This window comes from Butyrivibrio sp. XB500-5 (assembly GCF_003625505.1).
In the GTDB taxonomy this organism is placed as follows: domain Bacteria; phylum Bacillota; class Clostridia; order Lachnospirales; family Lachnospiraceae; genus Butyrivibrio.
Map to the genome: position 1 here is coordinate 1 of NZ_RAIS01000009.1, position 57,671 is coordinate 57,671.

Sequence of the window (57,671 nt, forward strand, 5' to 3'; positions counted from 1 at the left end):
CGTTAATTTACTAATTTGTTCTGAATTATTCTCTTGGAATTTTTCAGGGTTGCATTACTGTTTATTTGTCAAGGTACAAGGAGCCTAAAACCCGCTCCAGCACTGCGTTTGCAGCATTTCTGTCTGCATCAGCAACGAATATAAATATATCACTGCGTATCATCCATGTCAACAACTATTTTCAAAAAAATTTGATTTTTTTGCAGTTTTTATTTTTCGATGAATAAAACGCCCAAAGTTCCGGGGCCGCAATGTGAAGAAACAACGCCTCCCGCGCGGGTTTCAAGTATCTCGTCGAAGTGCCCGAGATCACTCAAATATGAGTGCACCATTTCAACGATGTCTTTGTCGCATCCGGAATGTGTGATAAACACTCTGTCTTTTTTGGCGTTCTTAAACGCTTCATCCATGTCTTTTACATAGTCCATGATGTACTTCTTCGGAAGCCCTCTGTACTTCTTTTCGGGTCCCATAGCGCCGTCTTTTACCGCGATCCTCGGATGAAGCTTAAGAGCATTTCCCAATAAAGCCGCAAGACCCGAACACCTTCCGCCCCTGTACAGATATGTAAGCGTATCTATTACAAAGCTTGCTCTGACCTTTGATCTGAGAGAAAGAATATATTCCTCTATCTCGGCAGCGCTTTTCCCCGCACGTGACATCTCACAGGCTTCAATAACCTGAAGCCCTATCCCGGTAGAAAGATTCTGAGAATCAATAACCTTGATCTTATCTTCCATATCAAGCTCCTGCGCAGCAAGCTTGCAATTGGAGTAATTCGCGGACATTGATGAGGATATTGTGAAGATAACGTACTCATCAGCCTCATTTTCTTTTATCTTATCCATAATGTCGGTAACGGAAGCAGCTGCTGTCTTAGGCGTCTGCTCTGTCTTATCCGACCATTCATAGAGCTTTTCGGGTGTTATGTTCACTCCGTCAAGGTACTCCTCGTCTCCGAGTCTTACGTACAACGGAATGATCGCGATGTCATATTTTTCTATAAGTTCTTTCGAAAGATCACATGTGCTGTCTGCAATTATCTTTACCATGATAGGCCATCTCCTTGTGTCGTGTGCAAAAGTAAAGGCCGATAGACTCGGCCTTTTTCTTTTTATTATTATCCTTTATCAGGTTTCTTTTACCTAAGCAATACCTTTGTATCCTTGCCGTCCTTAGTGACTATAAGTTCCAAAGTCTCAACGTTCGTTGTATTCTTTTCATCTATCTGTGTCAGAACAACCAGACTCTCATGCGCCCTGGAATCAATGGTGCCAATATACGATGACAGGTCATTGGGCAGGAACGTAACCGAAGTGTATCCGAGATTCTTTCCGTTTAAAACAATCTGGAACAAAAGATTGAGCTTGAGCATATTTACACTCTTGGCGTTGTCCGATGCATTATATAGATCGAATCTAAGTACGAGTAGTCTCTTTCCCTTATCGGAATTAACTACATAGCTCTTGGAGCTCTCCGGATATGTTTTTGAAATGGAATATCCCTGATATGACAGGAAAATATCATCCATTATCTCTCTTGATTCATCGTCTGACATTACAACAGCGTCGGAATCACCGCCCGAACCCTGCTCTGAACTTCCTTCGCCGCTCTCGCTTGCGTACTGTTCATCGCCGGAAGACTTTTTATTCTCATCGCCCGAGCTTTCTTCCGATCCGTCATCACTTCCGCTTTTTCCTTCGGAAGCTTCACTTTCCCCATCCGAAGAACCTTCGTTTGAAGCGGTCTCATCTTCATCTCCTGAGGAAGAAGAACTTCCTTCATCGGATGTATCAAATGCTCTTGGGCCGATGTCCGCAAAAGCATCCTTCATCTCTTCTTCCTGCTCTTGCTTCTGCTGTTCGATGATCTCCTGCGCGATAACGGGATCGACATAGGTCAGCTTACTTTTTCCGTTATTGGAATATTTCATTAAAAGACCTACCGCATATTCAACGGTCTGGTCATATTCTTCCTGCGTCAAAGTCGGAAATTTCTCTCCGCACCCTGTCAGAGCAAGTAAAGCACTCATGATCACAGCAAGTCCCAAATACTTTTTCACACTCATAAGAATTCCCTCATATTATTTGGTCTCGAGTTCAAAATAGAATTCAACGCCGTTGTCATAATTGATAACGCCGTAATCCTGATTCATACTCTCCATTATAGCCTTAACTATGGACAAGCCCACGCCGCTTCCGCCGTACTCTCTCGTTCTGGCTTTGTCGACTTTGTAAAACTTATCCCAGATATGCTTCAAGCTGTCTTCGGGAATGGGATTACCCGTGTTAAACACAGATACCCTCACCTTGTTTTCTTTCTCGGTGATCTTGATATCCACTATCTTCTCACCGCTTATATGGTTAAGAGCATTGCTGAAATAGTTCTGCAATACCTCTTCTACTCTAAATTCATCTCCCCATACAAATATCGGCTTATAATTTCCGATCTTAACGGTTGCTTCTTTCTGTCTTGCAAGAAGCTCCGCGGATTTGACATAGTTCTTTACGAGCTCAACAATGTCAAATCGCTCCATAGTCGCATTCTCATTACCAAATTCAAGCTGATTGAGCGTAAGGAGCTTTTTTACCATGATATTCATCTTGGACGCCTCATCCATTATGACCTCACAGTAAAAGTCTTTACTCTCCTCGTCGTCATTGATGCCCTCTTTAAGACCCTCTGCGTAGCCCTGAATAAGCGCTATGGGAGTCTTAAGCTCGTGAGAAACATTGGAAAGGAATTCCTTTCTCATTTCATCGATCTCTTCCTTTTTGGAAATATCCTGCCTCAGAGCTATGTTGGCGGTCTTGAGGTCCTTGATCGACGCTTCAAGTATCTCAGACAATTCGTTCATGTTCTGCCCGAGAATATCTATCTCATTTTTATGTTTACCTTCATCTTCAAACTTCGCCTCGAAGTTGAGCTTCTTCATCTCATCGGAGATATGATAAAGCCTTTGGATCGGGGCTGTAACCTTTTTAGATATAAAAAGAACAAGTATCGCACCGATAGATAAAGCTGTAAATGCCGTCATTGCCATGAAAGTATTGGAAATCTTAACATTGTCTCTGATACTCTGTGCAACGGTTCTTACAAAAACAACATAAGTATCTTCTACAACGCCCCAAATCTCAAGATACTCTGTTCCGTTCTCTACATCTGTATCTACCTGCAGCGTATAATTCTCGCCACTTTCGATATGCTTGATCTTATTCTTGGTACTGAGATTGTGAGTGAGCAGATCAAGAAGTACGAGCTTCATGGCATCACTACTACTCTCTGATTTAGACGAAGCTTTGACATTACTAGTCCTAAGCTCGACTATCAGCATCTCAATATTGGAACGTTCGCATATCTCACTGATATTCTTATCGAAAGCCGCGGATGAGATATCTTCTCCGCTTGCGATAGCAGCCTGTGTGCTTGCATATGCCTGCATGATCGTGTCGATCTTGTCTTTTACATAGTATTTTTCCATGAAAAGAACATTCATGATAATACAAAAACCGAACGCGATGATCATGGTCATAAGGAACGCCAAACTGATCTCAAGACGTATAGAATGAGTTATCTTTTTCTTATAGCCGGTATCACTGGTTTGTTTCAAACTTGTACCCCATTCCCCAGATCGTCTTGATAAGGTCACCCTTGTTGCCAAGCTTGCCTCTTAGTTTTTTTACATGCGTATCTATAGTACGTGCGTCTCCGAAATAATCATAGTTCCACACGTTATTAAGTATCTTTTCTCTTGAAAGAGCAACTCCCTTATTTTCGAAAAAGAAGCTAAGGAGCTCAAACTCTTTATAGCTAAGATCAACTTCTTTGCCGTCAACAAATACACTGTGAGCCACTTTATTAATAGTGATCCCGCCAGCTTCCATTACCTGATTGTTGGCAGCCTGGTTGGTTCTTCTAAGTATCGCGGAAACTCTCGCCGCAAGTATCTTGGGGCTGAAAGGCTTAGAAATATATTCATCAACACCAAGTTCAAATCCAAGGAGCTCATCTCTCTCCTCTGACTTAGCGGTGAGCATAATGATCGGTACTTTGGAATTATTTCTAATCTCCCTGCAAACTTCCCATCCGTCTCTTTTGGGCATCATGACATCAAGAATAATAAGAGCTATATCTTTATCCTCGTAAAACATATCAAGTGCCTGCTGACCGTCTCCGGCCTCAAGAACAATGTATCCGTCTTTTATAAGAAAGTCTTTGACGAGCTTGCGCATACGGCTCTCATCATCCACCACCAAAATCTTCAAGTCATCCACTGTAAAGTTCCTCCTAAATCAGTCTTCACCAATATCACCATCATACCGCTGTGGTGCTTCGATGCCAAGTTTTTTTTCTGCTTCGCGAACCGCTTTTTCCCTCTCTTTGAGTTCTTCATCCCAAGCCGAATAGCGATTCGTTATGTTTCTTTTATAGTTTATAATATTGTCGCTGTCGCTCTTTGAAGCGATGACAAACATTACTATTACAAGTATCACCAGAACTATATTGAGAATTATGGAAAAGATCTTTCCGAAATCCGCTCCGGTATCCTCTTTCTGAGGTTTGATCCTCTGCTTGACAGCCATATTTTCAAAGGCCGAATGTCTTGTAAATGTGACATTAAGCGGTATGGGAATGAGGTCTTCCTGTGTAAAACCGCTCTCAAGAAGTTTGGCTCTGAGGTTCATAAGATACTCCCATCCTATCGGTGACTTAAATATCTTATTCTCTATAGCCTTCTCGTATACTGCCTTTATGTCGTTTGGGCGGCTGGCATTTACTCTTGCTTCCAAGAGCTTTATCTTGGATTCATCCATAGACGCCTTCTGTGCGTCTTCCTCATTTAAGAATTCATAACCGCCAACTATGAAATTACTGCCTGAATTGTTATTATCAGCCATATTCTGCTCCGTACGCTAAGGTAAAGACGCTTACGCTCCTAGCCTTAAGAGTTTTGTTTCTGTATGCCAAAGGCTTCGGACGATTGTAGTAATACTTACCATCTTCATCACCCGTGTCGGCGCAAAGTGTCCAATATGCACCTGCAGGTGCTCCGGGAAGCATGATCTGAATATCTTCCCAATAAGCGTTTATCGCAATATATACTATATCATCATGTCCTTTTTTATCATAGTAACCGGCATATCTGACACAGATCACTCTGGAATCCTTGGTTATGTTACCGTTGTCGGGATTCTCCGTATGCACCGAGATAAAAGGAAGTCCGCACTTTGCAGGCGAAAGATCCTTCCTTATGCAGGGATGCTTTCTTCTAAACTGAATGATGTTCCTGTAATAATCAAAATAGTCCCTGTTCTTTTCTATGAGGCTCCAATCGAGCCACGATATCTCATTGTCCTGACAATATGCATTATTATTGCCGAATTGAGTGTTGCCAAACTCATCTCCCGCAGTCAGCATCGGTGTTCCTCTGCTGCACATAAGAACGGTTATGGCATTTCTCATCATCCTGAATCTGAGATCAAGAACACCCGGATCGTCGGTATCACCTTCTATTCCGCAGTTCCAGCTCCTGTTGTCATTGGCACCGTCAGTGTTATCCCAGCCGTTTGCCTCGTTATGCTTACCATTATAAGAATAAAGATCATATAGTGTAAAGCCGTCATGACAGGTTATAAAATTAACCGATGACTCGTATCCCAGATACGATCCGCCGTACATATCCATAGAACCCGTAAGACGCTTAACAGCCTCGGGTGCAGCCCAGATATCACCTTTAAGATAAGACCTGATATCATCTCTGTATTTACCGTTCCATTCCGCCCATCTCTTCCAGGAAGGGAAATTACCGACCTGATAAACACCGCCCGCATCCCACGCTTCGGCGATCAGCTTAACATCACCGAGTATCGGGTCGTAAGCGATACGCTGAAGAAGAGGCGGTCTGTCCATCGGAGCACCGTCCTGATCTCTTCCGAGGATACTTGCAAGATCGAACCTGAACCCGTCAACTCTGTATTCTTCAACCCAGTACCTCAGGCACTGGACTATAAACTCCTGAACCATCGGATGATTACAGTTCATGGTATTGCCGCATCCGCTGAAATTATAGTACTCTCCGTGCGGTGTCAAAAGATAATAGATATTATTGTCAAATCCCTTAAAAGAGATAAACGGTCCTTGCTCATTGCCTTCCGATGTATGATTAAATACAACGTCAAGGATAACCTCAATATCATTGGCCTTAAGCGCATTTATCATCTGCTTAAGCTCAAGTCCCTCCTGGTTATGCTCAGCCTCGCAAGCATAACTTGTATTCGGGGCAAAAAAGGCTACTGTGTTATATCCCCAGTAATCAAGAAGCATTTTCCCGTCATGCATTCTTTTATCCCTGGTCTCGTCGAACTCAAAAATGGGCATAAGCTCAACGGCGGTTATACCCAACTTTTTAAGGTAATCCGCTTTTTCTTTTATCCCTTCAAAAGTGCCTCCGTGAGTAACGCCCGAAGACTTATCCTTGGTAAAGCCTCTGACGTGCATCTCATAGATGATAGAGTCGCACATGGGAATCTCGGGGTTTCTGGTTACATTCCACTCAAAGTTCTCTCTTACGACTCTGGCTCTGTAATCGCCCTGCGCATAAGAGGTCTCTCCCCATATCCTCTGGCCCGATACCGCTTTGGCAAACGGATCGAGGAGTTTATGAGATTTATCAAACAAAAGACCCTTCTCAGGCTCCCACGGACCGTCAACGCTATAGTTATACTCCAAATCCTCAATATCAAGGTCAAAAACGATCATGGAATACACTTTGCCTATCTTATACTTCTCAGGGAAAGGAAGCTCCGTAAACGGCTTGTCATCACCTCTGTGATAAATGTTCAGCGTTATGGATGTAGCTCCATTGGAATAAACGGTAAAATTCACGATACCTTCAGCAAGCATAGTTGCACCATACATGCTGTAAAGACCGGGGCGGATCTTATAGCCGTTAACCTCATCAAGCCAGACGAGCTCGCGATTTACCGCATCCTTACCCAGCACCTCGGCATCATGCAGATCTACATCATTCTTCTTTTTAGAGAATCTGTTTTTTCCATACTCACCCATGATTTAATTTTACCACATTATTTATTAAATATCCGTGAAAAAAACGGCTGTTTAACGAAAAACAGCCGTTGTAGGAAATGTAAAAAAATCGCCCCATGGCATAAACCATGAGGCGATAAATATCAAATTGATCAAACAGGGTAAGCACCGTTCTTGGTATCAGCTTCCGAAACATCAACAGATGTCTGCTGAGCCATACGATACTTAAAGAAATCTGTTGCAACCTGAGGGAAGAGTGCGTATGAAAGAACGTCCTCATCCTGCTGCTTCCACTGCTTAACGTCCTCTTCGAACTTCTTAAGTCCGGGCTCAAGCTTGTCTGCAGGTCTGCATGTGATAACTTCTCTGTCTCCGATGATCTTCTTCTGAACTTCGGGGTTGAAAGGCTTGATTGTCTTACCGTACTCACCTGCAAGGAGATCCTTGGTCTGGTCTGTAGCGACCTTGTATCTCTCACCCATAAGTACGTTCATAACAGCCTGTGTACCAACGATCTGTGAAGAAGGAGTAACAAGCGGAGGCTCACCAAAGTCCTTACGAACCTGAGGGATCTCCTCAAGCACTGTATCATACTTGTCGCTTGCGTTCTGCTCCTTGAGCTGGCTAACCATGTTGGAAAGCATTCCGCCGGGAACCTGATACATAAGAGTCTTGATGTTAACACCAAGAACCTTAGGATCCATAAGTCCGCTAGCGAGGCACTCCTCTCTGTAAGGTCTGAAGTGATCTGCGATCTTAGCAAGAAGCTTCTGATCAAGACCTGTCTCGAAAGGCTGTCCCTTGAATGCCTCAACCATAACCTCAGTAGCGGGCTGTGATGTTCCGAGTGCGAAAGGTGAAATAGCGCAGTCGATGATATCAACACCTGCCTCAGCTGCCTTCATGTATGTCATGCTGGCAACACCTGAAGTGTAGTGTGTATGAAGGTCGATAGGAAGCTTTGTAGCGCTCTTAAGAGCCTTAACGAGCTTCTCTGCCTCATAAGGAAGCAGAAGTCCTGCCATGTCCTTGATACAGATAGAATCTGCACCCATAGACTCGATATCCTTAGCGATATTCATCCAGTACTCTTCTGTGTATGCATCACCAAGTGTGTATGCAAGAGCGATCTGTGCGTGTCCGCCCTCTTTCTTACATGCCTTAACTGAAGCCTCAAGGTTTCTAAGGTCGTTAAGACAGTCGAAAATTCTGATTATATCGATACCGTTGGCGATTGACTTCTGAACGAAGTAATCAACAACGTCATCGGGATAATGCTTGTATCCCAAAATATTCTGTCCGCGAAGGAGCATCTGAAGCTTAGTGTTCTTGAAGCCTGCTCTTAACTTACGAAGTCTCTCCCAAGGATCTTCCTTAAGGAATCTCATGCAAGCGTCGAATGTAGCACCGCCCCAGCACTCTACTGCGTTATATCCAACCTGATCCATTGTCTCAATGATGGGAAGCATGATCTCTGTAGGCATTCTAGTCGCGATAAGGGACTGATGAGCGTCACGGAGAACTGTCTCATTGATACGAATTGGTTTCTTTACCATATCTGCCATATCTGTAATATCCTTTCTGATTATTCAAAAATCATTGTCCGATGTTTATACACCGAATACCGCCATAAATGTACCGGCAACAACCGCTGTTCCGATAACACCGGCAACGTTAGGTCCCATAGCATGCATCAGAAGGAAGTTGGAAGGATCGTATTCAGCTCCAACCTTCTGAGATACACGGGCTGCCATAGGAACGGCAGATACGCCCGCAGAACCGATAAGCGGATTGATCTTGCCTCTCGTGATAAAGCAAAGCAGTTTTCCTAAAAGACATCCTGCCGCAGTACCGAAAGCAAATGCAATAAGTCCGAGAACAACTATGATAAGAGTTGTCTTATTAAGGAAAGCCTCAGCACTTGTTGTAGCACCAACGGAAGTTCCGAGAAGGATAACTACGATGTACATAAGTGCATTGGAAGCTGTCTCCTGGAGCTGACGAACAACGCCTGACTCTCTGAAGATATTTCCGAGCATCAGCATACCGATAAGGGGTGCTGTTGTGGGAAGTATCATACTAACAACGATAGTAACTATAACAGGGAAAAGAATCTTCTCAAGCTTAGTTACTTCACGAAGCTGCTGCATTCTGATGGTTCTCTCCCTCTTGGTTGTAAGAAGCTTCATGATAGGGGGCTGGATCATGGGAACGAGCGCCATATATGAGTACGCTGCTACCGCGATAGGTCCCAAAATTGAAGTCTGATGAAGCTTGGATGCAAGGAAGATGGATGTCGGTCCATCAGCACCACCGATGATTGATACTGCCGCAGCCTGCTGATCATTAAAGCCGAATGCTATAGCCATGAAGTAAGCTGCGAAAATTCCGAACTGTGCGCCTGCACCCATAAGGAAGCTTATAGGATTGGCAATAAGGGGACCGAAGTCAGTCATCGCACCTACACCCATGAAAATAAGTGAAGGAAGGATTGCCCACTCATCCAAGATATAGAAATAATGGAGAAGTCCACCTGCAGCACCGTTTGCGGGAGCTGCCATAATGTCCGGATAAATATTAACTAGGAGCATACCGAATGAGATCGGTACCAAAAGCAAAGGCTCAAATCCCTTGGCAATAGCCAGATACAAAAATACAAGGGCAACAACTACCATGATGTAGTTTCCCGGTGACATTGTTGTAAAAGCTGTCTGATGCCAGAGATTGGTTAATGTATTAACTACGTAATCCATTTTTTATCCTCATTTCTGTTTAAACAATTTATGATTCTCTGACGTCTATATTAGTTAAGAGTTGCAAGAACTGTTCCTGCCTCAACTGCATCACCTGCAGCTACATCGATGCTGGCAACTGTTCCATCGGCAGGAGCAACCATAGGGATCTCCATCTTCATGGACTCAAGTGTGATAACTGTATCACCCTTCTTAACTGCCTGGCCAACACTTGCGTTAACCTTAAGTACCTTACCTGCTGCACCGGCCTCAACCTTTACAGAACCTGCGCCTGCGCTTGCCTTCTTAACGGGTGCTGCGGGAGCCTTAACTGCGGGAGCTGCTGCAGGAGCAGATGCTACTGCGCTTCCTGCGCCTTCTTCTACTGTTACATCATATACGTTTCCGTTTACGGTTATTGTATAGTTCTTCATTGTATCTCCTTTCATCACACATCAAAGTCTGATGTGTACGATGCTTATATTAGAATTTTTTCCAATTACTGTTAACTTTTCTTATAGACCTTACACGGAAACCGTCTGTGCTTCCGCTTCCCTCGTATGCGGCGATTGCAGCTGCGATAACAGCAACAAGCTCTGCATCATTAGAAAGATCTTCCTTCTCGGCGATCTGACCAACAGTGTTGTCGATAGCCTTCTCAGCGATACTCTTCTTATCACTTTTCTTAGTTCCAAGCTTCTGGATCAGAGGGAACAGACAGATGATAAGTGAAATAGTGATAAGGATTGAAAATGCCATACCCATTCCCATGAGTGTATTAAGTCCGGCATTCTCGAGCTTCTCTCCGAGTGTCTTATCTGCTGTAACACCGATGTCGGTAACATTAAATCTGTTGTCCATGTAGATTACCATTTCGGCTTTATGCTTGGTTCCCTCAACGATACCTGTGACAACAAGCTGTCCTTTGTTATTCATATTGTATGTAACATCGGACACATTGATATCGTTTTCCAAAGTCTCCAAAGAATTATATCCGATCTGATCTACAGCTTTGTACCAGCTATCATAACCCTTGCGGATAACATTATACTGATCGTCATTCTCAGATGCGGGTGCGATCTTGAGATAAAGTTCTTTCTCGAAATTCTCGGGAGTGATATCACTCAAGAACCATTTTTCAAAAGAATCGTTCTCGAAATAATTCACAACATATCTCATTGAATCGTCATTGAATTGCTCGGGCGCATATCTGTTTGTATCTATGCTGTTCTTGGCATCCTGTTGCTCACCGCAACCGGTAAAGCAAAGAAGGCAGCTAAGCATAACGCCCAAAACTAATATTTTATGCTTCATTTTGAGTGCTCCCTTCATTAAACTGTGCCGTGTTTCTTGGCAGGACGCTCATCCCTTTTTGTAAAAAGCATCTCGAAAGCGCCGATTACATACTTTCTTGTGTCGGCTGCCTCGATGATCTCATCTACATATCCTCTTGCAGCTGCGCTCTTCACATTGTTCTGAAGCTGTGCATACTCTGCTGCTGTCTTGGATACAGTGTCTGCATCCTTACCGTCGCAAATGATCTTAGCAGCGATGGAAGCATCCATTGTTCCGATCTGAGCATCAGGCCAGCTGATAGTAACATCTGCTCCGATAGCCTTGGAGTTCATGATTACATAAGCACTTCCGAAAGCCTTGCCTGTGATAACGTTAACCTTAGGCACTGTAGCATTTGCAAGTGCATAAACAAGCTTTCCTGCAGCCTTGGCAACACGCTTCTCGTTGCACTGGCATGAAACAAAGCCTGTAGAATTTGTAAATGTAAGAACAGGAAGGTCGAAAGCATCGCAGAAGTTAACGAACTCTGCAGCCTTCTCACAAGCACCTGCGGAAAGCTTATCTTCAAACTTCTCTGCTTCTTTGCCGTTCTCGTCGTATACGGCTGTACGGTTACCTACAAGACCTACGGTTGCTCCGTTAAGTCTGATGAAACCTGTAACCATATCTTTTGCAAAGTTTCTCTTTGTCTCAAAGAAAAATCCGTTATCTGAAATCTGTCTAGCGATAACTGAAGGATCGGCTACTGCGCCGTCAAGATTCTCACATGCTCTGTTGAGATCGTCAGAGCACTCCTCGTATGAATCTCCGTCCTCGTTGTTTGAAGGAAGGATAGAAACGAGCTCTCTGATCTGAGCATAGATTGATGCCTCATCGGCAACTACATCAATATTGCTTGTGTTGGCACTCTGCCAATCAGCGCTTGATGTATCACATTTCTCTTTATAATTACCCTCAAGAGCGTTGGGTGAGTTAACGAAAAGCTTACCCTTTGATGACTCAATGAAAGTAAAGTCTGTAATGGAAGGAATCAAAGCAAGTCCGCCACCACATGATCCGAAAACAGCTGTGATCTGAGGAACAACGCCTGATGCCTCCACCTGCTTAAGATAAATCTCGCCAAATGCATTGAGCGCATCTGTTGCCTCCTGAAGACGAAGTCCCGCTGAATCGATAAGACCGATAACAGGAGATCCTGTCTTGATTGCAAGTTCGTACAGGCGAACGATCTTCTTAGCATGCATCTCGCCAATAGATCCGCCAAGTACAGACGCATCCTGGCTGTATACATAAACCAGATTACCGTCGATAACACCATAACCGGTAACAACTCCGTCTGATGGTGTTTCTTCCTGTTTCAGATTGAAATCCGTGTTTCTGGCTGTCACAAGAGCACCGATTTCAACGAAACTGTTTTCGTCGAGCAAAGAGTTAATTCTTATGCTCGCTTGTGAAGAACTACTCATTTTTTTAACCTCCGTAAATATATTTAAGTAATGCTTATTCCTAAAATGAACGCAACTTAACACAGAGTATAGTATAACATAAAAGCACCAAAAAAAAAGGGAAAACGCACAATTTTTTCGGCGTTTTCCCACTGTTTAAACCACTTAAATATCAAGCTTTACATCTATCTCTTTTTCGGCCTGAGCCTTGAATTCTTCAACCTGTACGGTGCCTATTGTCGGAAGCTCTTCAAGAGAGCGAACTCCGAAGCTTCTAAGGAACTCTTCCGTCGTTCCGAAAAGAAGCGGTCTTCCGGGAGCATCGAGCCTTCCAAGCTCTTTTACCAGCCCGAACTCAACAAGCCTGTTTACGGCATGATCGCTGTTGACACCTCTTATCTTCTCAACCTCAAGTCTTGTGATCGGCTGCTTGTAGGCTATGATAGACAGGGTCTCCATAAGCGAATCGGTAAGCACCGCTTTCTTGGGAGTCTTGGCTATCTTTACCAGATACTCGTACATTTCCTTTTTGGTGCAGAGCTGAACGGCATTATCAAGCTCGATAAGTCCAATTCCGCTGTCGTCCTGTTCATATTTGTTCTTGAGATAATCGATGTGGTCCTTGACCTCTCGTACACTTACCTCCATTGCCTTGGACAATGTGCTTATCTCAACAGAATCTCCCATTGCAAAAAGAATGGCTTCTATAATAGCTGCGCCTTCTCTACTCGTCATATCTTTTAACTTGCCTTTCTCGAAGTAATTATTATATCTCCGAACGTATCTTCCTGTTCAATCTCTATCTCGCCAAGCTTCATCTCCTCAAGCATGACAAGGAAAGTAACGATGATCTCGGTCTTGCTGTGCTGCTTCTCAAGAAGACTTCTGAAGCTGAATCTCTTGTGTTCTCTTATGTACGCCTTGATATAAAGCGTCTTGGCGTCCATGTCAACTTCTTCCTTCTCGATATTTCCGAACTTACTTCTGATAGGGTCGACCTTGTCTTCCTGTCTTTTCAAAAGATCCTGGAATATCGCGTTAAGCTTACTCAAAGTGGCATCTCCGATGAGATCCGAAAAATCTATCGGAACCTCAAACTCGCGAACTTCCTTCGGGATATCTTTCTGTCTGTACCACTGCATGTCGGCATCCATCTGCCTATCCTTGAGTTCGTAAGCCATATACTTGTACATCTTGTACTCAAGAAGCTTCTCGACAAGCTCGGCTCTGGGATCTTCTTCCTCGCCCTCTTCGTTGACTTCCTTGGGAAGAAGCATCTTACATTTGATATCAATGAGTGTCGCCGCCATAACTAGGAATTCACTGGTAACTTCCATATCTTCCTTGTGCATCGCATTGATATATTCCATGTACTGCTCTGTGATCGTAACGATTGGAATATCATAGATATCTATTTGGTTTTTATCGATCAGATGCATAAGAAGGTCCATCGGCCCTTCAAACACCTGAAGCTTGATCTCAAGTGACATCTTTTACCTCATGTAATCTGATAACATCAATTTCTCCGGGATTGAACATCCTCACATGGATAGTGTGTGTACCAAGCCCTCTTGAAAGAATCATGCGCTTACTTCCGATCTTAAACTCTCCGCCGTCATACTTGGGAAAAAGAGCTATCGAAGGGGAAACAACTCCTCCCAGAAGTGGAAGTCTTATTATACCGCCGTGAACATGACCCGCAAGCGAAAGATCCGCTCCCCAATCGGCATATTCGGGAAAATACTGCGGATTGTGCGCTATAAGTACCTGATATTTATCTTTGGAAGCAGAGCCTACAAGCTTTGAGATATAGCCTGTATCCATCTGCTTCTTCTTTATTTTTCTGAAATACTCCAAAGGAAGATCGAGTCCGGTGACGCGAACCTTATTATCTTCCATGTTGACCGAGTCATTTTCAAGGATTATGACGCCGGCTCTTTTCAAAGTATCTTTATATCTGTCGTAGAAATTACCGAATTTCTTGGTGAAGGTCTTTACCTTCTTTTCGTGATTACCGTTGGCCATGTAGACCTTATATTTCTTGGCAAGTTCGGTCAGAACATGGAGCCCCGCTTCATATTCGACCCTGCCGTGGATCTTCATTCCGATAAACATATCGCCCGCGCACATCACGGCGTCGGGAGCAATATCGTCAATAGCCTTTAAAAGTCTGTCGTTGTTGTCGCCGTAAACATAGCCGTGAAGATCGGATAAAAAAGCAATCGTAAGATCGCGGTCAATCTTATCGGTGTCTATATCATAGCTGCGGACAACAAAGTTGTGCGTATCGTGGTAGATGATGGCGATACAAAAAGCAATAAGTGCAACAATCAATGCAATTATAATATATATATACATATTCTCATATCTTTCTGAAAATACTATTTATAGCATGTTTTTAAAAAGCAGCATACATATTTTAGCATATTATAATGTAGGTGCCAAAGTAAATTCACATAATAGTATGATATACGAATTGCTCCATGGCTGACGCCAATATCATACAAAAAAATCCCCGGATAATCATCCAGGGATTTTAAAATCTGACTTAGTTATATTTGCGCTTTCTAGCTGCCTCAGACTTCTTCTTGCGTCTAACGCTAGGCTTCTCGTAATGTTCTCTCTTACGAATCTCCTGCTGGATACCAGCCTTGGCACAGCTTCTCTTAAAACGACGAAGCGCGCTATCCAAAGTCTCGTTTTCTTTTACTACTACAGTTGACATCTCTACTCTTACCCTCCCTTCAGTCCCTTCAAGTACATGACTGATTGGGTTATTTATTATGATCTGAGCCTAAAAACTCACATAACATGAATTATTATATCATAAAAAATTCAAGCGTCAAGCATTATTTTTCAGACTTTTTACTGAAGTGCTTCTTTTAACACATCAAGATTTGCCTGCATTACAGAAAGGTAAGTAGTTCCGTTTGCCACATCCTGTGAAGTTGTGGACTGCATTGAATCCATTGTAAGGATGTTCTGATCCTTAGTCTTGGTATTGTTCTTAATTGTCTCGGCAATCTTCTTATCGGGACCTTCGATAGTCATGATGCTCTTAAGTCCAAGCTCATCAACTTTTCCTGAAAGGAAAGCGATTGTTTCAAAGCTTGCCTCAGTCTCAGCAGAGCATCCGACAAATGCTGCGTAGTAATCAAGTCCGTAATCATCAACAAGATATCTGAAAGGGAATCTGTCTCCGAAAAGAAGTGTCTTGTTTGCAGCAGCTGAAGTAACGCTCTTGTACTCTCCGTCGAGGCTATTGAGCTTCTGCTTGTATGCGTTGGCATTCTCTGTATAAGTAGTGGCATTGTCGGCATCTACCTTGGAAAGGCCGTCAGCAATGGCATCACAGATAAGAGAAGCATTTGTAAGTGAAAGCCATACGTGCTCGTCGTACTCAACTTCCTCTTCTTCTCCTTCACCTTCTTCGCCTTCACCTTCTTCGCCTTCTTCCTCTTCCTCGGCTTCCATTCCTTCTACAACTTCCTCTTCCTTGACATTTCCGCCAAGAACATCAAGAAGATTGATAACAACCATATCTTTATTAACAGCTTCCTTAAGTGCGTCATCAACCCACTCGTCGGATTCGCCGCCGACATAGATGAACATGTCGCAAGAAGCAATCTTCATAATATCGTCCGCTGTGGGCTGATAAGAATGAAGATCGACTCCGTTATCAAGAAGCATTGTGATCTCCGCTTTGTCTGAAGCATCTCCGACAATATTCTTAACCCAATCGTATTCAGGGAAAATAGTCGTTACAATGCTGATCTTTCCTTCCGATGAAGCCTCTGCTTCTGAGAGTTCCTGTGCTGCAGCTTCACTGTCAAGCTTAGCAAGTGTTCCCTGGTTTTCACTATCTGCAGTGGCACTACTGTTTCCGCATGCCGTAAACGTACATACAGCAAGTATAGCAGCCATCACAAGAGCAAGTTTCTTTTTCATAATGTCTTATTCCTCCGTCTGATATATAATCGCACGCGTGTTTATTTAAAAAAGCGCAAACAAAAAATGCAACTTATTTGCAAATCGCTTGCAGTTTTTGATTTTAGCAACCTAAAAACCACTTGTCAATATCATTTGCAAATTGTTTGCATTTTGGAATAAGAATTATTATCACTATCTATCCCAGGTAGTCGTCTTGACGGAGTGAATAACGAATCTGCCCTCGCTTCCAACGCTTCCGTTACAGGTTGATAAGGTAAGTATTGAACCCCTGCTTGAAAAATCAATATCGGAAGGAATGCTGATCATGTTATTCCTCTTTATAAAAGAAATAAAATCATCATATTCCTTATCGCTCCCAACTACGCTGTAAGCACCGCTTCCACTCGAAGTTACGTAATATGCGAAAACCTCATACTCGTAAACTTTATCATCCGTATACACGTAGAGCCTTGCGTTATCGCCTGTCATAAAGCTGCCCTTCGATCCGTACAGAGTCTTGAGCGATCCGAACATCGATCCGTCTTTCATATTATGTCCGAATATAATGTCATGCCTCCCGCAAAAAGACGAATCGCTCAGCACATCTTCGTACAAACACCCGGCCTTGTTATAGGTCCCATCAAAGGTCTTGTGCATGTACTCATCAATCTCTTTTTCCTTAACTACAGGATAACTGATCGAAAGATACGGAAAATAAAGCCACCCGGTAAAATCGGCGTTCACAGACCGAAGCTTATCCATACTTATATCCAAATGCGGATAATCCACACCGGGTACAAACTGTACAGACGCATCATTTACATATTCCGCTCTTATAGCGTCGTATTCACGCTTGGCCGCATTGTAATTCTTGAAATCAAAATACAAGTTCACAAGCTGAAAGATCACTATGAAAACAAGAATCGCTATGAGAATTTTTTTAATCTTTTTATCTTTAAGCATTCTTAGCCATCACTCTTTCCGGAAGATCCAACTGTCTTTCAACATCATTTTTTCTTACATAATCAAGCAATGCCAAAAACTCAACACCCAGAAGATTGCTAAGTTCGGCGTCACTGAAATTACACTGGTTGAGCGCACACAATACGCTGATACCGAATGTGTAAACCCACATATGTTCATAAATATATCTCGCCTGTATTGCCGTCAACGAATAAGCCTTTGAGATTACCACATCAAACTTATTGTTGCCGGTATGACTTGTAAATAAATCATCAAAACTTGTGGGTTTGTCAAAAGAAGACATGAAGATCATCTTAAACAGATTTGGTTCTCTCGATGCAAAAAGAATAATCTGCATTCCGGCTTTTTTGAACGGAGGATCATATTCCATCGCTTTGTTCGCATAGCTCGCAATAAGCTCTTTAGCTGCTTTCTTGACCTCACCTCTGAGCTCATCCATGTTTTCGAATGCAGTAAAAATAGGTCTTGCAGAGCAACCGAGTACATCCGCAAGTTCCCTGGCGGTAAGAGCCTCAGCTCCTTTTTGGCGCACAAGCTCAAGGCCTGCATCAACCATTTCTTTTCTTGTAAATCTTGGTTTTGGGGGCATAACAATAATCTCTCTTCAATTATTATAAAAGTGGGTGACCTACTACAATCACACTTTCATTATATAGCATAAAATCGATAAAACAATGCATACTGTCGCCTATTACCGTTAATATATGCGTAATAAAAGCCACCCGAACGTCACTATGAGCGCCCGAGCAGCCTTTTGAGATGAAAAAGATTTCTAATGCAGTATTTATGCTTATTTGAAGTAGCTAATGGTATCTTCAAGCTCTCCGGAAAGATCCTGAAGCTTTCTTGCCGCTTCATCGATTATTGCAAATGTCGCATTGAGTTCCTGCATGGATGCATTGGTCTCCTGCGAGGAAGCAGCGTTCTCTTCCGATATAGCCGAAAGATCCTGCACTATCTCTACAAGTGAAACCTTGGCATCGTTCAGAGCATTGATCATACCTGTGATATTTCTTGTATTCTCCGTAACAACTCCAACATTTTCAGACATTTCGATCATGTCGTCCTGAGTGGAAGTTATGCTCTCACCCTGCAAAGTAATACTTGCATTGAGTGAATCCATAACCTTTACCGATGCCTGTGCATCTTCAAGGAGCTTCTCTACGATAGCCTTGATCTCATCGGCACTGTTCTTGGACTGATCGGCGAGCTGTCTGATCTCATCGGCGACAACCGCAAAGCCTTTGCCCGCTTCTCCGGCTCTTGCTGCTTCTATCGAAGCGTTAAGAGACAAAAGATTGGTCTGAGAAGCGATCTCGTTGATGGCATCCGAGAATCTGGCAATCTCGTTTGCACTGCTGTTTGTGGCATTTATCGTAGTTCCGATCTCACTTACCGCTTCGGCAACAGCAGTATTTTGTGTTACGATATCCACAAGAGCATTTGTAGCCTTGTCGCAGCTCTCCTGCATCTTTTTGGCGGCTTCATCCAATGTTGAAACCTTCTCGGAAATAAGGTCTATATTAGTTCCTATGGTATCGGTTCTTGCAGCTGCATTTTGAACGCTTTCAGCCTGAGAAACAGCTCCTTTACTTACTTCTCCGATCGCATCGGTAACCTGTGAAGAAGCGGCGGCTGCCTGAGATGAAGATTCCGACAGTTCATGCCCTGCAGTATTAAGGTTCTCCGTCATATCTTTTGTCTTGGAAATAACCTCACCAAGTTTTTTGCTAAGCAGTGATGTACTCTCTGCAATGGCACCGATCTCGTTCTTATTTTCTATTATCTTTTCATCAAAATCAATCTTAAGAGATCCGCTTGCAATATTATCAACAAGCTTTGCGATTCCCTGCATCTGCTTGGATACTCTGAACGCAAGGAAAATTCCGCCTGCCGAGATAATTATGGTAAGTATTATCGCAAGCATGATCATCGAAGAAGTAGCACCGGCGATCGCCGACTTAACATCCGAACTTTCTCTTCCCGAAAATACCATTCCAAATACCGAACCGTCAGAATTGATGATAGGTATGTAATATCCGTAATACGGCATCCCTTCGATCTTAAGGGATGTAGAATAATAATCGTTCTTTCCGTTAAGTGTTGTCTTTATTACAGCATCGGAAGCTTTTGTTCCGATAAGTCTCTCATTTGTTCCCGACTTCATGATAGTCGTCAGGATACGGGTATCCCCGTAAAAGATTGTATAATCTACGCCTGTCTGAGCATGAAGTTTATCAATAATTCCGCTTAGCTCATCAGTTACATCCCCTTCACCTTTGATGACTCTGCCGTCAACATACGTCCAGTCCGCACCGTCCTCAAGTCCGCACGTCTCACTGGAGAGATGCTCACAGGTTGCCTTAAGCTCTTCCACAATAAGCTTGTTGTATGTTTTCTTGACAGTATTCGAAGATACAATAGTTAATATAGTCGCTATCAAAATAACAACCACAATAACTATCAAGATAACATTGATCAGAAGCTTCTGCCCATGCTTATTTCCAGCCCTGTTTTTCTTCATATCATGCTCCTTTCCCTCTCAGAATTGTTTCCAACCTCATTAAATTGTGCGCAATATAAAGAAAATAAAACCGTTCTATCGTAATTTGTACATGATAGAGCATCATTTTACTAAATTATAGCATTATTATACCAAAATGGCGCACAATATCGATAATTCAATTATGATTTTATGATTATTTTATTACTTGGACAAGCATGAAAAAACTGAGCTTTTTATGACCATAAAGGCACCAAAAAAGGATGCCCCTCTCCCGGCATCCTTTTCGGGGAATCCGTCGATTCCACCCTCACCTCATAAAAAATCATCGCAAACAACGCTTTTGCAAAAAGAAAAATAGAAATAAAACTTTAAAAGCATGCTACAAAAACATTTGTTTTGCAACACTTGTTTTATATCATTTTTTCATAGAAAAGTCAACTGTTTAACCAATTTGGCTCTCAAGAACGGTTTTTGCTTCGGCAATGGCATCAGCGATTCCTGCAGGATTCTTACCGCCTGCCTGAGCCATGTTGGGACGACCGCCGCCGCCTCCGCCTACCTTGGGAGCGATAGCCTTAACAAGGTTTCCTGCATGAGCACCCTTGCCCATAGCTTCATCTGTAGCCATAGTTACAAGGTTAACCTTGCCATCACACTCGGAGATAAGAACAACAACACCCTCTCCGATCTTGGTCTTCATCTGATCGCCGAGATCTCTGAGTCCGTTCATATCTACGCCCTTAAGTGATACGGCAAGAAGCTTAACGCCCTTAACTTCCTCAACCTTGTCGGTTACATCACCGAGAGCAGCCTGAGCCTCTTTACTCTTTAGTGACTCGTTCTCGCTCTTAAGTGCCTTGAGCTCATCCTGAAGCTTCTTGATGTGCTCTGCGATATCTGAAGAATTAGCCTTAAGAAGCTTAGCAGCCTCATTGAGCTTATTCTCTGTATTCTTGTAATACTCTCTTGCATTGCTGCCTGTAAGCGCTTCTATTCTACGTACGCCTGCGGCAACACCGCTCTCAGATACGATCTTGAAGATTCCAACGTGGCTTGTATTGGCAACATGTGTACCGCCGCAAAGCTCTGTTGAGAAGTCTCCCATCTTAACTACTCTTACAACATCGCCGTACTTCTCACCAAAAAGAGCCATTGCTCCGGTCTTCTTGGCATCTTCCATTGACATCTCCTGAGTAACAACGGGAAGTGCCTCCGCGATCTTCTCATTAACAAGATCTTCAACCTTCTGAAGCTCCTCGGCTGTCATAGCCTGATGATGGCTAAAGTCAAATCTTGTCTTGTCGGGATCCTGATATGAACCGGCCTGCTCAACATGGTCACCCAGAACAACTCTGAGGGCCTTCTGAAGAAGGTGAGTTGCCGAGTGGTTTCTGCAAGTCTTTGCTCTGTTTTCCGCATCTACGGAAAGCTTAACGGCTGCGCCGTTCTTGATGCTTCCCTTTACAACAGTACCAACATGTGCAATTCTTCCGCCTGCAACATGGATAGTCTCTTCAACCTTAAACTCTGTTCCGTCAGCAGTGATGGTTCCGATATCACCGATCTGTCCACCCATTGTTCCATAGAAAGGTGTCTTGTCTGTGATAACAGTTCCCTTAGCACCTTCTGTAAGTTCCTCGGCAAGTCCGTTCTCATCTGCGATGGCAACAACCTTGGCACCTGCATTAAGCTCTGTATAACCTACAAACTCACAAGTTACGGACTCATCAAGTGAATCGAATACGTTCTTTCCTGCGTCGAGATTAGCTGAGAAGTTCTGGTTATCTCTTGCCTTCTGCTTCTGCTCTTCCATCGACTCAGCAAAGCCCTTCTCGTCAACAAGAAGTCCTTCTTCCTCTGCAAGCTCAACAGTAAGCTCAACAGGGAATCCGTATGTATCGTAAAGGAAGAATGCGTCTTTACCGCCGATTTCCTTCTTTCCTTCTTCTCTTGTCTTATCAAGAATCTTCTTGAACTCTTTCATACCGTTCTCAAGAGTGCTCTCAAAACGAGCGATCTCACGAGAAAGCTCTGTAAGAACATACTCACGGTTCTTTACAAGAAGAGGATAGCTCTCAGCATAAACCTCATCGATAAAGATAGCTGCGATTCCAAGGATCTGATCCTTGTTAAGAGAAAGAGCTCTCGCATGTCTTACGGCACGGCGAATAAGTCTTCTCAAGATATAGCCAGCTCCCGTGTTAGAAGGAAGGAGCTTTTTCTCATCGCCTATAAGCATAACGGATGTACGAATATGATCTGCGAGGATACGAATAGATCTTGTTGTCTTCTCATCCTCGTTGTACTTAACGTTTGCATTCTTTTCAATATACTGAACAGCAGGTACGAAAACATCAACCTGATATACGTCCTTGGTTCCGTTAAGGAAAGCAAGGATACGCTCAAGTCCCCAACCTGTATCAACGTTCTTCTGTGAAAGAGGTGTGAGTGAACCATCGTGGTGCTTCTCATACTGCATGAATACGTCGTTGCCAAGCTCTGTGTACTTACCGCATGAGCATCCGGGTCCGCAATCAGGGCCGCAGTCCGGCTTATCAGCTATATAGAACATCTCGGAGTCGGGTCCGCAAGGGCCGTACTCAAGTCCCCACCAGTTATCCTCGGCGGGAAGATAATAGATATTCTCTTTCTTAAAGCCTGAAGCGATACGATACTGAGCACCCTCTTCGTCTCTGGGTGCATTCTCGTCACCTGCAAAAACAGTAGCTGCAAGGTGATCCGCATCAAATCCGAAAACCTGTGTAAGAAGCTCAAAGCTCCATTTGCAACGCTCTTCCTTGAAATAATCTCCAAGGCTCCAGCTACCCATCATCTCAAAGAAGGTAACGTGGCTCTTATCACCTACGGAATCGATATCGTTGGTTCTTACGCATCCCTGAACATTACAAAGTCTTGTTCCGAGAGGATGCTTCTTACCGAGAAGATAAGGCATAAGAGGCTGCATACCCGCAACGTTGAACATAACACCTGTTGAACCGTCGGATACAAGTGAAACTGCTCCAACATCAACATGTCCGCGATCTATATAGAACTGCTTCCATGTCTTGCGCAGTTCATTGGCTGTAAATTGTCTCATAATAATATATGCTCCTTCTATCCGAAAGTCTTAGAATGTAAACTTGTCGGCAAAATATGCTTCAAGCTCGTCGATGGCAACACGCTCCTGTTCCATGCTGTCTCTGAATCTAACGGTAACCTTGCCGTCTGTCTCTGAATCGAAATCATATGTGATGCAGAAAGGAGTTCCGATCTCATCCTGACGACGATATCTCTTACCGATGTTTCCACGGTCGTCAAACTCGCAGTTGTACTTCTTGGAAAGCTGATTGTAAATCTTCTCGGCACCTTCGTTGAGCTTCTTGGAAAGAGGAAGGATACCGATCTTAACAGGTGCAAGAGCGGGATGGAAATGAAGAACTGTTCTTACATCACCCTCACCGATTTCCTCTTCATCGTATGCTCCGCAAAGGAATGCAAGAACAACACGGTCCGCACCGAGTGAAGGCTCGATAACGTAAGGAATGTATCTCTTATTCTGAACATCATCAAAGTAAGTAAGATCTTCGCTTGATGTCTCCTGATGTCTTGTAAGGTCATAATCGGTTCTGTCGGCGATACCCCAAAGCTCACCCCATCCGAACGGGAAGAGGAACTCGATATCACTTGTTGCCTTACTGTAGAATGAAAGCTCTTCTTTCTCATGGTCACGAACTCTCATCTCATCTTCTTTCATGCCAAGGCTCTTAAGCCAGTTAATGCAGTAATCTTTCCAATATGCAAACCACTCAAGGTCTGTATCGGGCTCGCAGAAGAACTCAAGCTCCATCTGCTCAAATTCTCTTGTTCTGAATGTGAAGTTACCGGGAGTGATCTCGTTTCTGAATGACTTACCGATCTGTCCGATACCGAAAGGAATCTTCTTACGTGATGTTCTCTGAACATTCTTGAAGTTTACGAAGATACCCTGAGCAGTCTCGGGACGAAGGTATACAGTATTCTTGGCATCCTCCGTTACACCCTGGAATGTCTTAAACATAAGATTGAACTGTCTGATATCGGTAAAGTTATGCTTACCGCAGGAAGGACAAGGAACGTTGTTATCTTCGATGAACTGCATCATCTTCTCATTGCTCCAAGCATCAACGGAGCCTTCAAGAGCGATGCCTTTCTCTGCTGCAAAGTCTTCAATGATCTTGTCGGCACGGAATCTCTCATGACACTCTTTACAATCCATAAGAGGATCTGAAAAGCTTCCCAAATGTCCACTGGCTACCCAAGTCTGAGGGTTCATAAGAATGGCACAGTCAACTCCCACATTGTAAGGGCTCTCCTGAACGAATTTCTGCCACCAAGCTTTCTTAACGTTGTTCTTAAGCTCAACACCAAGGTTACCGTAATCCCAAGTATTGGCAAGTCCGCCGTAAATCTCAGAGCCGGGGTAAATAAAGCCTCTTCCCTTAGCAAGAGCTATAATTTTTTCCATTGTCTTTGCACTGTTTTCCATAACTTTCTCCATTCCTGCGAATTAATTAGTAATTTATTTTGAAAGAAGAAGCTGCATAGTTCCATCGGATTCGCCTGCAGGAACAACTTCTTTTTTGCTCAGTAATTGCACATCTTTAGAAATAAAATCAATCTTATAAGGAGCCTTTACCTTAACTGCCTCATCACAGATAATTATGTGCTTATCCTTGTACTGCTCTTTCCAGTCGTCGGGAAGCTTATCATCGCCTGTTCCGACCATGTCGGCAGACACAGTATATCCCTTCTCCTCAGCCTCCGTAAGAGTTCCGTAGAAGAAAGAAACTTCGTTAAAATCGGCATAATCATTTGCACTGTTGTAATCCATAACAAGCTTGACAGTCTTTTTCTCCTCGTCATACTTAAGAGAATCAACCGTCACCTTGGTGCTTAAGTACTCCGAGTTAAAATCGGAAACCTTGGTGTTGACCATCTCCGTAAGCTCGTTCACATCATAGTTGGGCTCAGCGAAAGCCTCATAGATAACGCTCTTAACAGCGCCATCCTTTGACACTTCGACTCTTGTCGAATTATCCTCTTTTCCGCAGGCACTCATTAATATGCCAAAAACAGCAATGCATAGCAATGCTGCGGTCTTGGAAAAATGTCTTTTTACTTTTTCAGTAGATTTAATTCTATCTGATATCAATGTCATAACTAAATTCTCTCCAAAATATCAGTCTTTACGCAAACAAAGTTATTATATCCAAATCGTTTTTCTTTTTCAACTTTATAAAGTATCAAATACCTTCAAGCATTTCAAGACTCTTGAGCGGTCTGTCTATAAATCTTTTCCTGTATTCGTCCGTTAATACGATCAGCTGTGCAAGCACTTCATCCTTAACAGTAAAAGAATATAACTTTTCCAGCGGACTTTTTACTATATAATCCATCGAATACTGCGTCGCTTCGAGAAGGTTCCGTCCCTGCGGAATGCCCGGATACTCTCCTTCTATTGCAAGAGAGCGAAGCTCATATATACATCTGACGAGCCTGTTCGGAATATTCTCATTCAAAAGAGCTTTCAAGGAAATATACAAAAGATTTAATAGCTCGACATCTTCGCTGTTTTCTCTTGTATAATAGCTTGCAAGCTCCAAAAGATACGTGCCGTAAAACGCCGCTTCAAGATTCTGTCTGAATCCTTCAAAATAATTATCTATATCGGCTTCGACTATCGTATATGATGTCTTAGATGCAAAAAGCTTAAAAGTCCCAAAACAAAACGGTTCAACACAGCCGCCCAGCTTACTTCCGGGTTTTCGTGCGCTTCTGGCAAAAGCGGTTATCTTGCCTCTGTCGGAAGTAAAAATAGTAACGACCCAGTCGTAATCTCCCGTAGGTGAATGCTTAAGAACTATGCCCCTTACGATTACCAAATCTTCCATAAATAAATTACCGTTACCTAAAAGACGTTACTTGTAATTCCTTACGTCATAACCAAAACTCTTCATCTGAGTCTTGTCATCACGCCAGTCCTTCCTTACCTTAACCCAGAGCTGAAGATTGACCTTCATTCCGACAAGTTCCTCGATATCACGTCTTGCCGTGCTTCCGATCTTCTTAAGCATCGCTCCGCCTTTTCCTATGACAATGCCTTTATGAGAGTCCCTTTCACAGATTATCGTAGCCTCGATATCCATGATTTCTTTATCTTCTCTTTCGCGCATTCTCTCTATAGTTACGGCGATTCCGTGCGGAACCTCATCCTTCATAAGTCTGAGTGCCTTCTCTCTGATGATCTCCGCAGCGATATTTCTCTCCGGCTGATCGGTAAGAGTATCCTCATCGTAAAAAGGAGGTCCGACAGGCAAAAACTCTTTTATCGCGTTCATGACTTCGTCAATGTTTATCCTTCGAAGTGCAGCCGTATAAACAACTTTCGCAAAATCCATCTGACTTCTGTACGCTTCTTCAAACTTTGAAAGATTATCTTTATCTACCGTATCTATCTTGTTGATAACCAGAATAACGGGCTTCTTGCATGCTTTAAGCTCTTCGATTATGCCCTTTTCGCCGGCGCCTATAAAAGTACTCGGCTCAACAAGCCATAGCACAACATCGACCTCGTCCAGAGTACTCTTGGCAACCTTGGTCATATACTCACCAAGCTTATTCTTACTCTCGTGAATTCCGGGAGTATCAAGGAATATCATCTGGCAGGTGTCATCGGTGTACACCGTCATTATTCTGTTTCTCGTCGTCTGCGGCTTACTCGACGTGATCGCTATCTTCTGTCCGATAAGCTGATTCATGAGAGTCGACTTACCGACGTTTGGGCGACCTATAAGTGTCACAAAACCTGTTTTGAAATTATTGTCCATCTTTACCTTCCGGTTTTTCATTAGTAGTGTTTACAGGAGGAGTGTTTTCGGGCGTTCCGATCTGCCTCATAAACGCTTCACGCTTTGCAGCGCTCTTTTTTTGGCTCTTCTTTACGATGAAGACGATCACGAATACCACGATTCCAAGGAGAACAAGCTGAGGGATATGAATTACGAACCAGATAAAGAATTCCTTAAATCCGTGTCCGATTGATTTAAGGCTCTTCACAAAGCCCTCACCCATTCTTGCAAACGCGCCCTTTTCCTCAGTGGGTGTATACGTTACAACTTCCTCGATATTTAAATAAACAGTACTGTAGTCAACTTTGTTATCATAAGTACGAAGCTGAGATTCTATACTTTCAAGCTGATATCTTACATCTGCAAGCTTTTCCTGAACAGCAAGAATATCTTCGATCTTCTCGGCAGATTCAAGGATACCGAGAAGGCTCTTTTCCTCTGCTCTCAGAGCATTTTTCTTACTCTCAAGATCCACATAAGATAAAGTCACGTCCTCAACGTTTGAAGATTTGCTTGTTATGTTGGACGCATTCTCGATAGTCTCAATAAAGCCGTCAAGCTTATCTGCAGGGATCCTTATCGTATAATCCGCCGTTCTTACGGTCTGTCCGGAGCTATACCTGCTTCCGTTGTAGACATTGCTATTCTCGATATAACCGCCAAGCTCAGTAACCTTGGAAGTAAGCTTTGAGATCGTATCATCAAGATTCTCGGATTCAGCCGAAATGTTCACCGTAGTTATAAGCTTACGTGATGTGTCGGTAACAGTCTGTGCCTGCTCCCCGGCTCCTCCGCTGTAATCGGCGGATTCTTCGGCAACTTCAGCTGCGGCATTATCATAAACACCTCCCGCTTCTTCCGGCGCTGCATTCTTGCCCACTGCAAACTCGGTGGTGCCATCGCTTGAGCTACCGCATCCCGAGATCACAATTGCAAAAGACATTACACAAGCTAAAACAATACCAACTCTCTTTTTCATACTCATTCCCCCGCGGGATAAAATGCTTATCCCTTGTTTACAAGTTGTTCGATGTTATCAAAAAGTTTCTTACTCTTCTCTATCTTGTCCGCGGCACCAATTACGCACAGGCACTCATCTGACATGAATGCATCCACATAATCGGCAAGTTTTCTGATCGTTTCCTTGGTCGTACCAAGCAGCTGATCTCTGTTCCTCTGGATATTCTCCATCTTGGCATTGCACATATAAGCCGTAAGGCCGTATGTTCCCTTGCCCGAAGGAGTCTTTGGTGTATCAAGATCGGATATCGCACCGATTATATACTGAAGAATAACTCTGTCATCCTCATCAAAGTTTCTCAGATACTCCGAAGCATTCTCAAATACCTTGATAGTATTGTCAAGATTGGGATCTCTGTATGTCACAAAAGCAGCATCACCGTTCTTGGCATAGCTACTCATGCAGCCGTAAGCGCCTCCCAAAACCCTGATATTTTTCCAAAGATAATCATAGCCCATCATAACCTTAAGGACTCTGAGCGCACCATTGTAAGCAAAACCTTTGCTCGCAAAGTTACCTGCACGGCATACATACTGAACCTGGCCTGCGGTCTTAAACGCCTCGTTCTTTTTAACGGGCTTAAACACAAGCTCTTTTTTCTCATAATCTTCAGTAAAAAGACACTGCACAAACTTCTTGCATTCCTCGGGAACGCCCTCATACTCTGCCTTAGTTCCGGTCACGTCAACAAGAAGATTCTCCGCTCTGAAGATTTCTTTTGTAAGCTTGGTCAAGGTATCGGTGATCTCTTTTGCACCTTCCTTAGTTCCGATCATTGAGATCATCTTCTCAAGATGCCTGAAATAACCGATTCCGCTTACCTGATCCGAAACCATCGCTGCGGGTGAAACATAGCTCATCGCTCTTATCGCAGCGGTCTGATGACCTGCGCTTGCAAGATCTGACTGCATTCTTGCATACTGTTCATCCAGGATCTCAGAGATTCTCTTAACATCGTCAAAAAGAGAATTGATCAAAATCTCTTTTACCAGGTCAAACGCATGGGAAAGGTTGCCGTGAAGTACCTTGACACTGACTTCAAAAACAGTCTTAAACTTGGTCGTATCCGCAGCATCAGTGTATGTACTTATGGCGCCGCTTACTCCGCCTGTACGGATGTTGATCTCATTGTAAAGGTCCTTGTATGTATAGTTCTTGGTGTTTAACATGCCGAGAACTTTTTTGAGAGCTGCAGCATATGGAAGCAGCTCTGCGTCTATGTTTTTAAGGTCAAAGACAAAAGTCAGATAATCAATTCCGTTGGTAAATATATCATGGAAAAGAATATCCACTCCGTACTCGTTCTTTTTCTCAAAAATAAACTGCTCTGATGTTTTCTTAAGGTCCTCAAGCTTAAGGAGCGGGATCTTCTTAAGATCTTCGGGGTCATCGGGAGTGTCCTGATACTCCTTGAGCTCTTTTGTCTCCCTGACGATAGTCTTGATCTCCTCTTCGCTGAGCGAATTTTTGTAGTCTTCAAGCTTTTTCTTAAGCGCTTCATCCTTCTTGGCAGAAAGACCGGGTTCGGGCTCAAGCATCACTACGGTTCTGTGTGTGTTATCAAGAAGATACTTCTGAATAAGTTCCTCGAAATAATGTCCCTCCGCCGCTTTCTTAAGCTCCGCAAAGGTCTCGTTGGCTTCAACATTGATCCAGGGAAGGTTGTCATCGTAGAGCCAGCTGTCAAAGGTCTGAAGCCCATACAAAAGGCCCTTGGGATATCTTCCGAAATCAGCCTCTCTGTACTTGAACTCGTCGTAGCTAAGTCCTGCCAAAAGAGCTTTCTTATCAATGCCGTTCTTAACCTGATCTTCAAGGACTTCTCTGATGGTCTTGATAAACTCTTCTTTCTGATCCTTGTCGGCGTTCTTTGCTATTATTGAGAAAACAGGCTGCTGGATGCTGTTGTCGTACTCACTGTAAACATCCTGTCCGATTCCCTTATCGATAAGTGCCTTCTTGATAGGTGCACCGGGAGCTGAACAAAGCGCGTAGTCTAAAATATCAAAAGCGATATAGAGCTTTTTATCAAGAGTGGAGCCCACGCTGCAATTATAAGAAAGATAAGTGTTCTTGGAGGCCTCATCCTCTGCAAGAACGGAATAAGGCTTCACTATCTCTTTTGGTGCATCGAATGCGGGCTGTCTTCCAATCGCGGAATCAACCTCAAGCCTATCAAAAGCAGAGAGATATGCCTCATCAATGTAGTTTAGCTTCTCTTCCATATTCATATTACCGTAAAGGTAAATATAGCTGTTGGAAGGGTGATAATACTTTCTGTGAAAATCAAGGTAATCCTCGTATGTAAGCGAAGGGATCACATCGGGGTCACCGCCCGACTCGATTCCGTATGTAATATCGGGATAAAGAGAACTCTGGATTTCTCTTGAGAGAACGTCATCTGCCGATGAAAACGCTCCCTTCATCTCGTTGTAAACAACACCGTTGATGGTGAGCTCCGATGACTCATCTTCCATCTCATAGTGCCAACCTTCCTGGCGGAAGATCTTGTCAGTCTTATAAATATTGGGATAAAAGACCGCATCGAGATAAACGTGCATCAGATTCTGAAAATCCGTATCGTTGCAACTGGCAACGGGATAAACGGTCTTATCCGGAAATGTCATAGCATTTATAAAGGTATTGAGTGAACCCTTTACGAGTTCCACAAAAGGATCTTTGATCGGAAAATCTCTGGATCCGCAAAGTACCGTGTGCTCGATTATATGGGCAACACCTGTAGAATCCTTGGGCGGTGTTCTAAAACCGATAGCGAAGACTTTGTTCTCTTCGTCATTGGACAAAAGAGCTACTCTCGCCCCCGTCTTCTTATGCCTGTAGACGAAGCTGTCTGAATTCAGATCGTCTATTCTTCTGCTCTCGATAAGCTCGTATGCAGGTACATTTAATTTTTTCATTAATGGTTACGTCCCCTCGTTTAGTATTATTTATATATCAAAATCATCTCCGTCTTCGAAGCTGATGTCGAAATCATCTTTAAATGCCATGTTTGAAGCATCATTATTGTCGTCTTTATGGTCGGTCTTCCTATTAAGCGCAATCTTGCCTTCAAACTGCGGAACTTTCTTCTTGGGCCTTTCGCGCTTAACCTCATCGGCGTCCGCCTCGGTCTCTTCCGGAAGTACCATGCCTTCGGGAACAAAGCGCGGCTCCTCAGCCTTCGGCGCAGGCGCGGGAATAGGTGCGGGCTCTTCGGGCTCCGGTGCGGGTTCAGGCTCCGGCTCATCATCTTCAGGTGCGGGCTCGGGTTCCTGCTCAGTTCCATCACCTTCCGCTTCGGACGCGGATTCCTCTGTCGGCTCCCCAGCTTCATCTTTGGCTGCTCTTTCAGCGAGTATCTTCTCTCGCATCTCACGAAGTGTTAACTCGCTCTCGGGGTCTTCTTCGGGCTCTTCCGCTTCAGGCTCCTCGTATTCGTGCTCAGGCTTTCTATCTACCTCGCGATGGTCCTCGGCTTCGGGAGTCACTACTTCGGATGTACCCATGTGTGCATCGACGCCTTCGCTCTCAGGCTCCTCTTCCTCTTCAGAAGATTCCGTCACAATAAGAGCTGCAACACAAGCCAGTATTATTCCGTAGAATATCGTGATCATAAGCTTACTGTTCATTCTTGTGGCACCCAAAAGAGGTGTTGCCCCAAAAAGTATCAGCATTGAGAGAAGGAAAGGTGAAACCTTATCCTCTTTTCTGTTTTTCCAAAATCCCACAATTACTCCGGACATGGCGATAACGGTGATAAGATAGATAAGCTTATAGTCCGTATATGTCCAGAAAGCATCGAACGTATTAACGTTGTGGAAGAAATATTTATGCCAGTTGTCAAATACCTTTCCAAATCCGGCCACTCCGCCTTCCTGCAGGATCATTCCAAAGAATGCAAGAGCCGCTCCTACAATAACGAAAAGTAATCTCGTAAGCTCTTTTACCACGGTACTGTTCTTAACGATAAGCGCGGAAATAAGAAGCGGAAGCACAACCAAAAATGTTCCGGCGTCCACATAACCCATAAATCCGATAACCGCTCCGACAAGAATATACCAAGGGATCCAGGATTTGCTGCCAAAATTGTTGTCGGATGCCCTTCTTAAATAAATGGCAATAAACAGAAGCTCTATTCCGAACAAACACAGGAAAAGAGGATCCGTTGTAAGTTCAAGTTTTAAAAAGCTATCAAGGAAAGCAGGCATAAATGAAACAAAAGCAGCATACACAATAGAAGCTACTTTTCCCAAAAGAAGCTTAACCGCAATAGCTGTAAGTATTATGAAAACACATGATAAAACGGCGGAAAAAATATACGCCATAGATATTCTGTTTCCGGTAAAAAGTAAAATACCGCTCAGAATCTTTGAAAAAGCAACAGACAAAAGGCCGTTGTCCGGCACCTTGTTGTTTCCGCCGATGACCGCATTCTCATAAAGAGAAAGCTGTCCTGAAATCTCGGCTGATGAATTGGCAAGGCAAAGGAACCTTGTAATATATGCCCCGATAACGATAGCTATCATCATCACGGTATATATTACATTGCAGGCTTTATTTTCACTTGCCTTGTAAAGTTCCAAAGAATCGCTCAGATTTCCGAGGAAATACGTGAGCGTGTTCATGATCGCTATACCAAGAACGGTAAACGTCAAGGTATATAAAACTGTATTGATCTCGGGGAAAAGTCCTGATGTGTAGCCGGACCCCGCCACCATAAGTACATCGAAGATAACGAATAACACCCAGATGATTATTGCCGGCCATTTATGCTTTAATTTCATTTTCAGAACTCCCCTTTTTTCGCAAATTTTAGTGTCAATTACTCCTCAGGCTCTTCCCAGTTGTGATAAACAGCCTGAACATCATCGTCCTCATCAAGAAGATCAAGAATTCTCTGAAGATACTTAACTGTCTCGGGATCTGTTACCTGTACATAATTCTGAGGAATCATGGTAACCTCAGCTGAAGCTGTCTCAATGTTCTCTTTTCCGAGTGCCTCAACTACAGCCTGGAAATTCTCAGGTGTTGTAAGGATCTCATAGCTGTCCTCTTCCTCGTTGAAATCGTCAGCGCCTGCATCAAGAACAAGCATCATAAGGTCGTCTGAAGACATGCTGCAAACTTCCTTGTCGATAAGGATCTGACCCTTGTTGTCAAACATATATGATACGCAGCCGGGAGTACCAACGTTACCGTTACCCTTAGTAAATGCGCTCTTTACGTTAGCTGCTGTTCTGTTCTGATTATCTGTAAGTGCCTCAACGATGATGGCTGTTCCGCCGGGGCCGTATCCTTCGTATGTAATGCTCTTGTAATCTACTCCGCCTTCTGCACCGGAAGCCTTCTTGATTCCACGCTCAATAGTGTCGTTGGGCATGTTGTTGGCCTTAGCCTTGGCAATTACGGTCGCAAGCTTGAAGTTATTGTTGGGATCGGGACCACCTTCCTTAACCGCAACCGCGATTTCCCTACCGATGATAGTGAAAATTTTTCCCTTTGCCGCATCATTCTTTTCTTTCTTATGCTTGATGTTGGCAAATTTTGAATGTCCTGACATAAAAACTTCCTTTCGTAAAAAATCTATTTTGCTATTTCAACTTCGTCATCCTGCTCGGTAAGCTCTTCCTTCGGGAGCTTCTTCATAAGTACGCTGAGTATCTTATGATTTTCAACAGAAAGAATAGTGAAACTATAGCCTTGTTCGTCGACGCTGAAATCAACGTCTTCTTCGGGTATCCTGTCAAGCTTGGAAATAAGGAAACCGTTGAGAGTCTCGAATTCCGTGTCATCAAAAGAGAGCTCGAATTTCTTCTCGAGAACTTCAAGCGGCGTCATACCGTCGACAATGAATTCACCCTGATTCTTGGTGGGCTTGATGTAATCCTCATCCTCATCGTATTCATCAAGGATGTTACCCACAATTTCTTCCAAAATATCTTCCATGGAAACAAGACCGGCCGTCTGACCGTACTCATCGATAACGATAACCATCTGAGTCTTGGAAGACTGCATGTTATGGAAAAGAGAATCGATATTTCTCGTCTCGGGAACAAACTTGGGCTGACGAAGCAATCCCTTGATCTTCCTGATCGGAAGGTCATTGTCTGTCTCCTCCGAGAGCTTCTTCATCGCATCTCTTATATGCATGATACCTATGATGTGATCGATATCATCGAGATACACAGGGAATCTCGAGTTGTTCGTATCCATCATAAAGTTAACTGCCTGCTTAAGTGTTAGGTTGGCATCTATGGCAACCATTGCGTTTCTGTTGGTCATGATATCCTGAGCCTCTTTATCAGAAAACTCAAAGATATTGGTGATCATATCGGCCTCAGTCTCCTGAAGTACGCCCTGCTCCTGACCTTCAGAAACCATCGATTTGATCTCTTCCTCAGTCACATCATCAAGGTTATCGTCACCTCTGACGCCAAACAAATAAAGAACCGCACCGGAAAATCCATGGATCAGAAGTACAACCGGGTAAAAGAGAATCTGCAAGAACTTAACGGGATAATAGCAAACATAAGCCCATTGTCTTGCCTTCCTGCCTGCAAGTCTTGCCGGTATGGCAATTCCGAAGCACATGATAACAAACACAATAACAAAGCATGTCAAAAGCCACACGATAAATCTCATGCAAAGGTTGTCTCCCACGCTGCAAAAGCGCTCAAGATATCTTGCAATACCCGAAACAACAACCGCGCCAAGCACCATGTTTATAACCATGCATACCAGCTGAATTGCCTCATCAAACATGTGTCTTTTGGGATTCTCAAGAAGCCTTAAAAGTCCGCTTCCTATTATGCTCTTTTTCTCCTGATTGTCCTTCTCGATATCATCCTCTTTGACATGTCCAATCGCAACGCAAAAGCCATGTACAAAGATGTCGGTCAATAATATTATAAAAAACAAAAAAATACTGACAGAAGGCAAGCCTTCGTCCATAGTCATTCCTCCTAAATAAGAAAATAATCCGCTTTTTCACGCAAAGTACCAAATTAAAATATAACATATTTTACGCCAATGTTCAAAATCGCTTCTTTGCCTCGGCGTATTGAACATTGATTTCTTGTAACGCTGCGGTGTCGCCATCCATGTTGTCCGGGTGATAGAGCTTAACAAGACTCTTGTACTTGCGCTCTATGCTCTCTTTACTGTTGCAGCCGGCAAAGAAGTCAAACGCGCCGACATTCCGAGCTGCGCCTGAGGATGCGCCACCAAAACCGGCATCCGATGAATCGTCTCGCCCTCTTGAATAAGTACGCTCACTCTTTCCTCGATGAGAATTATCCTCTATATAATCATCGTTATATTCGTCATCCTCGTAATCTTCATCATCATAGTACTCGGGCTCTTCATCCTCATACTCTTCATCATATTCATCCACGCCGTATTCATCGTCGTTATATCTGTCATATCTGCGTCGATTGCTTCTGCGATCATGTCTGCCACGGAAGTAGTCACGATCATCGTCATCATAATAATCTCCATCGCGATCTTCTTCATCCTCGTAGTCGTCTTCGTACTCATCTTCCCCGTAAAAATCATCTGCGGTGGCTTTCTTTTTGGCGCCCTGCATGGCAGCCTCTTCATAGCCGCCGTTTTTAAGCCAGTTGGCGTACTTCTTCTCGTAATGTTTTTTGCCCGATTCAGGGAACATCTTGTAATAGCGTCCCATGAACTGCTCGGTAAAAGACTTTCCGAGAATTGCCCTAAGCACATAGATAACAGCGTCAATCGCAATCGCACCAAACAAAACGATGCCATAGGATTCAAAAACCGTAATTGTAAGAAGCACGGTCGCAACGGGAATTAACATGATCACCGTAAACAGCACGAGGAAAATGTAAGCGATACTTCCTTTAAACTGATAAACCTCACTCATCCACCACTGTCTGACATTATTGTAAGTATCGGCAACGTTCTTAAAGCCGACAAACAAAAGCTTCTCCGCCTCATGCTTGACGTTATCGTTCGCAGCGCTACTCTCCGTAGCGTTTATAAGCTTACCGATATTTCCGGTCACAAGGATAAATAAATTGAGAACAAAAAGAAGTGCCACGCACACAGCCGTTACGGGCAAAAGACAAAACAAAAACTTAAACACCTTGGCAATAAGCCCCAAGAACCATGAAAGCATGGAAAACACGGCTTTCAGCACCGATATAAAAAGACCTGCGACGGTTCCCGCCGCCATCGACAATAACGAAATCATCAGATATACTCTGCTCCCTTGCAAAACATTTCTTCTCAAATTTTATACGAAATAAAGCCCCGTGTCGAGCAACATATTTATCCTTGGTACTCGACACAGCCCCATATAAATGATAATGTTTATCTATCGAAATAACGCATATGACATGAAAAGAGGAGACTTATATAAATGGGGACAATCAAGAAATTCTTCAAAAAACACCGCGCACTTATCTATTTGGCAGCACTGATACCGTTTTTCGTATCTTGCTACGGCTACTATATAACAGGTAAATTCTCGTTTTGGGAATTCGTATATGCGGCAATCGCCGTCTACTTTGTAAATCCCGTATCCGAAGACGTTAACGCTTTTATATTATTCGGTGAGATTACATCCGTGATCGTTACCGCCGGCATCATTTTAAGTGTCCTTAAATACGCTTATGCCAAGATAGAACACTTTTTTATCAGGTTAAAAAAGGATTCGACAGTAGTATACACAGATAACGAGCTGGGTTACGCCCTTGCTTCATCATTAAAAAACGGATATGCAACAGAAAACGATTCCAGGCCCGAGAAAGTTAAAAATCACATCGTGATGTTTGAAGACGACGCCAAAAACATCACATTTTACAGTCAGAACGAGTCCAGACTCAAAGATCAAAAGGTCTTCATGATGATGACGGAGCTTGATTCCACACTCCTTAAAGCAACAGACACATCCGAAGCCGATCTTCACTTCTTTAATACAAATGAGCTTCTGGCAAGAGATTATTGGAAAAAATACAATCTTTACAGCCACAAAAGTGACAGCTTCAAGATTGCTGTTATCGGCGATAATGACGTTGCCGACGCGATCTTTAAATACGGTTATCTCAATAACCTCTATACTTTGGAGCAGTCATTTGAATATCATATCTGGGGACTTACAGGTTCCAAGGCTTCCTTCATCGGTAATCTTCCGACTGATAACAAGGACAAGATCATAATCCACAAAGAAAGTCCGTTTGAATCATGCGATTCATTCAAAGACATCGACAGAGTGATCTACTGCCTTGAAGAAAACAGCATCGACATGATACAGATGATCCTGTACGTTAATCCGACTGCAGAGATCCATTGCTATTTTAAAGAAGAAACAAGCTACGAAGACATCTACGATTCCGACAAGATCATTACCTTCGGAGCTCTTGACGATCTTCTTACGGAAGAAAGCGTCAAAAATGAAAGCTTATATCTTCAGGGCAAACTCTTTAACTACGACTATGCCCTCAGATACTCCGAAAGAACCGCACCTTCCGACTATAAAAAAGAGATGGAAAACGAATGGAAAAAACTCAGCGGTTTTAAAAAGAGTTCAAGTATCGCAAGAGCCGATCATTACTGGATAGAAAAAAGATTAAAGGAAGACGGTATTCTCTCGGATGAGGACGAAGACGCGCTTAAGATTGAGCATATAAGATGGAGCCGTTTCCACTTTATAAACCACTGGTCTTATGCAGAAAAAAGAGATAACGCGAGAAGACGTCATAATCTCCTCGTTCCTTACGAGCAGCTTGCTCAGTCGGAAAAAGAAAAAGACGGCATCTATGATGCCATGATAAAAAAAGAGATAGAAAGACTTGTATAAATTCTTTCATAAAAATACGCCGGTGGCTTGCAACCATCGGCGTTTATTATTCTCCTCTTATCTTACAAACTTCCTCGGTACTCTCTTATTAATATCGCATGTAAGCTCGTAGTTGAATCTTCCGCTCATCTCTCCCAAAAGCTCAGCCGAGATTTCCTCTCCGCTTGTCTTGTCTTTTCCAAGAAGGATGACTTCGTCGCCCTCTTTTGCTTCGGGAATATCAGTCACATCAACCATGAACTGATCCATGCAGACTCTGCCAAGGATCTGTGCTCGCTTGCCTCGAATAAGAACGTATCCCTTGCTTGAAAGGCTCCTGGGATATCCGTCACCGTAGCCTACGGGAATCGTAGCGATCTTGGTGTTCCTATCGCAGACAAAGGTTCCGCCGTAGCTTACAGGTGTTCCCGAAGCAACTTCTTTGATCATAACTATATGACTTATAAGTTCCATAACGGGCTTAAGATTCACAATATCCTTAGGCACTTCCTCGGAAGGCCACATTCCGTACATAGTAACGCCCGCTCTTACCATATCCATAGAAGATTCGGGAACAGCAATGATACTCGCGGAATTCGCACAGTGATGAAGCTCGATCTTGCGTCCGAGTTTCTCTTCCACATCGCTTACAAAGCCCGCAAACACAAGCTCTCTTTCTTTTACATTGGAAAGATCCTTCTCATCCGCTCTTGCAAAGTGAGTGAAGATGCCTTCTATCTTAAGAGATTTTTCTTTTTCACATTCAAGGACAAAAGAAATTCCGGCATCGTCGGGATGTATTCCGATCCTGGACATTCCGGTATCAACAGCTATATGGATAGGTGCAGGCTCTTTTATCTCGCCTCCCTTAAGAAGCTTATCCGCGCACTGCGAAAGCTCTTTTACCATGTCTGATCTAAAGACGGTCGGTCTGATACCTTCCTTGAGCATCCTCTCATACGCGTAAGGGAAGGTGTAACCTAGAATAAGAATAGGCTTACATATGCCGTTATCCCTAAGCTCAAAGGCTTCCTCCGCGGTCGCTGTCGCGTAGCCCCAGATGTAATCCTTGGTCTCAAGGTCTCTTGCTATCTCGATACTTCCGTGTCCGTATGCATCTGTCTTAATAACCGCCATGATCTTGGTACCCTCAGGTATGTTGGCACGCATGGAATCAAGGTTATACTCCACAGCGCTCAGATTGATCTTGGCGCAAACTCTCAAAAACTCGTTCTGCATTATGATTTATTTTCCTTATTTCAATATATCTTCAAGCTCATCGACAATATCCGTTGCCGTCATAGACAGCTTGCCGTGGCCTCTTGCTGCGATATTTCCGGCGGCGCCGTGAATGTATGCTCCGAGGCACGCCGCTTCAAATCCCGTAAGATCATAGCTAAGAAGCGCTCCGAGAATACCTGTGAGCACGTCTCCGCTGCCTGCGGTCGCCATTCCGTCGTTGCCGCTCATATTAATATAAATCTTTTTCTCATTGCTGTCACTTACGATGCTACGCGCATCCTTGCAGATGACCGTGCAGTGAAGCTCGTTCGCAAGCTCCTTGGGATACTCCAAGAGATGCTCCTTGCAGTCCGCAACGCTCGTATTAAACAGTCTTGCAAATTCGCCCAAATGAGGCGTGATTATCAGCTTCTTGCCGCCCGTAGCATAATTGGAAACAATGCTACGTAAGTTCTTGTCATCCGAAATAATATTGAGCGCATCCGCATCCGCAATTATATCCTTGTCATAGTTGTCAAAGAGCGTTCTTACAAGCTCTATTCCCTTACCGTCAGAACCGATGCCGGGTCCTATGACAGCGCAGCTTGACCATTTCATCGCCTCCGATAACTTGGGAAGGATCGGCTCAAAATCCTCATAAGTACATAGAAGTGCTTCAGGCAAAAGAGTCTTCACAGCGTCCGCGTTTTCGGCTGCCGTAAATACCATGACCATGCCCGCTCCGGATTTAAGGCAAGCGCCCGCCGATAAGATGCATGCTCCGCTTATGGTCTTGGAACCTGCGATAACAAGGACTTTTCCGTTTGTTCCCTTGTTGGAATCTTTCTTCCTCTCAGGCAAAAGATCTTTTACCTCATCATCGTACCAAAAGCACGTAGGCTCCTTGGTCAAAAAGCTCTCGTCAGTGATACCGGCGTCCTTCACAATAAGCTTACCCGTATACTCGCAGCCCGGATAAAGAAGGTGTCCTATCTTAACCTGATTGAAGGTCACGGTCGAATCCGCCATAACGGCGCAGCCCATGACTTTGCCGTTGTCCGCATTTATTCCCGAAGGAATATCGACAGATACAACGAACATGTCATCCAATCTTTCTTTTTTACAATCATTGATATAGTTTATCGCTTCTTCAAATGTACCCGTGACATTTCTCGAAAGCCCTATACCGAACAATGCATCTACTATGATATCCCATTCGGCAACGCTTTTGTTGTCTCTTATATTGGAAAAAGTGTCAGTAGTGATCCCGTAACTTCCGCAGATCTTGAGCTGCATCAAAAGAAGATCGCTGCACTTGGTGGGATCTCCTATAACGCACAGATTTACAAGATATCCTCTCTGTTTGAGAAGTCTTGCGATACATGCGCCGTCTCCTCCGTTGTTTCCGATTCCCGCAAAGACAAGTGCTCTGCGCTTTCTCGTGATCTTTCTTTCATCAGCGTATCTGTCTACTTCATCGCACACCGAAAGAGATGCTCTTTCCATAAGGATCTCGGTCTGAACGCCGAAAATCTGCGACGTATTTCTGTCGTACTGCTTCATCTCACTGCTAGTGACTGCGTATCTCATAGTAGTTTTCCCCTTTTTAGAACAATAGGCTGCCACTCGGGCAGCCTACTTTATATAACTCATTCAACAAATTCACCATCATCGGCGTTTCTCGGCCTTCTGATGGGATGCCTTCTGTTAGGATCGTATTTGAGATCGAATATCTCCATAACCTCAGGCCCGAATATCTGATGCATGTAGGAATAGAGATTGTAGTTTTCAAGCTCAGCTTCCTGCATATGGATTATGTTCTTCTTAAGCTCAACTCTCACTTTGGATACCCAATCATCAAGCTCCAAAATGTATTCGGTATTGTCATGAAGCCTCTCATAGCAGACATTCATGGTCTCTACCATAAGCTTATAATCCACATCATATATTTCTCGCGACAGGTCTTTTAACTCATCGCTATAGGAATCAAGTCTATCATTGCACTCCGAGATAAGCCTGGTCCTGTCCTGGATTTCTTTCTCGATCTGGGGATTATCGATCTTACCTGCTTTATCGCGAAGCGGAACTATCTCGCCAAGAAGCTTCTTCTTAAGCTTCTTGATGTCCTTGGTCTCTCCGCGAAGCTTGGAATCCCTCTCTACCAGTGCATTAAGTTGATCCGCCAGCTCTTTGATCTCAGGCGACATTTCCGTCTGGGTAAAAAGCTGATGCCATTTGTTATCAAGCGTCAGAATGGGAATCTTCTTCCCTTCAAGCGCAGACATATAGACTTTATTGTCTTTTGCCATTACTTTTTCTCACCCGGGTTTAATGTTTGTTCGTATCTGTTAATATTATACGATAATTTCATCAAACTGTCAGATAAATGTACGTTTTCAACCTGTATGCTGCCCGGAACTTCAAGGTCAACATGCGCAAAGTTCCAGATAGCCTTGATCCCGCATTCAGAAAGCCTGCGCGCCATAGGCACTGCCTGATCCTTGGGGATCGTTAGCACAGCTATTTCTATCTTGTTCTTGCGAACAAAATCCTCAACTTCATCTATGGGACGAACCTCGACGTCTCTTATCTTGGTTCCGAAAAGCGACGGATCGCGGTCAAATGCGCCTTTAAACACAAAACCTCTTCTTGTAAAGTTGGTGTAGCCTGCGATAGCCTTACCGAGATGTCCGGCACCTATGATAACAAGGCTGTGTTCCTTGTCGATGCCGAGTATCTTACTGATCTCATCATAAAGATAGCCGACATTATAACCATATCCCTGCTGTCCAAATCCGCCGAAATTATTAAAATCCTGTCTGATCTGGGAAGCAGTAACCTTCATTATATCGCTGAGTTCCTGAGAAGATATTCTCTCGACACCCTTCTCCTTAAGGTCACCTAAATATCTGAAATAACGTGGGAGTCTCCCTATGACGGCTTGAGAAATCTCTTTTTCTGCCATATTCCGCTCCTCCTCATTTTTGATATGTGGAACAGCTCTCATCACCTCTGTAGAGCCATCCGAATGGATTGTTAAGAATTCCACAATTCAATTATATATGCCCGTTAAACTTGTGTCAAACAGAAATGTTTTCATCTCTCAAAGACCCGCTATTACTTCATTCTCAGAGCCTGAACCGTTTAGAGATACAAAGATTCTGTTAAAAGGACCTTATGGAATTGTACCATAAGGTCCTAAATAGTTGTTATATATTATTAGATTGTCTGCTGGTCAGATCCGCCAAATCCCTTAGGATTGGGACCATACTGGTTATCACCCGGCTGCGAATCTGAAACCATGAATACAAGAACAATAATTCCACCAACTACAGGAATCAATCCAAGTAAAAGGAACCATCCTGACTTTCCTGTATCATGAAGTCTTCTTACACCAACCGCAAGTCCGGGAACCAATGTAGCTAATGCCCAAATAATAGCTAAAATTGAAAATACACCTGAAACATTAACCAGAATTCTTACTACCACGTTAACTATCATCTGGAGAAGGAAGAAGTACCAATACTCGCTTCTACGAGCTCTTCCCTCAAACACTGCATAGTTAGAAAATACTGATTGTACCGCCTCTGAAAATGACATTTTGTTTTCCTCCTAAAAACCCTTTTTCATACTTTTATATAAAAGTTCTTGACATATTATACGTCATTTTATTTACGGCTTCAATAACATTTCATGCATTTTCATAGTCTAACAATTAGTACTAATTATCAGAAAAAGTCTGATTATTCAACATAGAAAATTACGGTTTAAAGTAGCTTATTGCATCTGTCAGATTGCCGGCAAGCTCCTGCAAGTTCCTTGCTGATTCTGTGATTATCGAGAATGTCGCATTAAGTTCCTGCATAGACGCATTGGTCTCCTGCGTTGATGCCGCATTCTCCTGAGATATAGCAGACAAATGTCTCATTTACACAATCTCTAAAAACATTTATCATATTGAAGAAAACCAAGAAAAGAAAGAGGATTTATTATGTCTTATAAAGATTATATGGTAAGGGCAACCGCAGCTAATGCGCAGATCAGAGCCTTCGCCGCAACAACTAAGGACCTTGCCGAATATGCAAGAAAGGTTCACGGCTTATCCCCGATTGCCGCAGCCGCGCTTGGAAGGCTGATGACGGGAACCGTTATGATGGGCACGATGATGGATAATGACGACGATCTCATCACGGTCAAGATAGACGGCGACGGCCCGATGAAGGGTGCGCTCGCGACAGCCGACAGGCACGGTAACGTCAAGGGTTACGTCATCAACCCTCTTGTTATTATGGAACCCAATGCCTCCGGTCATCTCAATGTCGGCGGCGGTTTTGGCGAGGGAACTCTCACCGTAATAAGAGATATGGGGTTAAAAGAGCCTTATGTGGGCCAGGTGCCTTTATATTCCGGCGAAGTTGCCGAAGATTTCACCTACTATTTTTCCAAGTCCGAACAGACTCCTTCTTCGGTCGGACTCGGAGTTCTTGTCGAAAGAGAAAACTTATCCGTTATCGCAGCAGGCGGTTTTATCATTCAGCTCCTTCCGTTTGCCGATGACGCGACTATCGATCATCTTGAGGAAAACCTTAAAAAGTTCACTTCGGTAACTGATATCTTAAAAGCCGAAAAGACTCCGGAAGAGCTCCTTAACATCCTTCTTGAGGGCTTTGACGTAGAGATCACTGACAAGGTTGATCTTAACTTTTACTGTAACTGCGATAAGGACAGAGTGGAAAGAGCTCTCATGCTCATTGGCAAAAAAGAGCTTGATGAGATGATAGAGGAAAACAAGAACTTTGATGTGTGCTGTCACTTCTGCAACAAAAAGTATACTTTTTCTCCCGAAGATCTTAAGAAAATAAGGGAACGCGCCAAGTAATTTTGACGATAATGAGTTATAATATTTTTTAGACATAATTAAATATAAAGGAGGTATGGTATGAAGACTATTACTAAGATGACAAGGTCAATAGCATCTGCTCTTGCAATCGCTATCTTCTTTGCATTAAGTGTACCGACACTTAATCTTGCAGCTTATGATGCCCCGGCCGATGTCAGAACCATCGCAGACATTCCTGCAGATCTTACCGGCAAAACCGTGGTATTACAGACAAATGACGTCCACGGTGCACTCGGAAGATATGCTTATGTAGCTTCACTTAAGCAGAACCTTGCTGCCAGAGGCGCTGAGGTTATTCTCGTCGACTCAGGTGATTTCAGCCAGGGAACTCCTTATGTAAGCACATCAATGGGGGCAACCGCCGTTACGGTTATGAACGCGGCGGGATACGATATCGCAACTTTAGGAAATCACGAATTTGATTACGGTTATGCTCAGCTTGCAGCAAATCTTACACAGGCTAAGTTTAAAGTTATCTGTGCGAATGTACTTGATGCAAACGGCAATCCTATTTACGATCCCAATTATATGTATGTTACAAAGAGCGGTTTAAAGCTCGGATTCTTCGGAATGGAAACACCCGAGACACAGACCAAGGTTAACCCCGGTCTTATCAAAGGAATATCTTTCCTTTCAAAATCCGACATTTACAAATGTGCTCAGGATCAGACTGATGCATTAAAGTCTCAGGGTGCAGATCTTGTTTTGTGCCTCGGCCACCTTGGTGTTGATGAAGAGTCAGCTGCCGACGGACATCGAAGCGTTGATATGTATGCCAAGACTAAGGGCATCGACCTTATTCTTGACGGCCACTCTCACACTGTTATGACAGCAGGTGCCAAGAATGAGCCTATTCTTTCTACAGGAACCAAGGTAGAAAACATCGGTGTCGTTATTATCGACGATGCTTCCAAGGCTATTGAGGATAAGTTCCTCATCACACTCGACGGACTTCAGCCCGAAGTTACATCTTTTAACGTTGCCAACGATATAATCAAAAAGGTTGATAACGAATACAGCGTAGTATTTGCAAAGAGCGAAGTTCTCCTCGACGGAAACAAAGCTCCCGGAAACAGAACTCAGGAAACAAACCTCGGCGATCTTATCGCTGACGCACTTATCTGGAGCGTTCTTAGAACAGACGGCGGAATTACCGTTCCCGAGGATCACGTCGTTGCTATCACAAACGGCGGCGGAATCAGAGCTACCATCAAGGCCGGCAATGTAACCAAGGCTGACCTCAATACTGTTCTTCCTTTCGGAAACACAGTTGCCGTTGTTTATGTAAAGGGTTCAGAGCTTCTTGAGGCTCTTGAAGCTTCAACATTTGCCGCACCCGAAGCTGTAGGTGGTTATCCTCAGACATCGGGAATCAAGTTTATGCTTGATACAACAGTACCTTATGCTCAGGGAGCCGCTTATCCCAAGTCAACATACTATGCTCCTTCCAAGATCAATCGTGTGACCATTCAGAGCATCAACGGACAGCCTTTCAACATGAATGACACATACGCTGTAGTAACCAATAACTTCTGTGCAGCAGGCGGCGATACATACTATGCTTTCGCAAACGCAAGCTCACAGTTCGATACAGGTATTGTAATGGATGAAGCCGTTATGGAATATGTTAAGCAGATTCTTGACGGTAACATCACAGCTGCTCAGTACGGAAAGCCCAGAGGTGATCAGACGATCATCACTTCCGCTACAGACGCTTCCACAATAGCAGACGCAAAGGCAGCCGTTCAGGCCGGTTCAGGTGAGGCCGCTGCAGCACCCGCTAAGGAAGAGGCAAAAGCCGAGGCTCCTGCTGCTGAAGCTAAAGCCGAAGAGCCTGCCAAGGCTGAAGAAAAAGCTGAGGCTCCTGCTGCTGAAGCTAAGGCTGAGGAAAAAGCAGACGCTACTTCCGAGAAGCCTGTAGAAGCTGCAACTGAAACAGCTCCCGCTGCTGAGACTGCTCCCGAGCAGACACAGTCTTCCGCTGATACCTACGTTGTTGTATCAGGTGACAATCTCTGGAAGATCGCAGCAACCGTATATGGTGACGGAAACAAATGGAAAGACCTTTACGAACTCAATAAAGACGTTATCAAGGATGCCAATAACATTCTTGTAGGTCAGGAATTAAAGACTAAGTAATCAAAATCATTTTAAATAAACAAAGAAAGGGACTTTCCTCGAATGCCGATGCATCCTGGAGAGCCCCTTTCTTTTTTTATAAATCGATCAGTAGTTCTTTCTACAGAGTCTTGATAAAATGCACTGTGAAAACCAAGGTGTTTTTTCTTTATGCATAAGCGCGTTGGGTTCACTTTCCCCATTTTTCATTCTATCAAGCTCATCTGTAAAAATGTACTTTCCTTTTACTATCTGCGTGTGTGAATTGATAAGTATTTCTTTCCCCATTTATAATGACCTTTCCATCTATAAGCACAACTATAAGTATCAATCCTGTACAGTTTCCTCTGTCTGCACTTCTACAATCTTTGCATCAAATTTTAATGCTTTGAAAATATCCTTAATTCTAAGGAATCCGGCTGTCTTGGCAGGCTCTTTATCAAGAACCTCAAGCCCTTCCGCATATGCGGGTGAAGTTGTATCAAAAGCGGGAATAGTCAATACCCACTCTTCTCCCTGATAATCAAAATGACATCTCTTTGCTACAGGAACTTTCTCGCAAAGGTACTTGATTATATCAGGTGTCATATTAATCTTGTCCTTGAAGTAAATATCTACAACCTCAAGTGAAGCTACGTCCTGACCAGCTATGTTCATCTGTGCCTGAACCTGATCCGCAATACTCTTGATTGCAATATCATTAAAGTTAAATGTTGCAGGTGCTGAAGGCTCTGATGCATTATCTGATCTATTATCTGAGCTTCCACCCTTATCAACTACTACATTCTTTACTTCACCATGCTCTGTGCTGACCTTAGAAACAATAAGATTAAGCAATTCAGGTGTGAAAGCAACAGTTCCCTTAAGTGATGAGATATATAATGTATAAGATCCATCATCATTCTTGCTAAGCGCATATCCAAGATCGGAATAATTACCGCTAAGCTGTCCGTTATCAGAGATAGCATATCCATCTTTTGCCTTAAGTGTGATAGTACCGGCAACCTCTATAGGATTTCCGTTTTCAGCAGTTTTAACATACTGGAATTTATTAACTTCATCCTCTGTAAAGCCATTAAATGTAACATCAACATTATCTGCGCTATTTACAAGTAGCGCATGATATTGATTCTCTACCATAACAAAATCTTTATTTGTATCTGATTCCTCTCCATAACTGTTGATGATGTAAATCGTTCCGTTAAAGTTTAGCGTTTCACCATTATAAACCATTTCATCGCTGAGTTCTCCATAGTAATAATTATCAATTGTTATAATATCTTCCGGCTTAAATCCGCTATATACTGCTCCGCCGATATTCAGGAGAATACTACCGTTTCCAATAAGATCATCATCGGGATCAAATGAACCTCCAAAGACTTCTCCACCTTCACGATTGTTAGTGATCTTTCCGCCAATATTCTCAACCTGATTGTAATTATCAATAATATGGCCATCGTTCAATCCAACGCCGCCATTGTTTACGCTTACTACTCCATCGACATTGGTTTGAATAAAATCATTATTCTCTTCCACAAAACTATGGTTATTTTTTATAACAAGATTATTTTTCGAAACAATACCGAAATTATCAGTGATTTCTTTGTTATTTACAGATACTGTTCCCACGTTGGAATTAGTGGTAATAAAGCCTAGATTCTCATCTACTTCACCATTATTATTCTCAATAATCCATGTGTTCTTTTCCACAGTTCCGTTATTGTTTAGTATCTCTCCATCATTTGTTTCAATCTTTCCGTCGTTGTTTTCTATTGTATCCCCATTTTCCAACTCGGAAATTGTCTCACCCCCTTCATTATCGGGGAGCTCAGCTGCAAATGCGCTCACAGGCATTGCCACTGATGCTACAACTGGTGTAACCCCTAAAGCTGCTGACATCAAAACCACTGCTAACTTTTTTGAAACATACTTACTTCTTCTCATACCTACTCCTTTTCTGCGTTGTGCCTTGCATTCACCCCCTCATCTTTTTTGAATACATTGCTCGTTTGTTAATTGTTATGATTATATATTAACGTAAATTTTATATTTGTCAACTATATTTTAATATTTTTTAAAATTATTTTTATAAATATTTCAACCCATCTTTTAAGTCAAAGCCTGCGAATATAAATAAGCCTTGAGAAACAGCATCTTTTCTCAAGGCTTATTATCTTATCGCATTATTTTACTTTGTGTTAACATTTTGCAACATCTGTTGCATAACGTTTTATTACTGCGCAACTTCCGTAACGGTAAATCCCACCTTTTCAAATATCTGAGCTACTTTCATGAAATTCGCTGATTTGCCGCTCTCTTTTGACAGCGCATCTATTGCCTCCGTGTACTCTGTCGATGATGTATCAACAACAGGTATGTCCAGGGCATACAGCTTGTCTTCATAAACAAAATAGCATCTCTTAGCTAAAGTACCGTCTTCGCAAAGAGTCTTCACTACCGACACACTAAGATCGGTAATAGATCCAAAGCCAAACTCCAGCACCTTGAACGAATGAGCGTCTCTTCCGCCTCTGGGTGCACGAGTCTTCTCTTCTATGGGAATATATACGCGTGGTCCGTCGTTAACACTGTATACCATTCCAAGACCGGGATTCTCTACGCCGGGAACATAGACTGTATCCGACTGTCTGCCGGACACACCATCAATAGGCTTATCACCAACTGTACTAACAACTGTTTCATTATTTTTTTCGGATACCTTAAGATGAAGATCCTCGAGTGTAAGCGATACATTTCCCGTAAGCGATGAAAAACTTACCGTATATGATCCGTCTTCGTTTTTATTAAGGCTATAAGCATACTTATCTGTCTCTCCGGATAGCTGTCCGTTATCGGAAAGAGAATAACCGTCTTTTGCCTTGAGAGTTATAGTTCCGGCAATCTCAACAGGCTCACCATTTTTAGCAGTCTGGATATACTGTGTGTAATCCACATCATCCCGCACAAAATTGTCATATGTAACGTCTGTGTTATCGGCATCATATACTTCCACACTGTTGTATCTATTCTCTACCGTAACAAAATCTTTGTCGGTATCGCCTTTTTCGCCATACTTATTGGTAATGTGGATTGTTCCATCACAGGCAATTTCACCGTCAGGTGTATCTACCGTATTTTTCAGATCACCGTAATAATAATTTCTGATAGTCAGATCATCTTCAGATTTAACTCCGCTTATTACCGTTCCGCCTCTGTTATTTGCAACAACAGCATTGCTGATTCGAGCGTCATCAGGATCGAGTGCACTTCCGTAAACAACACCACCCGTATAATTATTCTGTACAGCACCTTCTTCAACGATAGTAGCTTCGGAATAATTCTCTACAATGTTTCCGCTATTCTCACCGACAACGCCGTTATTGGCCATGATCAAAGCCGAATTGTTGCCTACAGCTTTGTCATTATTCTCAATCATATCAGTATTATTGTCCACATAGCCGGCATTGCATAAAACATGACCTGCGTTATTGATAATAGTGGCATCCGTATCATTTAGTTCAACATAATAATTGTTGTTGATAATGCGATCTCTGTTGATGTTAACAGTATTATTATTATCGATGACATCACTCTTGTTTTCACCTACAACACCATTATTACTTATAACCCTCGAATTATTTTCACCAACAACTCCGTTTTTGTCGTTATTTACTATCTCAGCGGTATTGGTAAAAACAAGCCCGTTATTGTTTAAGATCGTACCGTCATTGACACCAACAGTAGAATAATTTGTGTTGATCTTTCCATTGTTGGTTTCAACATAGTCACCTGTCGAAGACACAGCTTCAGGTTCTGATTCAGGAGCAGTCGCCTGTTCAGTCTCCGGCACAGTCTCTTCTGTAGTCTCAGGCGCAATCTCCGGCGCCACCTCTGGTGCCGGTTCCGCCGCTGCCTCAGATGCATCCTCTGATGTATTTTCCTGTGAAGCCTCCATTGCTACCTCTTTAGTCTCATCATCAGTACTCTCCTCGGCAGCGTACGAATCCACCTGCATTGTCATGCCAGCAACAATAGGAGTAAACACCATAGCGGCTGATAATAAAATCCTAGCAAGTTCTTTTGAAACAAATCTCTTTCTTCTCATTTCCCTCTCCTTTTATTCAGCGTTTTTTGCAAACATCAAGATGAAGATCCTTAAGCGTGATCTCAGCGTTCCCCTTAAGCTCTGTGATATTCACTGTATAAGAGCCATCGCGGTGCTTATCAAGTGTGTATGAAAACTTATCTGTTTCCCCACTTGTTTTTCCTGTATCGGAAAGCTTATAGCCATGCTTAGCTTTAATCGTAATGGAAGAATTTACCTGAATGGGTTCACCGTTTTCAGCAACAAGCGCATACTCTTTTTCATCGAAATCACTGAAAACAAAACCTGTATATGACACGTCTACGTTGTCGGCGTCTTTAACTTCTACAGAATGATAATGCTTATCCACAGTGATAAAGCTCTTATCTGCAACACCCTTTTCATCAGCGATCGCATCTACACCTTCCTCCGAAAAGTCATTAAGGATGTGGATCTTACCAATCTCGTCGCCTTCATCGTTGGTGGGATTATCATAATTTCCCAAAACCTCACCGTAATAAAAGTTGGTTACGGTAAGCTGATCGTCAGCATTATATCCGGCATAGAGCCTACCGCCGTTGTTATATGTAACGGTTCCGCTTCCTCTTTCTGCTTCTCCGTTTTCATCATATTCGGCGCCTCCGACTACAGAAGCCGTCTCATTGTTGTTGAGCACGTTTCCGGTAATATTGAACACCAGAGCATTGTGATAATTGTTGTTTATCTCACCATAGTTGTTATGTACGCCCATCTCGTTATAATCAACTGTTCCAAAGTTGTTTTCGACTCCCCATTCCTGAGCGTAATTCCATCCGAGAAAACCATAGTTGTTTGAAATGGAACCATCATTCTTATCAACAGTTCCGAAATTATTAACCATGTTTTCCGACAAGAATTCCACATAACCGCTCTCCGGATTATCCGAAGCCTGCTCCGCCGCAAATGCAGTGATCGGCATAAGCATAACCGATGTCGCCATGATCGCAGCTACTGTTTTCTTTGAAAAAATCTTGTTTCTCATTTACTCTCTCCTTTTTTGTTTTTATTTTTATCAGGTCAAAAACGACCATAATAAACCCATTCCACGCTCACTTTCCGATAATATCCAGATGAAGATCTCCAAGCGAGATCTCAGCATTTCCTGATAGTGAGGTAATCTTCACCGTGTAAGAACCGTCATCATTCTTATTAAGAACATAAGACATCTTGCCGGTATCTCCCGAAAGCACGCCATCATCGCAAAGCTCATAACCGTCCCCGGCTTTAATTGTGATTGTAGATGTTAAATTGGCAGATTCTGCATCTGCGGAGATCTCTGCATAATGTTTTTTGTTATAGTCACCAATAGTGAACCCTTCATAGATAACATCAACATTGCCGGATCCTTTTACATCTACATAGTGATAATGCTTATCTACCGTAACGAAATCATTGTTTTCGATTCCGGCTTCGGAAAAATCATTGATAATATGGATCTTACCTCTGTTAGGCTCATTATCGCCTGATGCAGCGCGGGTATAGCCCTGCACAACATCGCCATAGTAATAATTATTTATTGTCAGAAGATCATCCGGACAATATCCGTTTACAACAGTTCCGCCAATGTTATTGACAACAGTACTACCTGTTCCTTTTGATTGGACAAAAGAGCTTTCTACGTCGTACTGTCTTCCGCCGATCACACCGGCTTCCTCGAAATTATTTACAACAGTTCCGCCGACATTGGCAACATAGCCACGTCTGAAATTATTGGTCACTTCCCCAAAGTTAAAATAGACCAATCCGCTATTTTCGCTTATCGTGCCAAAATTATTCAGAACTTCCGAATCCTGATTGTCTGCACCGATCACGCCGTAATTATTCTCAATAGACGAATCGTTGGTATCTACAGTGCCATAATTATTAGCCATGTAATCCGACACATACTCTACAAATCCGTCTTTAGGATTGTCAGCAGTTACAGGCTGTTCCCACGCAAAAACACTAACAGGCATTAGCATAGCACCTACAGCAGGCACAATTGAAACCGATAATGACATCAGTATTGCCGCAACTTTCTTAGAAAAACTCTTTTTCCTCATATAACTCTCCTTTCACACATATATTGTTTTTTGCTATAAAAAAAGGGAGAAATACCGGGATTCCCCAGTATTTCTCCTTTTTATATCTATTTAAAAAAATTATTCTGCAGCTTCCTGCTCTTCTACTACCTTAGTAGCAAATCCAAGTTTCTCAAAGATCTGTGTGATTCTAAGGAAGCCGGCTGTATGAGCGGGCTCATTATTCAATACTTCAAGACCTTCTGCATACGCGGGTGCAACAAGGTCAAATGCAGGAATAAACATTACATATTCCTGATCCTTGTAATCAAAGTGACATCTCTTAGCTACAGGTACCTTCTCACAAAGATACTCAATAACTGCAGGGCTCATGTCGATCTTATCACCAAAGTAAATATCAATAACCTCAAGTGCTGCGATGTCATTTCCGCTTGCAGCTACCTGCTTCTGAACCTGATCTGTAACAGCCTTGATAGCCTCATCGGCAAGGTTGTAACCTGCAGGAGCAGCTGCCTCGACAGGACTTCCTGAGTTGTCTGATGAAGAATGGTTGCTTCCTTCTATAACAATAGCATCACCATCTTTAATATCATCAAGGTTAACTACAGTATCGCCAACTACAAGCTGCTGAATGTTTGCAGCTTCTTCAGCAGTAAGCTCAGAAACAATAAGATTAAGCATATCCGCAGTCAACATAACATTACCTTTAAGTGAAGCAATTCCTATTGTATATGAACCATCATTATTTTTATTTAGATTGTATGAAAGTGTCTCAACTTCACCGCTTAACTGTCCGTTATCGGTAATCTTATAACCGGAATTAGGTCTAAGCGTAATAGTTCCAGTTATCGGAATATCCGTTTTATTAATGCCAGTCTGTACCATATGCATATCAATCGGAAGATCTGCAAAGTTATTGTATTCAACTGTCGCATTATCAGTATCCATAAGTGACACTGCATGATACTGATTATCTACCAGAATAAGATCATTTTCCTTGAATTCATTTTCATCTAAATTATCGATAATATGAACCTTACCAAGTCTGGGATATTCAACTAATCTATATACGCTAATACCACGTGTCTCATTAGGGTCATAATTATCCAAAGCGGTATCTATTGTTCCCTGAACAAATGTATTAACCGTCAATACATCGTCCGCTCCAACGCCATTAAGAATATCTCCGTTATTGATATTTATCGTGCCTAAATATGGGCCTTCACCAGCCTCTGTATCGCAAAGCACTCCGGGGGATCCAATTACTACACCTCCCCACCAGTTATGATCTACCGTTCCTTGACCATTAAATATAGCTGCATTTGAATTATTATCTACCAATCCATCATTTTTATAAATAACATGATGCTCTTTGTTTACATTGACTCTTCCGGTATTATTATTTATCTCGCCTTCATTATAGGCAACAATACCTTCATTATATCTTATTTCTCCATTATTCTGATATACACCGGCGTTTTCAGTATTGTGCGTTACTGTTCCTTCATTAGTAGTGATAACGCCATTATTATTTTCCATAATAACACCGTCAGGAAGTTCCTCAACCGCCTCCTCAAGATTGTTATTATCCTCAACCGGCGTCTTATCGGCATCTCTAAGAATAACCAATTCATCCATTTCAGCATGCGCATCAATAGGTGCTGCGATACTTCCCACAATCGGTGCGATCAGCATGATCGCTGACATTAAAACTACTGCTAATTTTTTTGAAATAAATTCTTTCCTTCTCATACGCTCTCCTTCGCGGTATCTAGTATTTTGCCTCGTATTTGTCCCCCTCTTAAACAATACTTAGCGTTATTAATCTTACTCATATATCTTACCATTAATTTTAAAAAAAGATACATCTTTTTTAATAATTTTTATTTATTGCAAGGGAAACTTATATTTTATTAACAGTTTCCACAGAGTTATCCACAATGTGTTCAAAAAAAAATCACATTTAATTTTTAGCCCAGTATCTATCGGACTCATCAAAAAATAATCCGTGTATTTTTCGTAACCTTTATTTGACATGATTTTATAATTTTGCTACGGTGTACGAGTGTTCCCCAGACACACTAGTGTTCCCCATAACACTTAACGTTTGTAAAAGGAAAGAGTTTTTACGTAACACCGGAGCTTCGGCTCCGCGAAAAAACGACATTGCCACACGGCAATGTCTTCACATACATGTGAGAAACAATGAAATACTAAGCAAGACCTGAGAGACAAAAGGGATCATGTATGACCCCTCTATGATTCCCATTACATTTATACAGATGCATCGGAATCCCCAGGTTCCGTCTTTAAATATTCGATCATATAAATGAAGTGTGAATCATAGAGAACACACAATTATCTATCTAAGCATTATCCCCACAACAAAATAAAGTCTCTCGAACAAAAACCTCTTTCCTCGCACAAACCAAAAACACTGACGAGGAGGTACATTTAAATTGAGAAAAAAAATCGTTCTTAAAAGTATGCTTACAGCCGCTATGGCAATGAGTGTGCTCTTTTCTGCAGTAGGTACTAATACTGCATTCGCGGCAGGAGGCGAAATAGTATCGTTTAATATCACTGCAGATTTGATCTGTAAAGAATATTCAAACGGATTACCCAAGGATTTAGATAAGGATCTTGGCGATAAAATTGTAATTGTTTCCACAAATGATATTCATGGTGCAGTAAATGATTTAACATATGTTTCCCAGTTAAGAAATCGACTGAAAGAAAAAAATGCCAATGTGCTTTTAGTTGACTCGGGAGATTTTAGTACAGATAAAAAAACAGTTGAAAATTATGACGGTAAAAAAAGTGATGACGCCGGATTTTGCGCATCCAACACAGAAGGTATAGCGCCTGTTAAGATTATGAATGCCGTTGGTTATGACTATGGCTGCTTAGGCAACCACGAATTCGAAAGGGGCAAAGCTAATGCAACAGCCATAATCAAAGCAATTAAACACAAAATAGTTGACGCGAATCTTGAAAGTAGCGGAAATTCCACCGAGCTCGCAAAACGCGCAATAGCTAATGTGGACGGAGTAAAAATCGGATTTTTTGGTCTGGATTCACTCGAAAACCATGCATGGTATCCCAACTTTGATTACAAGGTCAATAAAGATGCTAAAGCCTTGCATAACACTGCAAGAACTCAGGTAAACGAGCTAAAAAAAGAGGGAGCTGATATTGTTATCGGTCTTACACATCTTGGAGTAGATGATGAACCGGCTAATTGGGCAACAAAAGATTCCGACAAAGTAAAAAATGCTATTAAGCCTAATACAAATGATAAAAAAGTAAACAAATACGATTATCTTTATCCGGAAGGAATAAGAAGCGTTGATTTATTTGCAGATGTTGATGGTATTGACCTTCTTCTTGATGGTCACTCTCATACCACAATGACAGGTAGTGAATATTTCAAAGATGTAAATGTTCAGTCCAACGGAATATGGCTCAGAAACATCGGTGTTGTTGTAATCGGCAACACTAACGGTAAATATGAGATTGAGCAAAGATTCCTTATTCCTGAAGAATACTATGACAAAATCGGAGAAGATCCAAAAATCACAGACTACATAAATTATGTAATCAAAGCTTCAGAAACCCCCATGACTGCAGAAGAAGCCATGAAATCAATAGAGGATTACGATCCCAATAAGGATTATTCTGCTGATTCTTCTAAAACATCAAGAAAATCAAAGCAGGAAAAAGCTTCCGCAGCTGATGACTCCTCTTCTATCGAGGCTAGCCTTCCCGAGAATGAACTCGAAGCTACTGAAGCAGCAAGCAGCGCAAGTATCGAGAACGAAGACGCTGCAAACACAGCAAGCTCCGAGGACGAAGCAAATATCGAAGAATCAACTGAAGAGACATCTTCAGACGATTCTTCAAATGAGAAGTCCAATGATAAATCAGGCAAAACCGGTGACCATCACCGTGAGCGCCATCACCACCGCAACTATAAACACGGTTTCGGCGGCTGATGACGGTATCACCTTAACTATCTGACACATACAGTAAATCGTAAACACAACACATAGGAGGTGAATTACATTGAAAAGAAAATTTGCATTTAAAAGTTTACTGTCACTGGCAGTAGCGGGTACCCTCTTCTGCGGCAGCGCAATATCTGCATTCGCGGAGGATATCGGTGATTATAAAATCGGAAAACCTGATGATACCTTAGCAATATCTAAAATAGCAGAAGATAATGGTGGCGATTTGTCAGGAAAAACTGTAATTCTTTCAACAAATGATACACATGGTGCTATACTTCAGTATGCTTATTTTGCAGCCTTAAAAAACTACTTCCATGACGAATTAAAAGCAACTGATGTCCTTCTTGTTGACTCAGGTGATTTCAGTTCAGATAAAAAGGATAAAGATAAAATAAGTATAGAAGACTACAAACTATATGGACATCTAAACAAGGCAGATCACCCTGAAAGATCTATTGAGTTAATGAATGATGCAAAATATGATTATGCTTGCTTAGGTAATCATGAATTCGATTATGGTTTTGACACGCTTAAATCAATGTTGGATAGTGCTGAATTTACCATGCTCGATGCTAATATAATCGATTCAAAGAAAAAGTTAGTCGATGCAAATAAAAATCCACTATATTTACCTCATACAACAATAACAACTAATAATAGCGGATTAAAAATTGGCTTTTTCGGATTAGATACAATAGAAGTTGAAAGTCAGGACATAAAACCTTATTGGGGAGGTAACAATCAAGGAATTAGCATTGAAGCAGATGATGCCTTACATGAATGTGCACAAACGCAAGTAAATGAATTAAAGAAGACTTCTGACATTATTGTCTGCTTATCACACTTAGGCTTAGAAGAAAAATTTGGTCCCGGTAAAAAAGAAGACCATACAAAAAATAAAATTGGTGTTAGAAGTGCTGATGTATGGAATAATACAGATGGAATAGATTTAATACTTGACGCTCATTCCCACACCGGTTTAAACGGTGGTGAGAACAACGCTCGTATTTTATCTACACAGATATGGGGTAACTATCTTGGTGTATCAGTAATAGACAATAACAACCCCAAGAATATAAGCACATATTTAGTCGCTGATGGCAACTACGAAACCGTCTTTGGTTCCACAACAGAAGAACGTTTAGAAAATCTCATTAAATACGGTGCAGGCGATGTTATTGATGATTTAGTAGGTTATCTTAACAAAGATTACAATACAAAGGAAGATAACGCAATTGAAGCACTCGATCTTTTTAAATATGTAGATGATGAGGAACTTACTATTCCCAATATCGTTAAGTCCGGTAAAGACAGTTCTTCAAACGATAAGAACCACGGCAAGAACGGCCGAAACAACGGTAAGAATAACGGCAAAAACGACAAGAACAGTAAGCACGGCAAGAACGGTAAGCACAGCAAGAACGATAGAAACAGTAAGAGCAACAGCAGATTCGGTAAGCGTAGCTTCGAGTACGATGAGGAAGATTTCGAGCTTGAAGAAGATACACAGGCTATAGAGGATGCTTCAACTGAGGCTACAACAGCTGATGAGAACGCTGAGATCACAAGCGAGGCTAATGACGAGAGCAGCACTCAGCTTGATGAGCAGTCTACAGATGCTG

The 57,671-nt window shown here is 42.6% G+C and carries 47 protein-coding genes (1 of these 47 running past the window's edge); 5 read left to right on the forward strand and 42 right to left on the reverse strand.

The features are described 5' to 3' along the window. Positions 1–209: 209 nt before the first annotated feature. From D6856_RS14135 to D6856_RS14280, 30 genes are all read right to left on the reverse strand, one after another. Positions 210–1,052 carry a DegV family protein gene (locus D6856_RS14135; protein WP_120687427.1) on the reverse strand — a complete coding sequence of 281 codons (843 nt, stop codon included), beginning with the start codon at positions 1,050–1,052 and terminating at the stop codon, positions 210–212. 89 nt (positions 1,053–1,141) lie between these two features. After that, positions 1,142–2,068 (reverse strand): hypothetical protein, encoded by a 927-nt coding sequence (locus D6856_RS14140; RefSeq protein WP_120687428.1) that lies wholly within the window; start codon positions 2,066–2,068, stop codon positions 1,142–1,144. A 15-nt stretch (positions 2,069–2,083) separates the two neighbouring features. Next, positions 2,084–3,610: a sensor histidine kinase gene (locus D6856_RS14145; RefSeq protein WP_243114099.1), complete on the reverse strand. Its 1,527-nt coding sequence runs from the start codon at positions 3,608–3,610 to the stop codon at positions 2,084–2,086. Next, entirely contained in the window at positions 3,594–4,274 is a 681-nt protein-coding gene (locus D6856_RS14150; RefSeq protein ID WP_120687429.1) for a response regulator transcription factor, read from the reverse strand. The genes D6856_RS14145 and D6856_RS14150 overlap by 17 nt, the downstream gene beginning before the upstream one ends. A gap of 18 nt (positions 4,275–4,292) precedes the next feature. Next, complete coding sequence (locus D6856_RS14155; RefSeq protein WP_120687430.1) at positions 4,293–4,898, reverse strand: hypothetical protein; 606 nt, start codon at positions 4,896–4,898, stop codon at positions 4,293–4,295. Then, on the reverse strand, positions 4,891–7,068 hold the full coding sequence (locus tag D6856_RS14160; protein ID WP_120687431.1) for a glycogen debranching protein: 2,178 nt from the start codon (positions 7,066–7,068) through the stop codon (positions 4,891–4,893). The genes D6856_RS14155 and D6856_RS14160 overlap by 8 nt, the downstream gene beginning before the upstream one ends. A 131-nt stretch (positions 7,069–7,199) precedes the next feature. Next, on the reverse strand, positions 7,200–8,612 hold the full coding sequence (locus D6856_RS14165) for an oxaloacetate decarboxylase subunit alpha (RefSeq protein WP_092249475.1): 1,413 nt from the start codon (positions 8,610–8,612) through the stop codon (positions 7,200–7,202). Positions 8,613–8,657: 45 nt separating this feature from the next. After that, a complete protein-coding gene (locus tag D6856_RS14170) occupies positions 8,658–9,800 on the reverse strand; it encodes a sodium ion-translocating decarboxylase subunit beta (protein ID WP_120687432.1) in 1,143 nt (380 codons plus the stop codon). Positions 9,801–9,850: 50 nt separating this feature from the next. After that, complete coding sequence (locus D6856_RS14175; RefSeq protein WP_120687433.1) at positions 9,851–10,213, reverse strand: biotin/lipoyl-containing protein; 363 nt, start codon at positions 10,211–10,213, stop codon at positions 9,851–9,853. A gap of 49 nt (positions 10,214–10,262) precedes the next feature. Then, a complete protein-coding gene (locus D6856_RS14180) occupies positions 10,263–11,093 on the reverse strand; it encodes an OadG family transporter subunit (protein WP_158588967.1) in 831 nt (276 codons plus the stop codon). A 17-nt stretch (positions 11,094–11,110) separates the two neighbouring features. After that, positions 11,111–12,541: an acyl-CoA carboxylase subunit beta gene (locus D6856_RS14185; RefSeq protein ID WP_120687435.1), complete on the reverse strand. Its 1,431-nt coding sequence runs from the start codon at positions 12,539–12,541 to the stop codon at positions 11,111–11,113. A gap of 144 nt (positions 12,542–12,685) precedes the next feature. Further along, a complete protein-coding gene (gene scpB / locus D6856_RS14190) occupies positions 12,686–13,255 on the reverse strand; it encodes an SMC-Scp complex subunit ScpB (RefSeq protein WP_092249487.1) in 570 nt (189 codons plus the stop codon). 5 nt (positions 13,256–13,260) lie between these two features. Then, on the reverse strand, positions 13,261–14,010 hold the full coding sequence (locus D6856_RS14195; protein WP_120658649.1) for a segregation and condensation protein A: 750 nt from the start codon (positions 14,008–14,010) through the stop codon (positions 13,261–13,263). Further along, complete coding sequence (locus D6856_RS14200) at positions 14,000–14,878, reverse strand: metallophosphoesterase (RefSeq protein ID WP_120687436.1); 879 nt, start codon at positions 14,876–14,878, stop codon at positions 14,000–14,002. Before D6856_RS14200 ends, D6856_RS14195 begins: the two co-directional genes overlap by 11 nt. 190 nt (positions 14,879–15,068) lie before the next feature. After that, positions 15,069–15,245: a 30S ribosomal protein S21 gene (gene rpsU / locus D6856_RS14205; protein WP_013280615.1), complete on the reverse strand. Its 177-nt coding sequence runs from the start codon at positions 15,243–15,245 to the stop codon at positions 15,069–15,071. Between the two features lie 140 nt (positions 15,246–15,385). Continuing rightward, the gene (locus D6856_RS14210) at positions 15,386–16,468 is read right to left on the reverse strand and encodes a metal ABC transporter substrate-binding protein (protein WP_120687437.1); all 1,083 of its coding nucleotides are present in this window, start codon (positions 16,466–16,468) and stop codon (positions 15,386–15,388) included. A gap of 174 nt (positions 16,469–16,642) precedes the next feature. Continuing rightward, complete coding sequence (locus D6856_RS14215) at positions 16,643–17,413, reverse strand: class B sortase (RefSeq protein WP_120687438.1); 771 nt, start codon at positions 17,411–17,413, stop codon at positions 16,643–16,645. Further along, the gene (locus D6856_RS14220) at positions 17,406–18,023 is read right to left on the reverse strand and encodes a TetR/AcrR family transcriptional regulator (RefSeq protein WP_120687439.1); all 618 of its coding nucleotides are present in this window, start codon (positions 18,021–18,023) and stop codon (positions 17,406–17,408) included. Before D6856_RS14220 ends, D6856_RS14215 begins: the two co-directional genes overlap by 8 nt. Positions 18,024–18,224: 201 nt before the next feature. Next, entirely contained in the window at positions 18,225–19,958 is a 1,734-nt protein-coding gene (locus D6856_RS14225) for a methyl-accepting chemotaxis protein (RefSeq protein WP_120687440.1), read from the reverse strand. Between the two features lie 424 nt (positions 19,959–20,382). Further along, the gene (gene alaS, locus D6856_RS14230) at positions 20,383–23,037 is read right to left on the reverse strand and encodes an alanine--tRNA ligase (protein WP_120687441.1); all 2,655 of its coding nucleotides are present in this window, start codon (positions 23,035–23,037) and stop codon (positions 20,383–20,385) included. Positions 23,038–23,067: 30 nt separating this feature from the next. After that, positions 23,068–24,465, reverse strand: a complete 1,398-nt coding sequence (locus D6856_RS14235) for a glycine--tRNA ligase (protein WP_092249510.1) — start codon at positions 24,463–24,465, stop codon at positions 23,068–23,070. Positions 24,466–24,498: 33 nt separating this feature from the next. Further along, positions 24,499–25,137: a hypothetical protein gene (locus D6856_RS14240; protein ID WP_120687442.1), complete on the reverse strand. Its 639-nt coding sequence runs from the start codon at positions 25,135–25,137 to the stop codon at positions 24,499–24,501. Positions 25,138–25,222: 85 nt separating this feature from the next. Next, positions 25,223–25,870 carry a DNA repair protein RecO gene (recO, locus tag D6856_RS14245; RefSeq protein WP_120687443.1) on the reverse strand — a complete coding sequence of 216 codons (648 nt, stop codon included), beginning with the start codon at positions 25,868–25,870 and terminating at the stop codon, positions 25,223–25,225. 27 nt (positions 25,871–25,897) lie between these two features. Beyond that, a complete protein-coding gene (era, locus tag D6856_RS14250) occupies positions 25,898–26,806 on the reverse strand; it encodes a GTPase Era (RefSeq protein ID WP_120687444.1) in 909 nt (302 codons plus the stop codon). Beyond that, on the reverse strand, positions 26,796–27,806 hold the full coding sequence (locus D6856_RS14255; protein WP_158588968.1) for a DUF4349 domain-containing protein: 1,011 nt from the start codon (positions 27,804–27,806) through the stop codon (positions 26,796–26,798). The genes era and D6856_RS14255 overlap by 11 nt, the downstream gene beginning before the upstream one ends. 26 nt (positions 27,807–27,832) lie before the next feature. Further along, on the reverse strand, positions 27,833–30,766 hold the full coding sequence (locus D6856_RS14260) for an insulinase family protein (protein WP_120687446.1): 2,934 nt from the start codon (positions 30,764–30,766) through the stop codon (positions 27,833–27,835). Between the two features lie 30 nt (positions 30,767–30,796). Next, complete coding sequence (locus tag D6856_RS14265) at positions 30,797–32,632, reverse strand: hypothetical protein (RefSeq protein ID WP_120687447.1); 1,836 nt, start codon at positions 32,630–32,632, stop codon at positions 30,797–30,799. A gap of 38 nt (positions 32,633–32,670) precedes the next feature. Next, complete coding sequence (locus D6856_RS14270) at positions 32,671–33,408, reverse strand: YebC/PmpR family DNA-binding transcriptional regulator (protein ID WP_092249532.1); 738 nt, start codon at positions 33,406–33,408, stop codon at positions 32,671–32,673. Between the two features lie 23 nt (positions 33,409–33,431). Then, complete coding sequence (locus D6856_RS14275) at positions 33,432–34,799, reverse strand: hemolysin family protein (protein WP_120687448.1); 1,368 nt, start codon at positions 34,797–34,799, stop codon at positions 33,432–33,434. Positions 34,800–34,881: 82 nt separating this feature from the next. Further along, positions 34,882–36,069, reverse strand: a complete 1,188-nt coding sequence (locus D6856_RS14280) for a J domain-containing protein (RefSeq protein ID WP_147367850.1) — start codon at positions 36,067–36,069, stop codon at positions 34,882–34,884. A gap of 168 nt (positions 36,070–36,237) precedes the next feature. Here D6856_RS14280 and D6856_RS14285 point away from each other — a divergent pair, with 168 nt between their 5' ends. Continuing rightward, positions 36,238–37,677: a RyR domain-containing protein gene (locus tag D6856_RS14285; protein ID WP_120687450.1), complete on the forward strand. Its 1,440-nt coding sequence runs from the start codon at positions 36,238–36,240 to the stop codon at positions 37,675–37,677. A 57-nt stretch (positions 37,678–37,734) separates the two neighbouring features. Here the strand turns inward: D6856_RS14285 and alr are convergent, their stop codons facing one another. The 6 genes from alr to D6856_RS15230 form a co-directional block, all read right to left on the reverse strand. Beyond that, on the reverse strand, positions 37,735–38,895 hold the full coding sequence (alr, locus tag D6856_RS14290; RefSeq protein WP_120687451.1) for an alanine racemase: 1,161 nt from the start codon (positions 38,893–38,895) through the stop codon (positions 37,735–37,737). Positions 38,896–38,910: 15 nt separating this feature from the next. Next, on the reverse strand, positions 38,911–40,467 hold the full coding sequence (locus tag D6856_RS14295; RefSeq protein ID WP_120687452.1) for an NAD(P)H-hydrate dehydratase: 1,557 nt from the start codon (positions 40,465–40,467) through the stop codon (positions 38,911–38,913). 59 nt (positions 40,468–40,526) lie between these two features. Next, the gene (locus D6856_RS14300) at positions 40,527–41,186 is read right to left on the reverse strand and encodes a hypothetical protein (protein WP_120687453.1); all 660 of its coding nucleotides are present in this window, start codon (positions 41,184–41,186) and stop codon (positions 40,527–40,529) included. Further along, a complete protein-coding gene (locus D6856_RS14305; protein ID WP_120687454.1) occupies positions 41,186–41,842 on the reverse strand; it encodes a redox-sensing transcriptional repressor Rex in 657 nt (218 codons plus the stop codon). The genes D6856_RS14300 and D6856_RS14305 overlap by 1 nt, the downstream gene beginning before the upstream one ends. Before the next feature lie 254 nt (positions 41,843–42,096). After that, complete coding sequence (locus D6856_RS14310) at positions 42,097–42,477, reverse strand: DUF805 domain-containing protein (protein WP_120687455.1); 381 nt, start codon at positions 42,475–42,477, stop codon at positions 42,097–42,099. A 160-nt stretch (positions 42,478–42,637) separates the two neighbouring features. Continuing rightward, complete coding sequence (locus D6856_RS15230) at positions 42,638–42,805, reverse strand: hypothetical protein (RefSeq protein ID WP_158588969.1); 168 nt, start codon at positions 42,803–42,805, stop codon at positions 42,638–42,640. Between the two features lie 63 nt (positions 42,806–42,868). On the opposite strand from D6856_RS15230, the gene hslO reads away from it, so the two are divergent. After that, positions 42,869–43,756 carry an Hsp33 family molecular chaperone HslO gene (gene hslO, locus D6856_RS14315; protein ID WP_120687456.1) on the forward strand — a complete coding sequence of 296 codons (888 nt, stop codon included), beginning with the start codon at positions 42,869–42,871 and terminating at the stop codon, positions 43,754–43,756. 60 nt (positions 43,757–43,816) lie between these two features. Next, positions 43,817–45,916 carry a 5'-nucleotidase C-terminal domain-containing protein gene (locus tag D6856_RS14320; RefSeq protein ID WP_158588970.1) on the forward strand — a complete coding sequence of 700 codons (2,100 nt, stop codon included), beginning with the start codon at positions 43,817–43,819 and terminating at the stop codon, positions 45,914–45,916. Positions 45,917–46,003: 87 nt separating this feature from the next. Here D6856_RS14320 and D6856_RS14325 read toward each other — a convergent pair whose 3' ends face one another. The 6 genes from D6856_RS14325 to D6856_RS14350 all read right to left on the reverse strand — a co-directional run bounded on the left by D6856_RS14325 (position 46,004) and on the right by D6856_RS14350 (position 53,791). Beyond that, positions 46,004–46,183 (reverse strand): hypothetical protein, encoded by a 180-nt coding sequence (locus D6856_RS14325; RefSeq protein WP_120687457.1) that lies wholly within the window; start codon positions 46,181–46,183, stop codon positions 46,004–46,006. A gap of 39 nt (positions 46,184–46,222) precedes the next feature. After that, complete coding sequence (locus D6856_RS14330; protein ID WP_120687458.1) at positions 46,223–47,839, reverse strand: hypothetical protein; 1,617 nt, start codon at positions 47,837–47,839, stop codon at positions 46,223–46,225. A 289-nt stretch (positions 47,840–48,128) separates the two neighbouring features. Next, a complete protein-coding gene (locus tag D6856_RS14335) occupies positions 48,129–50,000 on the reverse strand; it encodes a hypothetical protein (protein ID WP_120687459.1) in 1,872 nt (623 codons plus the stop codon). A 16-nt stretch (positions 50,001–50,016) separates the two neighbouring features. Further along, a complete protein-coding gene (locus D6856_RS14340; protein ID WP_120687460.1) occupies positions 50,017–51,000 on the reverse strand; it encodes a hypothetical protein in 984 nt (327 codons plus the stop codon). A gap of 67 nt (positions 51,001–51,067) precedes the next feature. Then, on the reverse strand, positions 51,068–52,060 hold the full coding sequence (locus D6856_RS14345) for a hypothetical protein (RefSeq protein ID WP_120687461.1): 993 nt from the start codon (positions 52,058–52,060) through the stop codon (positions 51,068–51,070). Positions 52,061–52,159: 99 nt separating this feature from the next. Then, the gene (locus D6856_RS14350; protein WP_120687462.1) at positions 52,160–53,791 is read right to left on the reverse strand and encodes a hypothetical protein; all 1,632 of its coding nucleotides are present in this window, start codon (positions 53,789–53,791) and stop codon (positions 52,160–52,162) included. 707 nt (positions 53,792–54,498) lie between these two features. Between D6856_RS14350 and D6856_RS14355 the strand changes: the two genes are divergently transcribed. Then, the gene (locus D6856_RS14355; RefSeq protein WP_120687463.1) at positions 54,499–56,034 is read left to right on the forward strand and encodes a metallophosphoesterase; all 1,536 of its coding nucleotides are present in this window, start codon (positions 54,499–54,501) and stop codon (positions 56,032–56,034) included. A gap of 70 nt (positions 56,035–56,104) precedes the next feature. Then, positions 56,105–57,671, forward strand: partial view of a metallophosphoesterase gene (locus tag D6856_RS14360; RefSeq protein WP_120687464.1) — the 5' portion only. Its footprint extends 95 nt past the window's final position; only the first 1,567 of its 1,662 coding nucleotides appear in the window; it begins with the start codon at positions 56,105–56,107; its stop codon lies beyond the right edge, outside the window.

Coding starts and splice junctions, on each gene's coding strand:
- D6856_RS14160 (WP_120687431.1), bottom strand. CDS start 7,068: ATGGGTGAGTATGGAAAAAACAGATTCTCTAAAAAGAAGAATGATGTA.
- D6856_RS14180 (WP_158588967.1), bottom strand. CDS start 11,093: ATGAAGCATAAAATATTAGTTTTGGGCGTTATGCTTAGCTGCCTTCTT.
- D6856_RS14235 (WP_092249510.1), bottom strand. CDS start 24,465: ATGGAAAACAGTGCAAAGACAATGGAAAAAATTATAGCTCTTGCTAAG.
- D6856_RS14345 (WP_120687461.1), bottom strand. CDS start 52,060: ATGAGGAAAAAGAGTTTTTCTAAGAAAGTTGCGGCAATACTGATGTCA.
- D6856_RS14350 (WP_120687462.1), bottom strand. CDS start 53,791: ATGAGAAGGAAAGAATTTATTTCAAAAAAATTAGCAGTAGTTTTAATG.
- D6856_RS14155 (WP_120687430.1), bottom strand. CDS start 4,898: ATGGCTGATAATAACAATTCAGGCAGTAATTTCATAGTTGGCGGTTAT.
- D6856_RS14310 (WP_120687455.1), bottom strand. CDS start 42,477: ATGTCATTTTCAGAGGCGGTACAATCAGTATTTTCTAACTATGCAGTG.
- D6856_RS14325 (WP_120687457.1), bottom strand. CDS start 46,183: ATGGGGAAAGAAATACTTATCAATTCACACACGCAGATAGTAAAAGGA.
- D6856_RS14140 (WP_120687428.1), bottom strand. CDS start 2,068: ATGAGTGTGAAAAAGTATTTGGGACTTGCTGTGATCATGAGTGCTTTA.
- D6856_RS14260 (WP_120687446.1), bottom strand. CDS start 30,766: ATGAAAAAATTAAATGTACCTGCATACGAGCTTATCGAGAGCAGAAGA.
- D6856_RS14165 (WP_092249475.1), bottom strand. CDS start 8,612: ATGGCAGATATGGTAAAGAAACCAATTCGTATCAATGAGACAGTTCTC.
- D6856_RS14330 (WP_120687458.1), bottom strand. CDS start 47,839: ATGAGAAGAAGTAAGTATGTTTCAAAAAAGTTAGCAGTGGTTTTGATG.
- D6856_RS14335 (WP_120687459.1), bottom strand. CDS start 50,000: ATGAGAAGAAAGAGATTTGTTTCAAAAGAACTTGCTAGGATTTTATTA.
- D6856_RS14255 (WP_158588968.1), bottom strand. CDS start 27,806: ATGAAAAAGAGAGTTGGTATTGTTTTAGCTTGTGTAATGTCTTTTGCA.
- D6856_RS14270 (WP_092249532.1), bottom strand. CDS start 33,408: ATGTCAGGACATTCAAAATTTGCCAACATCAAGCATAAGAAAGAAAAG.
- D6856_RS14135 (WP_120687427.1), bottom strand. CDS start 1,052: ATGGTAAAGATAATTGCAGACAGCACATGTGATCTTTCGAAAGAACTT.
- D6856_RS14295 (WP_120687452.1), bottom strand. CDS start 40,467: ATGAGATACGCAGTCACTAGCAGTGAGATGAAGCAGTACGACAGAAAT.
- D6856_RS14215 (WP_120687438.1), bottom strand. CDS start 17,413: ATGCTTAAAGATAAAAAGATTAAAAAAATTCTCATAGCGATTCTTGTT.
- scpB (WP_092249487.1), bottom strand. CDS start 13,255: ATGACGAGTAGAGAAGGCGCAGCTATTATAGAAGCCATTCTTTTTGCA.
- D6856_RS14305 (WP_120687454.1), bottom strand. CDS start 41,842: ATGGCAGAAAAAGAGATTTCTCAAGCCGTCATAGGGAGACTCCCACGT.
- D6856_RS14210 (WP_120687437.1), bottom strand. CDS start 16,468: ATGAAAAAGAAACTTGCTCTTGTGATGGCTGCTATACTTGCTGTATGT.
- recO (WP_120687443.1), bottom strand. CDS start 25,870: ATGGAAGATTTGGTAATCGTAAGGGGCATAGTTCTTAAGCATTCACCT.
- D6856_RS14220 (WP_120687439.1), bottom strand. CDS start 18,023: ATGCCCCCAAAACCAAGATTTACAAGAAAAGAAATGGTTGATGCAGGC.
- D6856_RS15230 (WP_158588969.1), bottom strand. CDS start 42,805: ATGAGACATTTGTCTGCTATATCTCAGGAGAATGCGGCATCAACGCAG.
- D6856_RS14285 (WP_120687450.1), top strand. CDS start 36,238: ATGGGGACAATCAAGAAATTCTTCAAAAAACACCGCGCACTTATCTAT.
- rpsU (WP_013280615.1), bottom strand. CDS start 15,245: ATGTCAACTGTAGTAGTAAAAGAAAACGAGACTTTGGATAGCGCGCTT.
- D6856_RS14265 (WP_120687447.1), bottom strand. CDS start 32,632: ATGAAATTAAAGCATAAATGGCCGGCAATAATCATCTGGGTGTTATTC.
- D6856_RS14275 (WP_120687448.1), bottom strand. CDS start 34,799: ATGGACGAAGGCTTGCCTTCTGTCAGTATTTTTTTGTTTTTTATAATA.
- D6856_RS14320 (WP_158588970.1), top strand. CDS start 43,817: ATGAAGACTATTACTAAGATGACAAGGTCAATAGCATCTGCTCTTGCA.
- D6856_RS14280 (WP_147367850.1), bottom strand. CDS start 36,069: ATGATTTCGTTATTGTCGATGGCGGCGGGAACCGTCGCAGGTCTTTTT.
- D6856_RS14170 (WP_120687432.1), bottom strand. CDS start 9,800: ATGGATTACGTAGTTAATACATTAACCAATCTCTGGCATCAGACAGCT.
- D6856_RS14200 (WP_120687436.1), bottom strand. CDS start 14,878: ATGTATATATATATTATAATTGCATTGATTGTTGCACTTATTGCTTTT.
- D6856_RS14300 (WP_120687453.1), bottom strand. CDS start 41,186: ATGGCAAAAGACAATAAAGTCTATATGTCTGCGCTTGAAGGGAAGAAG.
- D6856_RS14185 (WP_120687435.1), bottom strand. CDS start 12,541: ATGAGTAGTTCTTCACAAGCGAGCATAAGAATTAACTCTTTGCTCGAC.
- D6856_RS14195 (WP_120658649.1), bottom strand. CDS start 14,010: ATGTCACTTGAGATCAAGCTTCAGGTGTTTGAAGGGCCGATGGACCTT.
- alr (WP_120687451.1), bottom strand. CDS start 38,895: ATGCAGAACGAGTTTTTGAGAGTTTGCGCCAAGATCAATCTGAGCGCT.
- D6856_RS14225 (WP_120687440.1), bottom strand. CDS start 19,958: ATGAAGAAAAACAGGGCTGGAAATAAGCATGGGCAGAAGCTTCTGATC.
- D6856_RS14240 (WP_120687442.1), bottom strand. CDS start 25,137: ATGACATTGATATCAGATAGAATTAAATCTACTGAAAAAGTAAAAAGA.
- era (WP_120687444.1), bottom strand. CDS start 26,806: ATGGACAATAATTTCAAAACAGGTTTTGTGACACTTATAGGTCGCCCA.
- D6856_RS14340 (WP_120687460.1), bottom strand. CDS start 51,000: ATGAGAAACAAGATTTTTTCAAAGAAAACAGTAGCTGCGATCATGGCG.
- D6856_RS14175 (WP_120687433.1), bottom strand. CDS start 10,213: ATGAAGAACTATACAATAACCGTAAACGGAAACGTATATGATGTAACA.
- hslO (WP_120687456.1), top strand. CDS start 42,869: ATGTCTTATAAAGATTATATGGTAAGGGCAACCGCAGCTAATGCGCAG.
- alaS (WP_120687441.1), bottom strand. CDS start 23,037: ATGAGACAATTTACAGCCAATGAACTGCGCAAGACATGGAAGCAGTTC.